Source organism: Faecalibacterium sp. BCRC 81149 (assembly GCF_022750605.1).
Lineage (GTDB): Bacteria > Bacillota > Clostridia > Oscillospirales > Ruminococcaceae > Faecalibacterium > Faecalibacterium duncaniae.
On sequence record NZ_QXJA01000012.1, the window covers coordinates 1 to 56,021 of the forward strand.

A 56,021-nucleotide genomic window follows, 5' to 3' on the forward strand; every position below is an offset into this window, starting at 1 on the left:
TGGCTTCTTTTTTGTACGCCCCTATGAGGAAGCTGCATGGGCCACTTTCTACCGCGATATTACCGCAGCACCTACCGAACCGGATGAAGCATACTGACTTTTATACTATTTCGCAGATGTGACCGGACTTTCGAGGTGATCTGCGTACCTATTGCAATTCTGACTATTTGGAATATACTTGTAAGTATCAAATTATTTCACTGTATGAGGACATCCGCACCAAACTTATCCAGTCCGGTGTAATGAAATGCAGAGAATAAAAGACAAAATTGGTATGTTCCACGAAATTTAGGGAGAAAACTGAGCAAGTAGGAAGGCGGAATATATATGAAACAAGATACTTTAGAGGGCAAAGCAAAAACAAAAAATGGGGTAAAACGGCTGTGTTTTTCCATAATCTGCATTCTTCTGGAAGTGATTTTTATTATTACTATCGTAACACGCTTGAATGAATATGCAGAAGTCATAAATTTATTTACAAGGATTTTGAGTGGGATCTTGGTTTTGGGATTGTACGCATCAAATAAGACATCCTCTATGAAAATGCCTTGGGTCATCTTAATTCTAATTTTCCCAATTATGGGTGTAGGCCTGTATTTGTTGATTGGTTTGAATGGTGGCACACATAAAATGCGTGAGCGGTATGCAGAAATTGATAGCAAATTGTTACCAATGCTTCCGGACAGTCAGGAGTGTTTGAGCAGAATAAAAGAAACAATTCCGAAAGCAGGAAATATAGCAAGTTACATACAAAGAAATTCGCAGTATCCAATCTATCAGAATACGGATATTGTGTATTTTGATGAAGCAGTGAAAGGATTAGAGGCACAGCTTAAGGATTTGGAGAAAGCACAAAAGTTTATTTTTATGGAATATCATGCGATAGAAGACGCTGAAGCATGGCATAAGATTCAAGATGTTCTGGAAGAGCGAGTAAAAGCAGGTGTGGAAGTTAGAGTATTCTACGATGACATGGGTTCTATAGGCTTTATTAACACAGATTTTGTGAAAAAAATGGAGACAATAGGAATTCATTGCCGTGTATTCAATCCGTTTATGCCAGGTTTAAATCTGTTTTTGAACAATCGTGATCATAGAAAAATAACAGTTATTGATGGAAAAGTCGGATTTACAGGTGGATATAATCTAGCAAACGAATATTTTAATTACACACACCCGTATGGACAGTGGAAAGATACAGGTATTCGTTTAGAAGGAGATGCTGTTCAGTCGCTTACAGTGACATTTTTAGAAATGTGGAATGCTGTTAGTGAAAAAGCTACGAATGATACTGATTTTAGTAAATACATTATTCATTACGATTATAAAGCACAGCAAACAGGTTTTGTTCAGCCTTATGCAGACAGTCCTATGGATAATGAGCAGGTCGGAGAAGAAGTTTATATCAGTATGATAAATAAAGCTGAAAAATATTGTTGGTTTATGACTCCATATCTAATCATAACAGATGAAATGACGCATGCGTTATGTCTGGCTGCTAAGCGAGGGGTAGACGTAAGAATTATCACACCTGGTATCCCTGATAAAAAATTCATTTATAATGTAACTCGTTCTTTTTATCATGGATTAGTTAAACATGGTGTTCGTGTTTATGAGTGGACTCCTGGTTTCTGTCATGCAAAAATGAGTGTGGCAGATGACTGTATGGCAACTTGTGGAACAATTAATTTGGATTATCGAAGTTTATATCACCATTTTGAAAACGGCTGTTTTATGGCAGATTGTCAGGCAGTTGTGGAAATAAAAAATGATCTGATAAGAACGATGGGAGAATGTCGTGATGTGACAGACCAATATCAAACCGGACGAAGTGCATATTTGCGACTGGGACAATTATTTATGAGATTATTTGCTGGATTGCTATAAGAATTTGATGAAACGACCTTTCAAAAAACAGTTGATTTAGAAGTTAACTGTTTTTGAAAGGCCGTTTTTGCTATATCTAACAGTCTGTTGTACAAAGAAGATTTTGCATGGATGAAAAAAACAAACCTTGTTGAGGTTAAATTGAGGCTGACTTTGTATTGTATAGACATAAGATGAAAAAAGTCAGGTGATGTGCGATGGGAAAACGTAAGATATTTAAAATTGTTTTTGCTATACTGTCAAATTTTTATGTGTGGTTTTTTATGAATTGCTCGGAATCTGCGTTGCATATAAAAAGCAGCCGGAAGTGTCCAATACAACCAAAAAAGAAACAAAAAATGGGTCATGGAACGAATGCAGTGAAAATACAGAACGGGCAGTAATCATAGAAAAGAATCCAGAAGCGCTTTTACAAAGAGTGCGTTTGATCAAGAATGCAAAAAAGGAAATTATTCTTTCTACTTTTGCATTTCAATCCGATGAAAGTGGAAAATTGATCTTAGGAGCACTGCATGATGCGGCAGACAGAGGTGTACATATTCGTCTGTTAGTAGATGGAATGGAGAGCTGGATTGATATGGAAGGAAATCCGTATTTCTATGGATTATCTTCCCATGAGAATGTTGAAATTAAACTGTATAATAAGGCCAATCCGTTGAAACCATGGAAGATGATGGGGAGAATGCATGATAAATATTTGATTGCAGATGGTAAGACATATATTCTTGGTGGAAGAAATACATACAATTATTTCTTGGGTGATTTTCTGGGACATAAGAACTATGACAGAGATGTGTTAGTGGTTTGCGATGAACCTGAGAAAGAAAATTCAGTTAATCAGTTGTTAGAGTATTTTGAAACGATATGGGAACAAGAAGACAGTGGTTATTTTCATGACAATAAAAAACTGGCAAATAGAAAATCTGTAAAGAACGCAGTTTTAGAGCTGCAGAACGGCTATCAGAAATATTTTGAAGAGAATAAGGAAAGAATCTGCGATACCGATTACACGGACGAAACTTTTGAGACAGAAAAGATTGCATTAGTGTCAAATCCTATCCACACAGGTCCCAAGGAACCAGTAGTCTGGTATCAACTGGGAGAACTAATGAAAAATGCAAAAGAGCGCGTGAAAATTCATACACCATATATTATCTGCAATGATATGATGTCTAATACATGGAAAGAGATTGCGGAGAGAGTTCCGGATTTTTCTATCATGACCAATTCGGTTGCCAACAATGGAAATCCATTTGGAGCTGCCGATTATGCGAAAAACAGAAATAGAATCTTAAGTACAGGAATTAATATCTGGGAATATGAAGGCGGTTATTCATACCACGGAAAAAGTATTCTGATTGACGATGATCTGTCTGTAATCGGTTCCTTTAATATGGACATGAGAAGTGCATATCTGGATACGGAACTGATGCTTGTAATTCGCAGTAAAGATATTAATAAACAGTTGGAAGAGGGCATGATGGAATATGAAAGAGTGTCCCGCCAGGTATTGGAAGATGGAACCTATCGTGATCCATATCATGTAGAGCCAATCGAATTAACAAAGAAACGTCAGAGAAAAATATTTTTGGTACAGCATCTGCTTGGATGGGCAAGGTATCTGTTTTAATAAGGAGGAAGGAAAACGTGTTTCAAATATTGATTGTAGAAGATGATAAAGAATTAAGCCAGCTATTCCAAAAAGTGCTTGAGAAGAATGGATATCAAGTCAAAAGTGCATCGGATGGAGCACAGGCATTAGACGTATTGGTTAAGGAATATATTGATCTGATCATTTCTGATATTATGATGCCGGTTATGGATGGTTATGAACTGGTGTCGGAACTCCGTTCAGCAGGATATCAGATACCTGTACTTATGATCACTGCGAAAGGTTCCTTTGATGATATGCGCCAGGGATTTCTTTCGGGAAGTGACGATTATATGGTAAAACCGGTAAATGTGAATGAAATGGTTTTAAGAGTCGGAGCACTGCTTCGCCGTGCACAGATACTGAATGAACACAAAATTGTGATCGGTTCAACAGAGTTTGATTATGATGCAATGACGGTTACAACTGATAAGGAAAGTCTTGTTTTGCCTAAAAAAGAATTCCTGCTTTTATATAAGCTTGCAGCTTCGCCAGGCAGAATATTTACAAAACAACAGTTGATGGATGAAGTATGGGGATACGAGACGGAGGCAGACCCACATACGATAGAGGTACATATAGGAAGAATCAGGGAGCGTTTGAAAGATAACCCTGATTTTGAAATCGTAACAATGCGTGGAATTGGATACAAGGTGGTGAAAAAATAATGGAACAAAAGAAAGAAAAAGGATTGCGGATTCGATCCTGTCTGACTGGTGCAATCTGGCTGGCACTTGTATTTTCAACAGTCATATCTGCTTTATTATTTGCTTTTTTGAATCATTTTTTTAATCTGCCGGGCAGCATACCTGTGCTTGGCTGGCTTTTGATTTTCAATACATTGATTGCAGGGCTGATCACTTCCTTTATTAATGCAAAGTTACTAGAACCAATTACAAGACTTAGTAAAGCAATGAAGGAAGTTTCTCGGGGAGATTTTGAACAGCATTTGGAAACGAATAGCCGTATAGCAGAAGTTGGAGAATCTTATCAAAGTTTTAACGTTATGACAAAAGAACTTCGTGCAACAGAGGTGCTGCAGATGGATTTTGTATCTGATGTTTCTCATGAGTTTAAGACCCCGATTAATGCCATTGAAGGATATACAATGCTGCTTCAGGGAGAAGAACTGTCTCCGGATCAAGAGGAATATGTAGAAAAAATCTTATTTAACACCCAAAGACTTTCCGGATTGGTTGGTAATATTTTGCTGTTATCCAAGTTAGAGAATCAGAATATACCAATGAAAAAAACAGAATATCGTCTGGATGAACAGATCCGCCAGGCAGTTCTTTCATTGGAAACAAAATGGACAGAAAAAGAAATTGGTTTTCAGGTAGAATTGGAGGAAGTTAAATATACTGCGAATGAAGGACTTTTTATGCATATCTGGATAAATCTTTTAGATAATGCGATTAAGTTCAGCCCTTCAAAGGGGACAATTACGATGTTTCTGAAACAAGAACAGGATTCTGTTAAGTTCATTCTGGAAGATGAAGGACCAGGAATAGAGGATGATGTAAAATCCAGAATATTTGACAAGTTCTATCAGGTAGATGGATCTCATAAAGCAGAAGGAAATGGCCTAGGTCTTGCACTTGTAAAACGGATTGTAGATAGTGCCGGAGGAACAATCAAAGCAGAAAACCGTGAATATGGTGGATGCAGATTTGTTATAGAGCTGCCAAAGCAGAAAGATGAGATTATCTAGTTTTAAGATAAATTAGAAGATGGGAGGATTTATATGACATTTTATCAGGAGTTGCAGTTAAATCAGGCAGGTTCTAAAAACCTGTTGAAAAAGAGTGAAACACTAAAAGAAAAACTATATCATATGTGGGTATATCTGGTGAAGATAGCTGCTACAATGGCATTTTGTTTTTTCTTTGTTAGTATTTTCAGCATCCTATTTGGAAATGAGAACAGCATTGTAGGTGTAGTAGTCTTATTATGTCTCATGGTGTTTAGGAATGCGGATCTGGGGATTCACACCGGACAATCTACGATGCTTTTGGCTTTGTTCTTTGTAATTATGACTGTATGTCCGCATTTAGCAAATCAGTTTTCACCGGTATTGGGAATGCTGTTAAATATTGCGGCACTGGCTGTGTTGATTCTGTTCGGATGCCATAATCCATCCATGTTTAATCAATCTACATTGGTTCTTGGGTATCTGCTGCTATATGGTTATGATGTTACGGGAAAAAGCTATCAGATGCGATTAGTCGGAATGGCTTTAGGTGCAGCACTTACCTGCTTCGTATTTTATCGAAATCATAAAAACAGAACTTATAAAAGAAATCTGAAAGATCTGATACAAGAATTTGATATCACTTCTTCCAGAACAAAATGGCAGATATGTCAGATTTTATGCGTACCGATTGTCCTTTGCATTGCAGAACTTTGTAATATGCCACGTGCAATGTGGGCTGGTATTGCGGCCATGTCCGTGATTTTGCCGTCTATGGAAGATATGCACTACAGAGTCCGTAAAAGGATTGTCGGAAATATTGCAGGTGTTATATGTTTTACAGTATTATATTTTCTGCTTCCTTCGTCAATCTATGCATATATAGGAATTCTTGGTGGAATCGGTGTAGGATTTTCAGCACAATATGGCTGGCAGGCAGTATTTAACACATTTGGTGCTTTAGCCATTGCTGCAGAGACATATGGACTACAAGGAGCGGTTGGTCTTAGAGTGAGTCAAAATGTTTTTGGTGTTGTGTTTGCTTTAGCATTTTGTGTTATATTTTATTGGTTTATGCCTAAAAAAAGGAAAGTGAGGTGACCGTACATGCAGAGTGAAGTGAATCAGGAAGAAAATTTGAATAGAATTATTACGGTTCCTAATCTTCTTTCTTTTTTCGGCTTTGTCTGATTCCGGTAATTATATGGAGTTATTGTGTAAAGAAAAATCCTCGAATGAATGCAGGGAAGTGACCGAAAAGTACCGCACAGGACGGAGTGCATATTTATGGCTCGGACAGTTGTTTATGAGATTGTTTGCAGGACTATTATAGCAGAAAGAAGAGGTGTTCGATATGTGTACAGCAGCAACTTACAAAACAAAAGATTTTTATATGGGCAGAACGCTTGATTATGAATTTTCCTATGGGGAACAGATCACGATAACGCCAAGAAATTACGAATTTGATTTCCGGTTTGCCGGGAAGATAAAAAGCCATTATGCTTTGATCGGAATGGCATTTGTTGCAGAAGGTTATCCGCTTTATTATGATGCTGTTAATGAAAAAGGCCTTGGAATGGCAGGTCTTAATTTTGTCGGCAATGCGGCATATGAAGAGGCTTTGCCGGAAGATGAAACAGAAGTCAGCCAGGTGGCACAGTTCGAGTTCATCCCATGGATCCTTACACAGTGTGCTACTGTAGCAGAGGCGAGAGAGAAGCTGGCAGCAATGAGACTGACAGGTACAGCATTCAGTGAACAGCTGCCGACAGCACAGCTTCACTGGATCATTGCAGACAAAGACTCCTGTATCGTTGTTGAGTCTATGAAAGATGGGCTGCATGTATATGATAATCCGGTAGGAGTGCTTACCAATAATCCACCATTCCCGAGTCAGATGTTTGCACTGAATAATTATGCCGGAGTATCCAGAAAACAGCCGGAGAGTACTTTTGCAGGAGTATTACAGCTTGATGCATATAGCAGAGGAATGGGTGGAATGGGAATACCTGGAGATCTTTCCAGCCAGTCAAGATTTGTGAAAGTTGCCTTTACAAAATTAAATTCGATCTCCGGTGAAGAAGAGGATGAGAGTGTAAGTCAGTTCTTCCATATCTTAGGATCCGTAGATCAGCAGCGTGGATGCTGTGAGGTGACAGAAGGCAAATATGAGATCACGATATACACGTCCTGTTGTAATACAGCAAAAGGTATTTACTATTATACGACTTATGATAATCATCAGATCACAGCGGTTGACATGCATGCGGAAAATCTGGATTCAGATCAGCTGATCTGTTATCCGCTTCTGTCCAAGGGCGAAGTCAGATGGCAGAATAAATAATACGAAAATGCACGGAGAAAGCATAACGCAGAACAACAGGAGGACAATATCGAGATTGTATGGAATGCAGATGTTAGGTTGATAATTGTGCAAGCACCGCCTGCACAATTTGTGCAACAAAAAAGAGGAGCCAGTCCAGACTCCTCAAAGGTACGTTATTTCAAAAAGTTGCTCTTGTGTTCCAGCGCGTGCAGATTATAGCCAAGTGTAGCCAGGTGCGCTACCTTCAGCGCAACCAGATTGATGTCGGTGGACATCGCACTGGCGATCTGCTCGGCTGTGTATCCATACTCATAGATGTAACGAAGGACTTCATCGCTGTCCATCAGAATCTCTGCTGCTACGATGTTCGCTTCATATTCCGGTTTGGATTTCATATCGTAGAGCATGAACTCATGAATCGGGGTGGTTTTCGCCATATTCCGGTGAAGCTGATCATGCCCTAATTCATGTGCGCACACGATGCGCAGCATATTTTCATCCAGACTGTTATTCAGGAAAATAAAGCGATTTCGCTTAATCACCCGGTACATTCCCTTCAGGGAACCGAAATTTTCGCAAAGCATGACATTGATACCAAGCTGCCTTGCAATTTCAAAAGGGTCTCTGGAACCGCAGCGTTTTACCAGTTTCTCACCGACCCGTGAAAGCTGTTCCGCATTCATCATACCACCTCCAGTTTACAGTATAGCGAAAAGTGTGTACGATACATATCACTGATCGGATTTTTTACGCCTCGTTTTCGGGGCGTATTTTTTATTGTTCTCTTTGGCAATCCAGTAGGCATCGGTCAGAGCTTTATAAGCTCCTTCGATGGCATCTTCGCTTAATTCGCCGCCAGCGAACATACCGGTCACTTCGCTGACCAGTTCTTCAATATCTTTCGCTGCTTTTGCGCCGCCTTTTTCATGAGCTTCTACGACATAGGTGCCGCTGCTTCCCAGCAGGTACTCAGTAGTAGTATTCAGCGCATCCGCAATCTTCTGGATCGTAACCATATTGGATGGTTTGCGGCTGCCAAGCTCATAATTCTGAATTGTGCGGGCGGTTACACCGGCCTTCTCTGCAAGTTCTACCTGAGTTAAATTGGCTTCTGTTCTTTTTTCTTTCAACCTTTCTTTGAAGACCATAGAAATACCTCTTTCTTTTTTGATAACGAACACGAACACTTTTTCATAAAAACCTATTGACACGAAAAACTGTGCTTGCTATAATGACGATGAAAACACGAAATACAATTCGTGTAATTATAGTATCACAAGAAATGCTGTGTGTCAATGCGTTCGTGAAAAGTTGTTCGTGCTTTCACGAACGGAGAGGAGGAATACAGGATGCAAAGAGTGATTCTTCACTGTGATATGAATAATTTCTATGCCTCTGTCGAGTGTATGCTGAATCCGGAACTGAAGAACAAGCCGGTGGCAGTGTGTGGTTCTGTGGAGGAACGGCATGGTATCGTACTTGCGAAGAACTACGCAGCAAAGGCGTTTGGCGTTTCCACGGGAGAGGCAATCTGGCAAGCAAAGCAGAAGTGCCAGGATCTTGTGATCGTGGAGCCGCACTATGAGCAATATATGAAGTTTTCAAAGCTGGCTCGTGGGATATACGGTCGCTATACCGATCAGATCGAGCCGTATGGGATGGACGAATGCTGGCTGGATGTGACCGGAAGCGGCTGCATGGGAACCGGATTTGAAATCGCAGATGAGATTCGCAGAACGGTTAAGTTTGAATTGGGACTTACGATTTCCGCAGGAGTGAGCTTCAATAAGATTTTTGCCAAGCTTGGGTCGGATATGAAAAAGCCGGATGCGATTACCTGCATCGAAGCAGATTCGTTCCAGGAGAAGATTTGGTGTCTTCCCGCCTCTGACTTGCTTGGAGTCGGCAGAGCGACCGAGAAGGTTCTGTCCGGTTATGGGATTCATACCATTGGAGAGCTTGCTGCAACATCGGATGATTTCTTGAAGTGCCGCCTTGGAAAGAATGGACTGGCGATTAAGAAATATGCCAATGGACTGGATGATTCGCCGGTTATGCGTTCCGATTATGTCTCCCCAGTAAAGAGCATTGGGCACGGAATAACGACCATGCAGGATTTGGAGAATAACGCCGAAGTCTGGTGTGTCATGCTGGAACTGGTGCAGGAGATCGGAACCAAGCTGCGAGCACATAAAAAGAAAGCTGGCGGAATAGCGATTTCCATCCGCAACAACGAGCTTTACACGAAAGAGTGGCAGTGCCGGATTGGTATTCCGACACAAAGCCCTACCTATCTGGCGAAAACCGCATTTGCACTGTTTGCAAAGAACTATCAGTGGGAGCATCCGATTCGTTCAGTGACGGTTCGGGCAATCAACCTGTTTGAAGAGGATTGTCCGATACAATACGACCTATTCACCGACGTGAAATCACTGGATCGCCAGGAACGGCTGGACGCAGCGATTGAGCAGATTCGATTCCGATTTGGGAAAGATGCGATTAAAAATGGGGTACTTTTTCAGAAAAGCAAGATGCCGACAGAGCGAAAAGTGGATTTGGTTATGCCGACAGGAATGATTGGTTAATACAGCACCGGTAGAATCTGGTGAGTTCTTTGCTAAAAGAAGTCAACACATTCGCCGGTTTACAGAGGAGGAGCGTAGAATATGTCGGAACAGAAATGTAGAAAAGTATATGTACCTGTGAACTTAGATGTGGATGCAGAGGGAAATATTCGCCCGCGCCTAATTCGATGGATTGACGGACGGGTGTATGAGATCGACCGATTGAAGCATAAGTGCCGAGCTTCTTCCACGAAAGTGGGCGGCTGCGGAATTCGTTATACGGTCATGATCGGTGGGCATGAGAGTTTTCTGTTCAACGAAGATGAAAAATGGTTCGTTGAGGCAAAGGAGCAGTGCCTATGATCCTTTCACAGAAAAAAATAGAAGAAATCGCTGTTGCAGTGATAAGAGATTTTCAAAAGTCCTTTTTCGGCAGCGAAGCAGATGATCCGGCAAGATTTGCGCTTCCGACACCCATTGACCAGTTTGCATCCGATTATCTGAACCTGAAGGTGTCATTTCAAAAGTTGTCCTCGGACGGAAGCATCTATGGTCTGACCGCGTATGTGGATACAGAATATCAGATAGAGGTTGATGGAAGTCAGAGGAGCATCTTCCTGAAAACTAATGATGTGGTTCTGGACAAGAGTTTCATTGAACCAGAGAATATTCGGAAACTCTGCGGAAAACGCAGATTTACGCTGGCACATGAGTGCGCTCACCAGATATTGTTTCAGCTGGATGCCGATGACCGAAAGATAGCCTGCCATAAGAGACCGGAAGTGAGGAAAAAAGGTTCCCGCGTTCTGAGAACGCAGGAAGATTGGAACGAGTGGCAGGCCAATTCGCTGGGAGCTGCCATCCTGATGCCCCAGTTAGAAGTGGATCGGGCGATGTGGTTCATCAACAGCAGAAAGCCTCTGACATGTTATGGATGGCGTTTTTATAACAAAGACCAGGTGAAGATAGATACTTTCTGTGGTGTCTTTGGCGTTTCGAGATCGGCAGCTGCTATCCGCTTGGAACAACTGGGCTATCTGAACCGGAAAAAGGATTATGAATATCGTGATCCATTGGAGGTGTGGCCATGAGCAGGAATATCAGAGTATCGGAACCATCTGCGGAAATGCAGATTAAAATCATCCGGGCAAAGGATGCGATTGCTTCGCAAAAGCCCAGGATTGTCAGGTGTCCTTATTGCCGACATAATTCAATCATCGTCTTTGAGGATACCAGAGGACATGTGCAGACCAAATGCAAGGCCTGCGGACGTGAGACCGTCTTCAATGTTTTGGAGATGAGAAGATTACGGAGATTGCAGCTCTACTATTCGTCTCTGAATGGTTGAGATGACAATAAATAACCCTATTAACACAATTTTATAAGTCATAGCTGTGCTGTGGAGCCGCTGACAGGCGAAGTCTTCCGAATGCCGCATGAGACAGAATTATGGAATACCCATGTTCTGTTTTATCGGCACAGGATTTTTTCTTCACCGTCATGCGGCTCCTTTTTTGACCTTCCGTTGGTCCGGTTCTGTACCGGCTGTGCGGAAGGAGAAAGTATGTATTACGATCAGCATGTATGTGGAGCAAGAATTCAAGAGCTGCGCAAATCAAAAGGGTATACGCAGGAGGCTCTGGCTGAGGCGATTGATATTGATGCAAAACGCATTTCAAAAATTGAGCGCGGAGTAATATCGGCATCTTATAACGACATGATTCTGTTTTCGGAATTCTTTGGAGTAACGCTGGATTATCTGATTATTGGCAAGAGACAGGATGTGGATGCGTTGAAAAAGAGAGTGCAGGATGCCATTACGCAGCTTCAGGAAGCACTGATGTGAACTCGCAAAATTAGGTGGGCAAAGTCGCAGTTTCCGGCGTGTTATGTAAAACCGCATTCTTTTATACTTACTTTACAGCTAAGGCAACAAGGCTGATGAACTATGAAAATTGAATACTCATTCTCCAAGTACATTACTGACAGAACGAGCCTTCGACTGCACGCCATGATGCCCAACAGGGGCGAAGCGGAATCGCAGCAGCAAATGTCGGATTGCAACCGACGGTGGTGTAAAAGCCTGTCAGGGACAATGATACTTCCGTAATTCGCGGTCCGGCCATAAAGAAGGCGGGATGGTTAAATTCCAATGGAGCAGTGAAGCACACTGCCGCTTGTGAGAAATCCCCGATCTCTGGGGTACCAAGAAAAAGTACAGAGAAACCATATTTTAAGAAAAGCTGTCAGAATAAAGCAGTTGTATTATTTTTTGTCAGCTTTTATCCATAGATGATTATGGGATTGGAGGCAACCAGATGAAAGAAAACTGGGTTTACCGGCGAGGAGATATTTACCTTGCCAATCTTGGTGTTCCGATAGGATCAAAGCAGGGCGGTGTTCGTCCGGTAGTGGTTCTTCAGAACGATGTCGGCAACTTTTATTCGCCGACGATTACGGTTGCTCCTCTGACAACGAAGATTCAAAAGAAAAGAAGCCAGCCAACACATTATTTCCTTCGGAAGGCAAAAGGGCTGGCAAGATCTTCGATGGTATTGGCGGAGCAGCTTGATACATGTGATAAGACCTGTGTGATTCGGTATCTCGGCAAGGTAAGTAAGGGACAGATGCGCGGAATTGATGAAGCTGTGAAAGTGCAGCTTGGATATTATATTCCGGAACAGGCGGAGAAAAAAAGACAAGGCAAATGCCGAAAGGAAGTGAATTTTGATGGTGGATAAATTGATTAAGCGTAAAGAAGCCGCTGAGATGTTGGGGATTAGCCTGGACACCTTGGATCATGCAAGAATGGAAGGGCTGATCACTTACGTTCAGTATGTTGAGAATGGCTGTGTTTATTTTACTGAAGTTGGACTTCAGGAGTATATTGCAAGGTCTACACATCGTGCAAGGCCGAAGGATAACAATCCGACTTTCCGAAAGAAGAGAACAGCCAGGAGCGGAATTCGACATCGTTGAGTATTGGCAGGTTATTCGCAATAATGAATATATCAGCTAAAAGTTTGGAGGTGTCGAAGATGGCAAGAAAAAGATATGCGATTCCTCAGTACGGAACCGTCATCATGGCGGGTAAGGAATATTACCGGACTCGAATTGAGGATGCTGATGGAAAGCGGGTGGCGTTGTATGGCAGAACCCGTGAAGAATTATATGATAAAGTGCTCGAAGCGAGAGAGCAGATTGAGGATAATACTTTTCGTAGATCATCCCCCACAGTAAAGGAGTATTGCGAAAAGTGGCTGTTGTTACAATCCGCACAGGTAAGAGCCACTACGTTGACGGATTACACATCGAAAGTAAACCGGCATATTATAAAGCCTCTGGGTCATATGAATATAGCAGATGTTACAGCGGATGATATTCGTCTGGCACTGGTTCCGGTATCCAAAAAATCAGCGTCTGTGTACAAATCGGTCAATATACTTTATAAGAGCATCTTTGCGGCGGCAAAGGAAAGCAAAGTGATTCAGGACAATCCTACAATTTATTTGTCTGGAAAGAACGGGGGCGTTCCTCAAAAAGAGAAAAACCCTTTGACTGATGATCAGGTGGAGAGATTGCTGGATGCGATAAGAGGATTACCACCGTATGTATTTGTGATGCTTGGTTTGTATGCGGGGCTTCGGCGAGAAGAAATTCTTGCATTGCAGTGGGATTCAGTTTTTCTGGATGAAGCAGCACCGTATTTGACAGTGTGCAGAGCTTGGCATACAGAGCACAATCGACCGATAATAATGTCTGAACTGAAAACAAAGGCTGCTCATCGAGATGTACCGCTTCCTGATTGCCTGGCGAAATGCCTGAGAGAAGCAAAGGAGAATTCCACATCAGACTATGTTGTTGCGAACAACGAGGGCGAACCGCTTTCATATACGCAGTTTAAGAGGCTCTGGCAGTATATTGTGACCAGAACTGTAAAGGAACGGAGCTACTACCGTTATGAGAATGGAAAACGAGTGAAGCATACGGTGAAACCAGTGCTGGGCGAAAGAGCTGCGCATAATGGAAAGGTGGTTTATAGCTTAGACTTTGAAGTGACACCACATTTGCTGCGGCATACTTATATTACAAATCTTATTCACGCATCGGTTGATCCTAAAACAGTTCAATATCTTGCCGGTCATGAGAACAGCAAGATAACGATGGACATTTATGCAAAGGCAAAGTATAACCGACCGGATGAACTGGCGGGTATATTAGAGGATACCTTTACACTGTGGGATGCAGAATAGGCCAGACAGTTTCATGAATGAGATCAAAAAGAGTAGGGATAATCCCTGCTCTTTTTACATATAGCCGACATCCTTGAGAACCGGAGCAGCATTCTGGATAATTAAAGAGCAAAGATCAATTTGGATATATCAAGAAAATGGAGGAAGCAATAATGGCAAGAAAAAAAGTAGTGCCGGAATATGGAACAATTATGAAGAGGGGCGTTCAATATTACAGAACACGAATGCAGGATGCGGATGGAAAATGGATTTCGCTATATGCACAGACTCCTGAAGAGCTGTACGATAAATCCATTGAGATGAAGCGCAGTATTGAGGATGAAATATTCCGGAAGAATAACCCGACAGTAGCTGAGTATTGCGAAAAATGGTTGAAGATGCGCTCGGCGAGTGTGCGAGAAAACACATTGAGTGGATATGAGCGCACGATAAGAAAATATATTATTGGCGCTATTGGAGATATGTATATGGACGAAGTGACGACCGATGACCTTCGCTTGCTGCTGGTGCCAATCTCCAAGCAATCAGCTTCCCTGTACAGCAAAATGAATATGCTGATCAAATGTGTTTTCTATTCAGCAGAAGAAAGCAAAATCATCAGTTATAATCCGGCTGCGTCGCTTTCCGCAAAAGGCGGAACACCAAAGCAGGAAAAGAAGGCATTGACGGATGAGCAGGTGAAAATTCTTCTGGATACAATCAGGGGATTACCACCGTATGTCTTCGTAATGATTGGGTTGTACGCAGGGTTGCGGCGGGAAGAAATTCTTGCACTGCGATGGGATTGTGTTTTCCTGGATGAAGCCACTCCATATATTTCGGTACGGCGAGCATGGCGTTCTGTGAATAATCGTCCGGTAATTTCAACAGAATTAAAAACGCCAGCAGCTAAAAGGGACATTCCTATTCCGGGCAAGCTGGTGGAATGTTTGAAAGAGGCAAAAGAAAAGTCAAAATCGGAATATGTGATCTCTGACAGGAATGGTAACGCTCTGGCTGAATCCCAGTTCGTGAGGGTGTGGAAGTACATAGCAGTTCGTTCTACGGAAGAACGCTGCTATTACACCTATGTGAATGAGCAGAAGATTAAGCATGTGGTAAAGCCGAAGCTTGGTGAGCATCAGCCGAACAATCCGAAGTTGGTATATACGATGGATTTTCAAGTGACACCGCATCAATTGCGTCACACTTATATCACGAATCTGATTTATGCTTCGGTTGATCCTAAAACCGTACAGTATCTTGCCGGACACGAAAACAGCAAGGTGACTATGGACATTTACGCCAAAGTCAAGTATAATAAACCTGCCCAATTACATGGGGTGATCAACAGAGCAATCGACACATCAAAAAAAGATTAGGGTTAAAATCCGACAAAAGCCTACAAAATCGTGGGTTTAAGAACTGGTGGACGAAGAGCAAAAAGCTTGAAAAACCGCGTAAAATCAAGCAAAATCGAGCTTCGGTTTCGTGAAGTACGGTCTGAAGGCTGCACGTCGTGCACCCCAGTTCTCCAAGCGCTGATTTATTTCAGATGTATCTTTACGGCTCTGCTTCGGCAGAGCCGTTTTTTGTTGCCTGCTTTCCCGGAGAACTGGGGAGCACGACTGCGCATCTCCGGCGGTTGCCCCGCAAGGGGCGAGCCGGTGGCGCTAAAAATCTTTGCTCAAGCATCGCGTGCAGGGCGCAGCCCTGCCAGCGATGCACCTCAGTTCTCCAAGCGCTGATTTATTTCAGATGTATCTTTACGGCTCTGCTTCGGCAGAGCCGTTTTTTGTATTTCAAAAAGAACACCCTCGGCCCAAAGGCGCGGGGGTGTTCTGCTGTGATAGGGAATGTCAGGTGGAAGAGGAAAGCATCTTCTGCAGCTGGGTCTTGGCCCGGTAGTAGGTCACCCGGGCCCATGCGGCGTTGTGGCCGAAGATCAGCCCGATGCGCTCAAAGGGCAGCTCGCCGAATACCCGGAGGCTGAACACCTCTTTGTAAGGCTCGTCCAGCGTGTGCAGACACTGATGCACGGTGAATGCCGCATCCTGATCGACCAGCAGCTGGGCAATGTCCGGCGTGTCGGCGGGGGCGGTTTCGGCATCTTCCAGCGGGGCAGTGTGCTTTGTCCGGCGGCAGTGGGAATAATAGGCGTTGCGGGCCACCGTGAACAGCCACGCCCGTACATCCTGCCGGTCGTCGTAGTCCTTCAGGCCGTCCAGTGCCTTGAAGAAAGTCTCCTGTGTCAGTTCTTCGGCCAGCGCTTCGTTGTGGGCCAGGCCCTGCAGGAACAGAAACACATCCCGGAAGTAGAGCCGGTAAATGCTGTCGATGTCCATAGGCTCAGCCCTTCTTATAGTCGATGCCGTATTCCTGGTCGGTGCCGTAGGCGTAGTCGAAGGTACCGTCCGGGTTTTCCTGCACGATGTAGCGGTCTACCAGCTGTCCATCGCGGTAGTACAGGGTCTGGTCTGCGCAGTCCACGGTCAGCAGCTGGGTGCGAGACACCATGACCCATACAGTGGATCGATCAGAATCCACCAGGGCTGTCAGTACCCGATGCACGCCCGGAAAGCGGTAGCGCATGGCCCGCACAGTGATCTGCGGCTTGCCCCAGCTGAAGGTGCCGTCCATATCCAGCCAGACACCCTCGCCCTGCACTTCCAGAATGCAGATGTCTGCTCCATTCTCTTTGCGGTTGTAGGTCCAGAACTGAGCCTGCTCTGCGGTGGCCGGGATGCGGGCAGTGCCCATCCAGAATATCATTGCCAGAGCGCACAGGGCAGCCAGCACGGAGCCGATTGCAGCACGGATGCTCCTTCTTTGCAGGGCGGCCCTGATCCTGCGCAGGGGCGCATCCGGCTGCGCTTCCGGCCGTACCGGCACCGGCTGCTCCATCTGTTCCAGCTCGGCGCGGCAGGCTTCACATTCGGCCAGATGTTCTTTCACCAGTGCGTTGGTGGCCTCGCTGGTGATGTGCTCCGCATACAGCGGCAGCAGGTCACGGATGATATCACAATTCGTTTTCATCGTATTTTGCCCTCCTTTTTCATGGCCTTTCACCCCAATAACGCAGAAAAGGAGAAAGCGTTACAGGTTTCTGCAAATTTTTTGCAGGCTCAGCCCTTCTCCTGCCAGAATAATCCGCCGCTGGTCTGGAACAGGGGCCAGGGGTTCACGCTCTTGCTGCCGAGTTTGAAATCCATGGTCAGCTCCTCGCCCAGCACGCCGACAGCCTGCCCCCGCTCCACGGTCTGGCCGCGGGTCACGGAGAGCTCCTGCAGGCCATACAGATAACTGCGCACGCCGCAGCCGTGGTCGATGACCACGGTGCTGCCGGTGAGAGCCAGATCGCCTGCAAACACCACCACGCCATTCGCCGGGGCACGGCAGGGCTCACCGGGGATGGTGTAGAGCCGGGTGGAGTTGGAGCGGCTGCCCTGCTGGCCGCCGGTCACCTTGACCTGACCGAAATCCACCAGCGTCATGTAGTTTTCTGCCGGGCAGAGGAAAGCACCGGCCCAGAGTTTTTCCCGCACGGGCTGCTCGTACAGGGGCCAGATGTTGTTCCGGAACTCGGTGTTGGCAGCCTCGGTGGATGCAGGTTCCGGCTCCACCTCCACGGTGCCGAAATCCTTGGGCAGAACGGTCAGCGTCCGGGCAAAGGTTTCGCCGTTGACGGTAACGTTGACCGTGTGCCCACCCGCCGAAGCGTTGTAGGCGGCGGGGATGTAGGCACGCCAGCCGCTGCCCAGCCGGACGCACTGAACGCTGCCCAGGTCGGTCTCCACGGCGGGAGCGGTCTCGCCGGTCAGGCCGGTGATGGAAAGCGCCGCCACACCGCCCTGCTCCAGCCGCTCGGTGGAAAGGGCGACCTCCGCGCTGGCCTGCAGGGTGAACCGGAAGGAGTAGCTGTACCAGCCCGTGGGTTTGGCCGGGTGCTCCACGCCCAGGTTCCTGCGGATGGCACCGGTGGCACCGCCCTCAAACTGGGTGGCAAGATAGTCCTGCGGCAGCCGCCAGACCGTCAGCTTTGCCTTGTAATCCCCGTTGGCAGGGAAGAGAAAGTCCTCGTACTGAGAGGCCGACCCAGCAAACACGATGCTGCCGATGTCGGTTTCAATGGTCAGGGTGGTGTAGCTGGCCCAATCGGGCAGGGCGAGGGCCGGGTGTGCGTCATACAGCACGCCCAGTTTCTGCACAGTCAGGGTCTCCGGGCTGGTGAACACCTTATCGAACACGCCGCCCAGCAGCGGCACCTGCCAGCAGGAGCCGTTCACTTCCAGCGTCTGCCCGCCGAACTGCGTGTCTGCCGCCGGGCGGGAACCCTCGCCGGTAAAGGAATAGCTCACGGTCATCACCGCGCCCAGCAGCACGGCAACGCCCAGAATGACACCAACGACCCACAACAAAAATCGTTTCATGGATATGTACTCCTTAGGCGGCATCCCTTTTCAGGTGCAAAGCGTCTGAGAGGGGATGCCGTTATGAAAAAACGCACCCGACCAGTCGAAAAAAGACAAGCCGGGTGCGCTTTTCGATGTTTGGTTTATTCTGCGGCATCCTCGGCAGAAGGATCTTCTGCGGGCTGCTCTGCGGCAGGCTCAACGGTCTCAGCCTTATCCTCGCCAAACAGCAGACGCTCGTACTCGTCCAGCTCCTTCTCACGGCGGTGCAGATAGACAGCCACGGCGGCCAGCGCACCGGCCACAGCGGCCAGCGTGGCAATAACAGCGATCAGACAGGATTTCTTCATAGGACACACTCCTTTTCTGGTGGGGAACGGTGGTTCATGGAACCGGAGTTCATTTTGATAAGGCTATTATACCCGGAAAAGCAAAAAATTACAATCCGAAATGCAGAAATTTCATCAATCCGGGCAATCACAGCAATTTGGTCAGCAGCAGTTTTTTGTAGACCTTGAAGGCACCGGGCAGGGTGTACGCAGCCTCCAGCTGCTCCTTTCCGGCCCAGACGCAGCCTGCGGGGGCGGACTGCTCCGGCACAGTGAGGAAATAGCCGCTCTGGTGCCATTCGATGTGGGTGAAAATGTGCTTGGCCGCAGGCAGAGGCGTGAAATGTACCCCTGTGCAGTCCAGCCCCAGGGCAGCAAGGCGGGCGGCGGTCTCTGCGGCGGTGAGGGTGGTATCCTCCCACAGCACCGGCTGCCACAGCCCGGCCAGCAGGCCCTTGGCCGGCCGCTGCTGGAGCAGCACCCGGCCTTCGTTCAGCACCAGCGCCACCGTGACCGGTGTGATGCGCCGGGCCTTGGGGGGCGTTTTCTGGGGCAGGGAGAGGGCGGTGCCTGCGGCCCGGGCCCGGCAGAGCGTGCCCAGCGGGCACTGCTCACACAGAGGTGCGCCGTTGGGCAGGCAGACCAGTGCGCCCAGCTCCATCAGGGCCTGATTGTAGTCTCCGGCTTTTGCGGGCGGCTGGTGCTCCATGACCCGTGCCGTGAACTCCCGCTTCACCTGCGGGTCGGTGATCAGCCGGGGGTCGTTGTAGAGCCGGGCAAACACCCGCAGAACATTGCCGTCCACGGCGGGCACCGGGAGACCGAAGCTGATGGAGGCAATGGCCCCCGCCGTGTACTCCCCGATGCCGGGCAGGGCCAGCAGGGCGTTGTAATCAGCAGGCAGCTGCCCGCCGTACTGAGCGCAGACGATCTTCGCTGCCTTCTGCAGGTTGCGCACCCGGCTGTAATAACCCAGCCCCTCCCACAGCTTGTGCAGCTTTTCCTCCTCACATCCGGCCAGCGCGGGGATATCCGGCAGGGCGGCAAGGAAGCGCTCGTAGTAGGGCAGCGCCGCCGAGACCCGGGTCTGCTGCAGCATGATCTCGCTCAGCCAGACATGGTAGGGCGTAGGGTCCTCCCGGAAGGGGAGGATGCGGCGGCTGGCGTAGAACCAGTCCAACAGGGCAGGAGCGATATTTTCCACTTGTATTTATCTCCTTGTTGAAAACAACCCTCTCCGTCATTGCTCCGCAATGCCACCTCTCCCGAGGGGAGAGGCTATGCTGCCTTTATCCAAGAGCCGCAATAGGCTCCCCCTTCGGGGGAGCTGGCAAAGCCGACAGGCTTTGACTGAGAGGGTTGAATTTAATCCTTAGAAACCGTAAGCGGTGCGGGGGAAGGGCAGCACGTCACGGATGTTCTGGATGCCCGTGAGGTACATGATCATCCGCTCGAAGCCCAGGCCGTAACCGGCGTGCTCCACGCCGCCGAACTTGCGCAGGTTCAGGTACCACTCGTAGTTGGTCTTGTCCATGCCCAGCTCGTCCATGCGGGCCACCAGCTTGTCGTAGTTCTCCTCGCGCTGGCTGCCGCCGATCAGCTCGCCGATGCCGGGCACCAGCATATCAGCTGCGGCCACGGTCTTGCCGTCCGCGTTCATCTTCATGTAGAAGCTCTTGATCTCCTTGGGGTAATCGGTGACAAAGACGGGCTTCTTGAACACGACCTCGGTCAGGTAGCGCTCGTGCTCGGTCTGGATATCCACGCCCCACTCCACGGGGAACTGGAACTTCTTGTTGTTCTTCTTCAGGATCTCGATGGCCTCAGTGTAGGTGATGCGGCCGAACTCGCTGTTTGCCACCAGTTCCAGGCGCTCGATCAGGCCCTTGTCGATGAACTGGTTGAAGAAGGCCATCTCATCGGGGCAGTTGTCCAGCACGTAGCGGATGACGAACTTGGTCATGGCCTCGGCGGTGTCCATGTAGCCCTTCAGGTCGCAGAAGGCCATCTCAGGCTCGATCATCCAGAACTCGGCGGCGTGGCGGGTGGTAAAGCTCTTCTCCGCACGGAAGGTGGGGCCGAAGGTGTACACCTTGCCAAAGGCCATGGCCATGGCCTCGGCCTCCAGCTGGCCGGAAACGGTCAGGTTGACGGGCTTCTCAAAGAAGTCCTGGCTGTAATCCACGGTGCCGTCCTCGTTCTTGGGCACGTTCTGCAGGTCCAGCGTGGTGACCTGGAACATCTCACCGGCACCCTCGCAGTCGGAAGCGGTCAGCAGGGGAGAGTGGGAGTAGACGAAGCCGTTCTCCTGGAAGAACTTGTGGATGGCATAGGCAGCCACGCTGCGCACGCGGAATGCGGCGTTGAAGGTGTTGGTGCGGGGGCGCAGGGTGGGCATGGTGCGCAGATACTCCATGCTCATCTTCTTTTTCTGCAGGGGGTACTCGTCTGCGGGGCAGTCGCCCAGGATCTCCACGCTGTCGGCATTCAGCTCAAAGGGCTGCTTTGCCTGCGGGGTCAGGACGATGCGGCCCACGATGCGCAGGCTGCTGTACAGGCCGGTATGGATGACCTCCTCGTAGTTTCCCAGCTTGCCAGCCTCCAGCACGACCTGCAGGGTCTTGAAGCAGCCGCCGTCCGACAGGGCGATGAAGCCGATGTTCTTGGAATCACGGATGTTCTTGGCCCAGCCGCACACGGTGACCACCGTGCCGTCGGCGGGAGTGTTCTTGTACAGCGAGACGATCTCAGTACGTTCCATCTTTCTTTCCTCCGATATAAAAATAAAAAGACAGCTTTGCCCTGAATTTTCAGGGCGAACAAGCTGTCTTGTAATGTCCGCGGTGCCACCTGAATTACCGGAAGTGTCCGGTCGCTCGCGCGCTCCAATAAGCGCTGCCCTGGTAACGCTGGGCTTTGCGGCGCACCTACTGGCGGCGGAATGCCGTGTTCAGCTTGCAGCTCCCGGGTGTTCGTTCGCGCACTGGCCCGCACGCGGCTCTCAGCTGCTGCCGCGCTCTCTGTAGCGTCCTGGATGCGTTACTTTTCCCGATCCTTGCTTTTCAGTAATTCTAAAAATAGCACAGCAGCACCGGTTTGTCAATCGGCTTTTTGTGGAAAAACGGTTGAATTCTGACGGAAAGGATGCTATTATTTATCCTGTTATAGTATGTGCATTGCACAAAACGGAACAAACATGAAGATTGGCTTTGTCCTGAGGAGTAGAGCATGAACGAAAATCAAACCACTTACCCCACCGGCGCACAGGATGAGGAAGAGATCGACCTCGTCGCGCTCATGGTGACCCTTCTACACAAGCTCAAGCCCATCCTGCTGACCGCGGTTGTCTGTGCTGTGCTCTTTGGCGGTGTGGCCGGTGTGCGGGCCGCAAAGGGTGGCAGCACCTCGGCTGAGGAACAGAAAGCCTATGAACAGGCACTGGACGAGTATGAGCAGAAGAAGGCCGACTACGCCTTCGAGCAGAAGCAGTACGAACAGAGCACGGCCAACAACCAGCAGATGCAGAAGCAGGCCCAGAAGACACTGGAGCAGGCCCGGGATTACGCCGAAAATTCCCTGCTGGGCCAGTTGAACGCCTATAATGTCTGGACGGCACAGGCGGATGTCTATGTGGATGCTGCTGATGCTTCCCGTACCGCTGCCCTGCTGACGGCTTACAGCAACCAGCTGACCAACGGCGATGCGCTGGAGCAGGCGGCAGAGGCTGTGAACCTGCAGGCCCGCTACCTGACCGGTGTGATCGCGGCAGAGCCGCAGGTCAGCGGTACGGAGACAGTTGCCTACAGCGGCGTTCTGACCCTGCGGGCTTACGCGGCAGATCAGGTGCGTGCCCAGGCTATGCTGGATGCGATGCTGGGCCAGCTGAACCGCCTGCATGACAGTATTTCTGCTGCTGTGGGCAGCCATGATGTGCGGGTGATCAGCACCGGCATCAGCCAGGGCGTTTCCATGGAACTGCGGGCAGCCCAGCAGGAGAACAACGCCGATATCCAGGAGTTGCAGAGCCAGCTGGTGGAACTGCAAAGCGCACAGCAGACGCTGGACGACAATTGGAACTCTACCAAGAGCGACTGGAAGAACATCTCTGAGCCCGCACTGGGCGGCGGCGCTGCCTCCTCGGTGGCAAAGTACCTGCTCATTGGCTTCCTGCTGGGCGGTGTGCTTGCCTGCGGCGTGGTCGTGGTCAAGTTCCTGCTGGACGGCATGGTCTACTCGGCCAGCGAGCTGAACCGCTCCACCGGCCTGCCCGTGCTGGGCGCACTGGCCAGCGACCGCACCAAGAAGGCCGGAAAGCTGGATGCAAAGCTCTATCAGATGGAGGGCCGCCCCGATGGCAGCGCGGACGCTGAGATGCTCTGCCTGATGGCTCAGACCATCCGCAGCCGCGCTCCGGAGGCGAAGAATATTCTGGTTACCGGCGATCTGCCTGCGGACCAGCTGGAAGCACTGGCCGCTGCCCTGCAGGCCACGGAACCCCTGCGCGGCCAGAGCGTGACCGCCGCCGAGAGCATCCTCAAGGCCGCTGCCACCGTGCCCCATGTGGTGGCTGCCGATGCCATTGTGCTGGCTGCCGACTGCACGGTCACCCGCACCGATGCCGTGCGGGAGCAGAACGAGAAGATCGTTCGGCTGGGCAAGCAGATCCTGGGCTGCATCGTATACGAATAAGCAAAAATAAAATAAACCTCTCAGTCTCGCATTCGCTCGCCAGCTCCCCTGATAGGGGAGCCCTTGGCAAAGAGGGCAGGTCCTACTTGCCAAAGAAGCAGATGCGGACTGGGAGGTTTTACTGTTTTAATGCTGAAATCAACCCTTGGGCGGCAAGCTGCCCGGCATAGAGAGCCTCGTTCAGGTTGTTGCCGTGCCCGCCGATCTCAATGAGCAGGCTGCCGGGGGTCAGATCCTGATTGTAGAACCGATAGCTGAACAGGACCGGGCGGGTGAAGCCGGGGTACAGGCCCTCCATGGCGGTTTCCCAGGCGGCGGCAAAACGGAGGTTGAGCCGGTAGTTGGGCAGGCTGACTGTGGTGCCGTTGTCGCACCCGCAGATGATCATCACCTGCGCTGCCTGCCGCCCGTTGACGGTGCACACCGGGGCCATGCGGGAGCCGTTCTCAGTCTCGATGGCATCCCGGTGGACATCCAGCACGATCTTGATGCTGGGATACTGCGATAAGTATTGCTGTACCACCGCGCGGCTGTTGGCATAGCTGCCGGTGTAGCTGGGGTAGTCGTTCAGGGTCTCATCGTGCAGGGTATTGAGCCCGGCGGCGTTGAGGGTGTCCGCCATCACCCGGCCCACAGCGCACATGTTGAGGTCCCGGTCGGTGGTGCGGGAGCCGTCCCCCGGGCGGTACCACAGCCCTGCCGAGAGCCGGTAATCCTCGGTGGCATGGGTGTGCATGATGAGGATCTGCGGGTCGGGGCTGTTCCACTCCACCGCAAAGGGGAGCGGGTTGGTGATCTCGGCGGCAATGTCGGCGCTGGAGACGCTGGTGTTGTTCTTGATGCTGCCGCTGCCGCAGGGAATGTATTTTTCCCCGCTGCCCTGCGGATAGTTCTTTTCCAGGATGGCACCGGCTCCCTCCGGGCGGGCCTCATCGCCTTCCAGCGGGACAAGGTAGGCTTCAATGTCACCGGCAGGCAGGGCGGGAGCCTCCTGTGCGGGCTCTGCCTGTGTTTCCTGCGCGGGTTCGCTCACAGCCTGTGCGGCATTCTCGGAGAGGTCTTTCCGGCTCAGGGAAAGGGCGGTCTGCACGGCTGGCAGCGGCCCGATGACCACCGCTGCCAGCGTGAGGAGCAGCTGGTGCGCAAACAGTGCCAGCCCCAGCGCAAGGCCTGCCGCCGCTGCAAAAGGCAGGGGATGCCCGCACCCCGCCATTTCCCGCCTGCGCATGGAACCTCACCCCCTTCTGCAAAATAGATATGAGAGAACCGCTCCGTCAATGCGAACGGATTGCTGCCTCTCCCAGTAGGAGCAGCAGGCCGACAGCAGCATAAAACTGGCCCCTATCAGGGGAGCAGGCAAGCGAAGGCGAGACCGAGAGGGTTACCCCACCAGCCAGCACAGCTGCGCCACACTCAGCTTTGGCTGCAGGGCCCGGTTGATGGCAGCCCCCAGCAGGGCCGCACCGTGGGCGATGACTCCGTCCAGATCCCGGGGCGTGACGACCAGATTCCGGCCTTCCTCGGCCTGCATCAGGGTGGGGATGCCCGCCGCAAGGACAGGCACACCCAGCCGGGCGGCATCCAGATGCCGGGAGTGGTCGGGCTGGGCCGGGTGGAGTCCGGTGTCTGAAAACTGGAGCGTCCGGCCCAGCCGCTCCGGCTCGGCAGAGCAAAGGCTGTCCACGCAGAGCAGGGCGGCAGGGCGCAGCTCCCGCACCAGCGCCCCGGCCAGCTGCTGTAAGCTCAGGCCCGTGGCCGCCGATACCCCCGGAGCCACAGCCGCCACCGGCCGGATGCCCTGCACCGGTACGGTGCGCGGCCCCATGGTCACGAACACCTTCTGCACCGTGCGGGGACCCAGAGCATCCGCCGTGACCCGGCGGTTGCCCACCCCCAGCACCAGTACCGGGCCTTCGGGCGGCAGCAGGGGCCGCAGCTCTGCAGCGGCGGCTTCGATCACGGCGCTGTCCCGCTCGTCCAGCAGGCTCACGCTGGGGACCTCCAGTGTCACATACCGGCCCCGCGGCCGCGCCAGCCCCTCCCGCGCGATCTCTACCCGGGTGATCGTCACGCCGCCCTGACGGGCCGTTGCCACGCGCACCCCGGCGGGCAGGGCGGTTTTGCCCGGCTGGCCGAACAGTTCATCGGCAAGGTCAGTTTCCCGCATTTTGCATCCCCCATCCGGCTGAATTTCCGTATTTGGGCGCTTTTCCCGCCCAAACGGTACCAGAAGTATGGGAAAATGAAAAATTTCTAAACAAAAATTCAAAAAAGGCTTGCGCTGGTACGGCAAATATGGTATCATAAGGTGCGCTGTTATAGGTAGCCAAGGAGGTGGAACGAATGCCTAACATCAAATCTCAGAAGGACCGCGTCGTGCAGGCTGCTGCAGAGCAGGCTCACAACAAGGCCATTAAGACCAACCTGAAAACAGTCGTCAAGAAGGCAGACGCTGCCATCGATGCTAAAGCCGCTGACAAGGACGCAACTGTCCTGGCTGCTGTTTCCGCGATCGACAAGGCTCGCGCTAAGGGTGTCATCAAGAAGAACACCGCTTCTCGCAAGATCAGCCGTATGGCCAAGCGTGCAAACAAGAACGCCTGATTTACGACAGATCAAGTGATCGACTGACGAACAAAACCTCTGTATCGGGAACCCGATACGGGGGTTTTTGTTTTTCCAGCAGCTGTTCCGGGGGCAGGGGCGCAGGCCGCTCTGCCAGTGCCCAGAACGCCCAGCCTGCAGGCACAGCAGCTGCCAGCACCAGCCCGGGCCAGAGCACGGCGGGATATGTAAGGGCCTCGCTGCCGGGCAGGAACATCGCCGCCGCGCAGAGCACAAGGGCTGTCCAGCCCTCCCATAAAATCGTTGCAAGAGTCTCACGCATGACTATCATCTCCTTTTCTGGAAAAGTATACCATGCAGAGGGCGCGAATCGGCGCAGAAAAGGACGATGCACGAAAAAAGCGTATCGTCCCAGGAAGGGTCCTGCTTCAGTTCTGATCGTGGCTGCGGCCCACCAGCGAACAGACCACGCCGCAGACAAGGCTGGTGGTGATGCCTGCAGCAGCGGCGGTCAGCCCGCCGGTCAGGATGCCGATGGCTCCCTCTTCGGCAAGGGCGGTGCGCACGCCTTTGGCAAGCAGATGCCCGAAGCCCAGCAGGGGAACGGTGGCACCGCAGCCTGCAAACTCGGCCAGCGGCGCGTACCACCCAAGGGCCGAGAGTACCACGCCCGCCACCACATAGCCTGTCAGGATGCGGGCGGGGGTCAGGGCGGTCAGGTCGAGAAAGAGCTGGCCCACCACGCAGATGGCCCCGCCTGCAACGAATGCCCAGAAATAGTTCATGTGTTCCCTCCGTTCTGTTCCTCCGGAGCCGCCAGCTCCACCAGGTGTGAGATGGCCGGGATGCTCTCCTTCTGCAAAAAGGTGGTTTGGCTCATCAGCGCGCCTGTGGCCAGAAAGAGCACCCGGCGCTGGCCCCGCCGCTCCAGCCGGGGCAGGAGATGCCCGCAGAGCACTGCTGCACTGCATCCCGGCCCCGAAGCGCCGCTGTGCACCGACTGGCCCTCGGCATCATAGAGGAGGGAACCGCAGTCCACATGGTTCTTGAGGAGCAGGCCCTCGGCGGCCAGCAGCTCCCGGAACAGCTGACTGCCCACATGGCCCAGGTCGCCGGTGCAGATGGCATCGAACTCCTGCGGCTGGGTGTTGGTGTCGGTGAGGTAGCGCAGGAGCGTTGCCGCCGCAGCCGGAGCCATGGCGGCCCCCATGTTGTTGATGTCCCGGATGCCCAGATCCTGCACCCGGCCAAAGGTCACGGCCCGGATGCCAACCCCCTGCCCGGCGGGGCGGAGCAGGCAGGCCCCTGCCGCCGTGGCAGTCCATTGAGCGGTGGGGGTGCGCACGGCTCCGTAGGAAAGCGGGGTGCGGAACTGCCGCTCGGCGGTGCAGAAGTGGCTGGAGGTCATGGCCAGCAGACCGTCTGCCATTCCGGCGCTGCACAGGCAGGCCCCAACACCCAGCGCCTCGGCCATGGTGCTGCAGGCCCCGAACAGCCCCGCAAAGGGCAGGCCCAGCGCCCGGGCCGCATAGCCCGAAGCCGTGCACTGGGCCTGCAGGTCTCCGGCCAGCAGGAGGCTCACATCCTTTTCGGTGGCGTGGGCTTTTTTCAGGCAGAGCCGCGCCGTCTGTAATTGCAGCTGAATTTCAGCGGCCTCCCAGCTGGCCTGCCCGAGGCGGTTGTCACTGTGCAGTTCATCGAACTCTGCCGCCAGCGGGCTTTCGCCCTCCTTTTTGCCGCCGATGCAGGCGTGTGCGGCGATGACAGGCGGTTTTGGGAAGATCAGGGTGTCACCCCGGCGGGTCGCCATGAAAAAATCCCCCTTTCAGGGCTGTTTTTCTTTGGGATTTGTGCTATAATAGCGCTCGTGCGATATTCTGCTCCATCCGCTCTGCCGGAAAACTGCAATTTTTGCATCCCGGCAGGCGTATTGTAGACAGAGCGGTCAGCCGCCCAGCAGCCAGAGCACCCCGCCGTAGACCACGGCGGCCAGAGTGCCGTATACGATGACCGGCCCTGCAATGGTGAACATCTTGGCTCCGGTGCCGCAGACCCGGCCCTCGGGCTTGAACTCGATGGCAGCGCTGACCACGGCATTGGCAAAGCCTGTGATGGGCACCAGCGAGCCTGCACCGGCTCTGGCGGCAAGCTTCTGGTAGAGCCCCAGCGTGGTCAGCAGGGCCGACAGCACGATGAGGGTGCAGCTGGTCAGGGTGCCGGCAAGCTCGGCATCCAGCCCCATACCAAGATACCACCCGCGCAGCACCTCGCCCAGCAGGCAGATGCCGCCGCCCACGCAGAAGGCCCACAGGCAGTCGGAGCCTAGAGGGGAGCGGGGGCCGACCTGTTTCACCCGCCGCGCGTATTCTTCCGCTGTCATCTTCATGGCTGTCACCTCGGGTTTAGGATGCCCCCGGAGAAACATAATATACAGAAAACGAACCGAGAAAGAAGGTCTCTTATGAATCAGCAGCAACCCATCCACCGCCGCCGCCTGACCCGGGCAGAGATCCGGCGGCGGCGGCGCAACCGCGCCATCCGCCGCATCGCCGGGCTGACCCTTGTGGTCTGCGTGGCCGTGGGCGGTGTGTCCTTCCTGCTTTCCCGCCGCAAGGCCCCGGTACCCACGGCAGATGCCGCCGGGAGCACCGCCAATAGTGCGGCCAGCAGCCTGCCGTCGGCTGCGCCAGGCAGCAAGGTGGAGAGCAGCGCCGTGAGCGGAGCCGCCGCCGAGAGCGTGGAGAGCCGGGACAACCTGCTGGGCCTGACCGCCGCCGAGGCGAAGGCCATGCTGGCCGACCCGCTGATGATCCTTGTGAACCACACCAATAAGATGCCGGAAAACTACACCTTTGAGACCGCTGAGTGCGGCTCCAAGACCGCAGTGAACAAGACCCTGCAGATCGTGGCCTGCAATGCCTTTCTGGAGCTGCAGAAGGCCGCTGCTGCGGAAAATGTGACCGTCTGGATGCAGAGCGGCTACCGCAGCGTGTCCTACCAGACCAATCTCTATGAGAAAAAGACCAACTATTATAAGCAGCAGGGCTATGACGATGCCAAGGCGAAGGAAATGGCCGCCGCCGTTGTCAACCCGCCGGGCTACTCCGAGCACAACTGCGGCCTGGCCGCAGACCTGAACAGCCCCGAGCACACCGGCCTGGACGAGGGCTTTGAGAACACGGCTGCCTTCCGCTGGCTCTGCCAGCACGCCGGGGAGTACGGGTTCATCCTGCGCTACCCCAAGGGGGCCGAGGAGAAGACCGAGATCACCTATGAGCCCTGGCACTGGCGCTATGTGGGCGTGGAAAACGCCGCAAAGATCAACGCCAGCGGCCTGTGCTTTGAGGACTATATCGCCGCCCTGCAGCAGATCGCGGGCTGAGCGGCAAAGCGCTGGTGAAGAAACCGTAAAATCTTCTGCCTGTCGTTTGCAATTCGGGCTTTGATATGGTAAGATAACAATGGTTCGTTGCCGGAAACTCTTCCGCGTGGGCGAACCGGTGTAAAACAGATAAAAGAGGGAATAATCCATGAAACTTCGTGCTAAAATCATTCTGACTGCTGCTTCTCTGGCTCTGAGCTGTGCTCTGCTGGCCGGCTGCGGTTCTTCTTCCGGTTCTACCGCTTCTTCTGCCGCGTCCTCTGAGCCTGCCTCCACTGTGCTGAGCCAGGCCTCCAGCATCCCGCTGGGCGAGGACAACAGCACCGATGCCCTGAACGCACCGTTCGAGACCCTGCTGGATGCCAACCCCATCTCCAACCAGTTTGAGATCGCTGCCATGAACATTGAGTACGATTTCAACCTGCCCGCTGAGGATGTGGTGAGCTACAAGGGCGTGAAGAGCAACGACAACGGCGATGCCGGTATGGTGCTGGTCGTGGAAGCTGCTGACGGCAAGGCGGAAGAGGTTGCAAACCAGCTGACTGCTTACCAGCAGGATCAGGTGGCGTTCTACGGCAACTACGCTGAGTTCGCACAGGCCCAGGAAAATGTGGAGAACGCCGTGATCGCCTTCAAGGACAACACCGTGGTCATGGTCATCGCTTCCAACGAGTGCACTGCCGATCTGGACAGCGCAGTGGACAGCGCACTGGGAGCGTAAAATAAAACTGAATGGGGCTGCTGCAGGCCCTCTCTGTCAATGCTCCGCACTGCTGCCTCTCCCAAAGGGAGAGCTGACGAGCGCAGCGAGTATGAGAGGGTATTTGCAGCAGCTCTTTTTTTAAAAGGAGGTCGAAGCCTTGGTTTTCAGCACCATCATCTTTCTGTTCCGGTTTCTTCCTATCACGCTGACGCTGTATTACCTTGCGCCCGCAAAGCTCAAGAATACGGTGCTCTTTGTGTGCAGCCTGGTGTTCTACTGCTGGGGTGAGGTCCGGTTCTTCCCGGTCATGCTGGCCCTGATCCTCATCAACTATCTCTGCGGCCTGGGGCTGGAAGCGTTTGACGCAAAGCCCGGCGTGCGCAAGGTGCTGCTGCTGGTCGCCCTTGCAGCCAGTCTGGGGATGCTGTTCTACTTCAAGTACGCAAACTTTGTCCTGCGCAGCATCAACAGCCTGCTGGGCACCGGTTTTGCGGCCATTCAGGGCATCAGCGTCCTGCCGCTGGGCATCAGCTTTTATACCTTCCAGACCCTTTCCTACACCATTGATGTCTACCGCCGGGAGGTAAAGACTGAGCACAACATCATCGACTTCGGCGCTTATGTTGTCATGTTCCCCCAGCTCATCGCGGGCCCCATCGTCAAGTATCGGGATGTCTCGGCCCAGCTGCACGTCTACAAGCATCGTTACAGCTTACAGCAGATCGAGGAAGGCATGACCTTGTTCACCTTCGGTCTGGCAAAAAAGGTCCTGCTGGCGGATGCCGTCGGCGCGCTCTGGACAGACATCATCGGCATTGCCGACAGCCCTTCCACCACCTTTGTGGGCCTGGCCAATGCGTCCACGCCGCTGGTCTGGCTGGGTGTCATCGCCTATTCGCTCCAGCTCTACTTTGATTTTTCCGGTTACTCCCTGATGGCCATCGGTATGGGCAAGATGCTGGGCTTCGATTTCCCCCAGAACTTCAACTTCCCCTATATCTCCCGTTCCATCACTGAGTTCTGGCGGCGCTGGCACATGACCCTTTCCGGCTGGTTCCGCGAGTATGTCTATATCCCGCTGGGCGGCAACCGCAAGGGCCTGAAGCGGCAGATCTTCAACCTGTTCGTGGTGGAGCTGCTCACCGGCATCTGGCACGGTGCAGACTGGAACTTTATCTGCTGGGGCCTGTACTACTTTGTTTTGCTGGCCCTTGAAAAGCTGTTCCTGCTCAAGTATCTGGAAAAAGGCAGGATCTGGCCCCACATCTACACCATGTTCCTTGTGGTGGTGGGCTGGGCCATGTTCGTGGGCAATGAGGCCGGGGTGGGCTTCGGGCTGCTGTTCCGCAAGCTCTTCCTTCCCTCGGGCGGTGCGTCTCCGGTCTACTTCCTGCGCAACTACGGCGTGCTGCTGGCGGTCAGCATCCTGTGCTGCACCCCGCTCATTGAGAAGCTCTGGAACGCCCTGCGCAAACACACCGTGACCCGTGTGGCTGCGGTGCTGGTGCTTCTGGTGCTCTCCACGGCGTATGTGGTGGGCAGCACCAACAGCCCGTTCCTGTATTTCAACTTCTGAGGAGGGGACCTGAATGGACAAGCATACAAAGAAAACTCCCTCTCTGTTCCGGTATCCGGTACTGGTGGCCTTCGGGCTGTTCTTTATCGGGCTGTTCGTGCTGGATATGGTCACGCCCGACCGCGCATACAGTGAACTGGAAAATACCACCCTGACCCAGCGGCCCAGACTGACCGCGGTTTCCGCCGACGGGCTGAACAACTACTTCACCAGCTACACCCGATACGTCAAGGATCAGGTGTTTGGCCGCGACCAGTGGATCAGCCTGCAGAGCGCGGCGGAGACCACCCTCTTCCAAAAGACCCAGAGCGGCGGCATCCTGCTGGGCCGGGAGCACATGATGTTCGCCCGGCATTACAGCATCCTGAAAAATGAGGAAAAGGGGATGGCGAAGAACCTTGCCGCCGTCCAGAGCCTTGCTCAGCGCTACCCGGGCAGGGTGAACCTCATGCTGGTGCCGTCGGCCTCGGTGGTCTACCCTGAGAATATCCCGGCGGGGGCACCTCAGATCGATGAAAAGGGCATTCTGGAGGAGGTTGCCGCACAGGGGGAGGCCTGCGGGCGGTTCATTGATGTTCTGCCCACCCTGACGGAGCACAAAGGGGAATACCTCTACTACCGTACCGACCACCACTGGACAACGCTGGGGGCCTACTATGCCTACCAGCAGTTCTGTGAGACGCTGGGCCTGACCCCCTTTGACCGGGATGCCCACACGGCCGAGACCTGTGAGGATTTCTACGGCACCCACTACTCCAAGGCCCGCACCTGGAATGCCGAACCCGACACCATTACCTGGTACGACCTGCAGAACAGCCTGACGGTCTGGAACGTCACCGGCCCGGGCCAGCCCACCGAGGGCACCACCACCGGCCTGTACGATCTGGATAAACTGAGGGTGTATGATAAGTATGCCATGTTCCTGCACGGCAACAACGGCCTGAGCCGGGTGGAGGGCAGCGGCACCGGTAAGATCCTGGTCATCAAGGACAGCTATGCCAACAGCTTTGTGCCCTACCTGACAGCCAACTATGCGGCCATCGACGTGGTGGATTTCCGCAACTATAACTATGGGCTGGACCAGCTCATTGCGGCCAACGACTACGACCAGATCCTTGTGCTGTACAGTTATGCCAGCTTCACCACCGATCCGTATCTCTACCGCGCGGGCGTGGCAGGCTGAGTGGAAAATTATTGCAGTGCTTTTCACCAAACTTTCGTTTGTTTTTTCATGCGACTTTCCGATTTTTGATTGTTTTTCACAAAATCCATTGCATGAAACTGTTTCGTGTAGTAATATAAGGCTAGAAACCGGATGGTAAATTGGGAAAGAAGACCATCGGTTCAAGCTGCTCAAAAAAGGAGTATGAGACTTATGAACAAGAACATGAATCTGCCTGCTGAATACGCAGTGCTTTCCGAAGAAGAGATGACCTATACCCAGGGCGGTTCCGATATTGGCGGATTTGCATCCGCTGCCGCTACGGTCGTGGGTGCTGTGGTGCTGGGTGCCAGCTATATCTGGGGCATTTCCGCTTCCAAGGACTGGCTGAACAAGAAGAGCAACCGTGAGGGCAACCTCTTCACCGTTCTGGGCCGTGCCGCAGATGCTATCGGCGAGGATATGTCCAAGTCCGCAGCCAACTTTGTCCGGGATGCCGTTTCCAGCACCATGGTGGTGGCTCTGGCTCCCCTGAGCGCTGTTCTGCTGATCCTGTAAGCCGGGAAAGTGGGATACCGGGTCTGTTTTCTGTAACCTGCGGTGTACGATGCACCGTGCAATAAATGCTTTTGTAAAGGAGTATTATTATGGAAAAGAAGCTCATGCTGCCCGCGAACTACAACGTGATGAACGAAGAAGAAATGACCTATACCAGCGGCGGCGACGGTTTTACCGCTCCGTTTGCTGTGGGTTGGACGATCGGCGCAGTCATTTCTGTTGCAAACCTGATCTGGGGTCTGGATCAGACCCGTACCTGGATCAAGAACAACAAGAAGAACGGCGAGAATATCACCGATCTGGCAGCAAAGGGCATCAATGCCGCTGCCGATTACATGAGTAAGTCCATCGGCAATGCGATCGTTGGCGTTTACACCGCTCTGAACCTGACCGGCTGGTGGCCCGTTACCGCAATCGCCTGGGTCACGGCCTGATCGTTTTGACCGGTCAGCCCGGAGAACTCCAAAGAACAACACAAGGCGGCGGCTCTCCCCCAAGCGGGCGGGCCGCCGCCTTTTTTGTTCACAAATTGTCTCTGGAAATATCCTGTCGGTTGGGGTATACTAGAGCCATAAGTAAGAATCACTCCTTCTTTTGAGGGAACTGACCGCCCCCGCAGAGGGTGCGGATAAAAAATGGAGGAAACCGATATGGCTGTTGTTACCATTACCAAAGAAAACTTTGAGGCAGAGGTGCTGCACAGCGCAAAGCCTGTTCTGCTGGACTTCTGGGCCACCTGGTGCGGCCCCTGCCGGATGCTGAGTCCCATCGTGGACGAGGTGGCCGAGGAGCGCACCGATGTCAAGGTGGGCAAGGTCAATGTGGATGAACAGCCCGAGCTGGCCTCCCAGTTCGGCGTGATGAGCATCCCCACACTGCTGGTGTTCCGCGACGGCAAGCTGGTCAATCAGGCTGTGGGTGCCCGCCCCAAGGCTGCTGTGCTGGCGCTGCTGGGCTAAAAGAAAAAAATCGAGCCGTATGGCCGCTGCCTGTTTTCGAATGGGCGGCGGCCTTTTTGCACTTGACAATATGGCATATCTGCCATATACTGAAGGGGAAAAGTGTAGGGAGGATTTTGAAATGGGACCATTCGTGGTGGAATTTTATGAAACAAGAGATGGCCAGCGCCCTGCGGAAGATTTTTTGGAAAGAGAGGGTGAATCAGATGAAAACACTGGATCTGTATTTGAATGAACAGCTGAAAAATGAGGAGTTCCGCAAGGAGTGGGAAGAGAACCAGCCGGAAATGGATATCATCCGGGCGATGGCAGATGCACGCATTTCTCAGAACCTGACCCAGAAGGAGCTGGCCGAACGCACCGGCATCAATCAGGCGGATATCAGCAAGCTGGAAAATGGAACACGCAACCCATCTTTGAAGCTGCTGAAGCGTCTGGCAGACGGAATGGGAATGGACCTGAAGCTTGTGTTCACACCCAAAGAGCCGCAGAATCTGAAGCTTGCAAAATAAGAAAGATGCCGGGCCGGTTTCCAATGCAGGAGACTGGCCCGGCCTTTTTGCATCCCCGGTTTTCGCTCTCCATCATCTGTTTTGGCGCTGGGGTGAAATGATTTCGCCTTTCTGTACAAACGCACAGAAAAACGGTAAGATAGGGCTGAAAAGCTGTTACTTTCACGCTTTACAACTTTATCTTGATAAAGTAAAATAAACAAAAGAAGTGGGAAATACGCAGAGAGGGAACGAGGAGATCGAGATGGAATTCAGTCTGGACAGTTTGCAGCCCAAGGAGCGGGCCTCCTTTGCGCTGCGGGCGCTGTATGAGGCGGCGGGCTGCCGCAAATATCACATGGGCCGCTTTGAGGAGTATGGGCTTTATCAGGAGAACCGGAGCTTTTTGTCCTCGGAGCAGGTTATCACCTTCACCGACCTGGATGGCCGTCTGCTGGCGCTCAAGCCGGACGTGACCCTGTCTATCGCCAAGACGGCCCAGCCCGCCCCCGGCGAGACCCTGCGGTATTACTACCATGAGAACGTCTACCGCCCCTCGGCAGAGAGCCACACCTTCCAGGAAATCTCCCAGATGGGCCTTGAGATGCTGGGCGCGGTGGGGGAAGCACAGGTGCAGCAGGCGGTCCGGCTGGCAGCGCAGAGCCTGGCCCAGCTGGGGGCCGCGTGGGTGCTGGAAGTCAGCCACATGGGCTATCTGTTCGGCCTGTTCGACGCACTGGGCGTGCCGGAGAATGCCCGCCCCGGCCTGCTGGAAAAGCTGCGGGAAAAGAATGCGCACGAGCTGCGCCGCGCCGCGCAGGCCGCCGGGCTGGATGCCGCCGGGGCCGATGCCCTGACCGGCCTGCTGGAGCTTTCCGGCAGCTGCGAGGAGACGCTGGCAAAGGCAGAGAGTGCCTGCCGCAACGACCGGATGCGCGCCGCCGCCGCTGAGCTGCGGGCACTGGCCAAAACGCTGGAGGCCTCCGGCGGGGCGGTCCGCCTTGACCTGAGCCTTGCCGGTGAGATGGAATACTACAACGGGCTGGTCTTTCAGGGTTACCTGCAGGGCCTGCCGCGGCCCCTGCTCAAGGGCGGCCGCTATGACCTGCTGATGCAGAAGTTCACCCCCGGGGCCGGGGCCATCGGCTTTGCGGTCTATCTGGACGAGCTTGACCGCCTGAGCGCCCCCACCCCGCCGGTGCAGAGGAACAGCACGGACCGGGTCATGCTGAATGTGGCCCTGCCCAAGGGCCGTCTGGGCGACAGGATGTATGACCTGCTGGCCCGTATCGGCTACGGCTGCACCGAGGACTACAACGCCACCCGAAAGCTGGTGGTGGAGAACCCTGCGGCGGGCATCCGCTACTTCCTTGTCAAGCCCAGCGATGTGGCCATCTACGTTGAGCACGGCGCGGCAGATGTGGGCATCGTGGGCAAGGATATCCTTACCGAAGCCTCTGCAGATGTCTACGAGCTGCTGGATACCGGCCTTGGCAGGTGCCGGATGTGCGTGGCTGCCCCGGCGGATTACAAGGATGACCCCAGCCGCCCGGTGCGGGTGGCGACCAAATTTGTCAACATTGCAAAGAGCTACTATGCGTCCATCGGGCGGGATATCGATATCATCAAGCTGAACGGCTCCATTGAGCTGGCCCCCATTCTGGGCCTTTCCGATGTCATTGTGGATATCGTGGAGACCGGCACCACCCTGCGGGAGAACGGCCTGCGGGTGGTCACTGAGTTCATGCCCATCTCGGCCCGGTTCATTGCCAATAAGGCCAGCTACCAGTTCAAGCACAACGAGATGGATGCCATGCTGGAAGCGCTGCGCAAGACCTTGCAGGAGGAAACAAAATGATCAAGCTGTATAATTTTGATGAGCTCAGGCCCGAGGAGATCCTGAACCGGGACATCCGCGCGGAGAAAAACGTGGAGGATGTGGTGGACGGCATCATTGCCGAGGTCCGCGCCCGGGGCGATGAGGCGCTGAAGGAGTACGCGCTGAAATTTGACGGGGCAAAGATCGACGACCTGCAGGTGACGCAGGCGGAGATCGATGAGGCCTTTGCCAATATGGACCCCTATTTCCTTGAGACCCTGCGGGAGGCTGCCGCCAACATTGAGAGCTTCCACCGCCAGCAGGTGCACAAGAACTTCGTGATCAACGAGAAGCCCGGCATCGTGCTGGGCCAGAAATATACCCCCATTGAGAAGGCGGGCGTATATGTGCCCGGCGGCACGGCGGCCTATCCCTCCACCGTGCTGATGGATGTTATCCCGGCCAGGGTCGCGGGCGTGTCGGAGATCGTGATGACCACCCCCGCCGGAAAGGACGGCAGGGTGAATCCGGTCATCCTTGCCGCCGCCGCCACCGCCGGTGTGACCAAGATCTTCAAGACTGGCGGTGCACAGGCCGTGGCCGCGCTGGCCTACGGCACCCAGAGCATCCCGGCGGTGGACAAGATCGTCGGCCCCGGCAACATCTACGTTGCCACCGCCAAGCGGAAGGTGTTCGGCAAGGTGGGCATTGATATGATCGCCGGCCCCAGCGAGATCCTGGTGCTGGCCGACGGCGGCTGCAACCCCGCCTGGGTGGCGGCAGACCTGCTGAGCCAGGCCGAGCACGACAAGCTGGCCAGTCCTGTTCTTGTCACCGACAGCCCGGAGCTAGCCAGGGCCGTGCAGGCAGAGCTGGAGGTGCAGATCCCCCAGCTGCCCCGTGCCGCCATTGCCCGCGCCAGCGTGGACGACAACGGGAAGATCATCGTCTGCACCGACCTGCACAAGGCCATTGAGGCCTGCAACATCATTGCGCCGGAGCATCTGGAGGTCTGCGTGGAGGACCCCTTCGGGGTGCTGAACGAGATCAAAAACGCGGGCAGCATCTTCCTGGGCCGCAATGTGCCCGAGGCCCTGGGCGATTACTTTGCAGGCCCCAACCACACCCTGCCCACCAGCGGCACGGCCCGCTTCTCCAGCCCGCTGGGTGTGGACGACTTTGTGAAGAAGTCCAGCTTCCTCTATTACACCCGCGAGGCGCTGGGCGAGGTGGCACCTCGCATTGCCGATTTTGCCGAGCGCGAGGGCCTGCACGCCCATGCGAAGAGTGTGACGATAAGATATGAAGAGGACTAAAGGCGGCTCGCCCTCTCCGTCATTGCTTTGCAATGCCACCTCTCCCAAAGGGAGAGGCTTTGGCAATTTCCCGCAAGGTTACGGAAAACCGCCAGAGGCTCCCCCTTTGGGGGAGCTGGCGCGAAGCGCCTGAGAGGGCGAGGACGCTGACAGTGAGGAAATTGCTATGAGTAAATATCTCTCTCCGAAACTTGAAACAGTCACCCCCTACACCCCGGGGGAGCAGCCGCAGGACCAGCAATACATCAAGCTGAACACCAACGAGAGCCCCTATCTGCCCAGCCCGGCGGTGGTGGCGGCGGTGAGCGAGCATGAGGTGGAAAAGCTCCGTCTCTACTCCGACCCCGCCTGCACCGACCTGCTGAAAACGGCGGCTGTGCACTTTGGCCTGCAGCCGGATCAGATCATGCCCGGCAACGGCAGTGACGAGAACCTCTTCTTCGCCCTGCGGGCCTTCTGCGATGAGACCCACCCGCTGGCCTATGCCGACATCACCTACGGCTGCTACAGCGTCTGGTGCGGGCTGATGCACATCCCCAGCCATATCATCCCGCTGAAGGAGGATTTCACCCTTGACCCCGCCGATTACTACGGCTTGAACGAGACCATCGTCATCGCAAACCCCAACGCCCCCACCGGCTTGGCCCTGCCCCGCAGTGCCATCGAGGGCATCCTGAAAGCGAACCCTGACAATGTGGTCATTGTGGATGAGGCCTATGTGGACTTTGGCGGCGAGAGCTGCGTGCCGCTCATTGACCGGTACGACAACCTGCTGGTGGTGCAGACCTTCTCGAAATCCCGCCAGCTGGCAGGAGCGCGGCTGGGCCTTGCCATGGGCAGCGCCAGCCTCATTGCGGACCTGAACCGGGTCAAGTTCAGCCTGAACCCCTATAACATCAACCGCCTGACCTTGAAAGCAGGGCAGGCCGCGCTGGAAGATACCGTTTATTTTGGAAAGACCCGTGCCGCCATCGTGGACACCCGGGACTGGACAAAACAGCAGCTGGAAGCCCGGGGCTTTGCGGTGCTGGACAGCCGCTCCAACTTCCTGTTCGCCTCTACACAAAAGAAAAACGGCGGAGAATTGTACCGGAAGTTGAAGGGAAAGGGCGTTCTGGTGCGCCACTTTGATGCCCCGCGCATTGAAAACTGGCTGCGCATCACGATCGGCACGCTGGAGCAGATGCAGATCTTCCTGAACACCCTTGACAAAATAATGGAGGAATGACCCATGCGGGAAGTGACACTGGAACGCAACACCAACGAGACCCAGATCGAGCTGACCCTGAATCTGGACGGTGCGGGACGCTATGAGGTAGACACCGGCTGTGGGTTCCTGAACCACATGCTGGAGCTGTTTGCCCGCCATGGCCGGTTTGACCTGGTGCTCACCTGCCACGGGGATGTGGAGGTGGATTACCACCACACGGCTGAGGATATCGGCATTGCACTGGGGCAGGCCTTTGCCCGGGCGCTGGGCGAGATGCGGGGCATCCAGCGGTATGGCAGCTTCTACCTGCCCATGGATGAGGCGCTGGTGCTCTGCGCGGTAGACCTTTCGGGCCGGTGCACCCTGAACTGGGATGTCCACTGCAAGACCGAAAAGGTGGGCGATTTCGATGTGGAATGCGCCTCGGAGTTCTGGCTGGGCTTTGCCCGCAATGTGCCCGCTACGCTCCACTTTGTACAATTTGCAGGGGAAAATACCCACCACATCCTCGAAGCCTGCTTCAAGGGGGCGGGCCACGCGCTGGCTGCGGCAGTCGCCATTGATGTCGCCCACCGGGACGAGATCCCCTCCACGAAAGGACTGCTGGTATGATCGCGATCATCGATTACGGCGTGGGCAACCTGTTCAGCCTGCGCTCCAGCCTGACGCATCTGGGGCTGGAGGCCGTTGTGACCGCCGATGCACAGACCATCCGCAAGGCTGACCGGCTCATCCTGCCGGGGGTGGGTGCCTTTGGCGATGCCATGGACAAGCTCTCGGCTACCGGTCTGGTGCCGGTCATCCGGGAGCAGGCGGCGCAAAAGCCCCTGCTGGGCATCTGCCTGGGAATGCAGCTGCTCTTTGAAAAAAGCTATGAGTACGGCGAGCATGCAGGCCTGGGCTTTGTCAAAGGCGAGGTCTGCCCGCTGGAGCCTGACCTGAAAGACAAAACCCTCAAGGTACCGCAGATCGGCTGGAACGCCCTGCACATCGTACGGGATGACCCGCTCTTCCGATACATCCGTGAGGGCGAGTATGTCTATTACGTCCACAGCTACTACGGCAAAAATTGTACCGGGAGTACACTTGCTGTCAGCGATTACTCCATCCCCGTGACCGGCGTGGTCAGGGCGGGCAGGGTGTACGGCACCCAGTTCCACCCCGAAAAGAGCGGGGAGACGGGGCTGTGGATTTTGAAGGCGTTTGCAGAATTGTAAACTGGCTCGCCCTCTCAGTCAAGGCCTGACGGCTTTGCGAAGCAAAGACGGAGAGGGTAAGGCCGCTAAAGGAGAAACTATGAATCTATTCCCAGCCATTGACCTGCGAGGCGGCAAAGTTGTCCGCCTGACGCAGGGAGATTACGACCGTATGACCGTTTACGGGGAGGACCCCTGCGCACAGGCCCGGCAGTTTGTGGAGGCCGGGGCCAGGTATCTCCACGTTGTGGATCTGGACGGCGCAAAGGACGGCACCCTTTCCAACTACGGATCCATTGCCGCGCTGGCAAAGCAGGGCGGCTTGTACATCGAGGTGGGCGGCGGCATCCGCACGGAGGAGCGTATTGAAAAATACCTTTCTCTGGGCGTGAATCGCTGCATCCTGGGCAGTGTGGCCGTGACGGATTTTGATTTCACGGCCCGGATGCTGAAACGCTACGGCGAACGGATTGCCGTGGGTGTGGATGCCAAAGATGGATTTGTTGCCATCCACGGGTGGAAGGAGGTCAGCGCCGAAAAGGGCGTGGACTTCTGCAGGCGGCTGGCAGATGCCGGGTGCACGGCCATCATCTACACCGACATTGCCTGTGATGGTGCCATGCAGGGCACGAATCTGGCGCTGTACCGCCAGCTGGCGGCAGAGGTGCCGGGCGTGGCCTTCACGGCCAGCGGCGGCATCTCGTCGGAGGCCGAGCTGCTGGAGCTGAAAAAGATGGGCACCGCTGCCGCGATCCTGGGCAAGAGCCTGTATACCGGGGCACTGGATCTGAAACGTTGTGTAGAACTGGTGCAGAATTAAACGGAGGGGAACGAAAATGATCACAAAACGCATCATTCCCTGTCTGGATGTCCGGAATGGCCGGGTGGTCAAGGGCACGAATTTTGAGGGCATCCGGGACGTGGCCGACCCGGTGGAGATGGCCCGGATGTACAACGCTGCCGGTGCCGACGAGCTGGTGTTCTACGATATCACCGCCAGCTTTGAGGGCCGCGCTCTGTTCACCGATATCCTGACCCGGGTGGCAAGCGAGATCTTCATCCCGCTGACCGTAGGCGGCGGCATCAACACGCTGGAGGATTTTGACCGGGTGCTGAAATGCGGCGCCGATAAGGTCAGCGTCAACTCGGGCGCGCTGCGGGACCCCGGCCTCATCCCGGCGGCGGCCCAGAAATACGGCGATCAGTGCGTGGTGCTCTCGGCGGACGTGAAGCGGGTGAACGGCCAGTTCCGGGTGTTCGCCAAGGGTGGGCGCGAGGATACCGGCCGGGACGCGCTGGACTGGATCAGCTGGTGCGCGGCGCATGGCGCGGGGGAGATCTGCCTGAACAGCATTGACACCGACGGTGTCCGCACCGGCTTCGATCTCGAGATGCTGGACGCGGTCGCTGCCCGGGTGAATGTGCCCATTATCGCAAGCGGCGGCGCGGGCAGAAAGGAAGATTTCCTTGAGCTGTTCCACCACAAGGGCATCGACGCGGGCCTTGCGGCGGGCATTTTCCACCAGAAACTGCTGACCATCCACGACCTGAAAACCTATCTGAATGAAAATGGTGTCGAAATGCGGCTGTAAGCTCTTGCGTTTCGGGCAACTTTAGGATAAACTGTAAGTATCCCCTTTGGGGAGGGAGTATGGACCATGGAACTGAAATTTGATGAAAAGGGCCTCATTCCTGCCATCGTGCAGGATCACTACACCAAAGAGGTGCTCACCCTTGCCTACATGAACGCCGAGACGCTGGCACTGACCATTGCCGAGGGGCGTACGGTGTTCTGGAGCCGGAGCCGTCAGGAGATCTGGCGCAAGGGCGATACCAGCGGCAATGTCCAGCATGTGGTGTCCATCACTGCAGACTGCGACAAGGACGCACTGGTGGTGGAGGTGGTCAAGGATGGCCCTGCCTGCCATACCGGTGCCGAGAGCTGCTTCTTCAATGAAGTGTATGTCTCGCCGGAGCTCAAGCAGTTCAGCTGGCAGGGGCTTTACGAACTCATCCAGGGCCGCAGGGATCATCCCCAGGAAGGCAGCTACACCACCTACCTGTTCGAGAAGGGCAAGGAGAAGATCCTGAAAAAGGTGGGCGAGGAGTGCACCGAGGTCATCATTGCGGGAGAAAAAGAGGACAAGGCCGAGACCATCTATGAGATCAGCGACCTGGCTTACCATGTGCTGGTGCTGATGGTGCAGGCGGGCATCACGGTGGAAGAGATCACCCGTGAGCTGGAAAAACGACACGTCATTGACCACAAGGTCAAACAGGAAAGGATGCAGTGATTTAGTTATGGCAGATTATAAGAAGTCCAGTGTTCATTGCCACTCGACGATGTGCGATGGCAGAAATACCTTGCAGGAAATGGCCAGTGCCGCCTGTGCACAGGGCCTGACGACCCTGGGCTTCTCCGGCCATAGCTATACTCAGCGGGACCGTGAGTACTGCATGAGCCCCAGCCGCACCGCCCAGTACAAGGCCACCATTGCAAAGCTCAAGGCAGAATATAAGGGCAAGGTGGACATCCTCTGCGGCATCGAGTGGGACAGCCTGAGCGAGGACAAGCCCGAGAACTACGATTACTGGATCGGTGCGGCCCATCACCTGTACGGCAGGAACACCGGCAAGTACTACGAGATCGACTTCCGCCCGCAGGATCTGCACGACTGCATCTTTGATGATTTCGATGGCGACCCGCTGGCCGCGGTGGAGGCCTACTTTGCAGAGGTGGAGAAGGTTGCTGCCAAGGGACCGGACATTCTGGCCCACATCGACCTCATCAAGAAGCTGAACGGCGAGGGTGAGTTCTTTGATGAAGAGGCTCCCCGCTACCGGGCCGCTGCCCTCAAGGCCCTGAGCGCTGCCAAAGAGCACAACTGCCTGCTGGAAGTGAACACCGGCGGCGTTTACCGCGGCTACCGCAAGGACTTCTACCCCAGTGCATGGATGCTGGAGGAGTGGAACAAGATGGGCGGCAAGGTCATCATCACCTCCGACTCCCACGATGTTTCCAGCCTGACCTTCGGCTTTGAGGAAGCTGCCGCCGCCATCAAGGCAGCTGGTTTCACCAGCGTGGAGGTGCTGACCGGCCACGGCTTTGAGACCCAGGAGCTGTAAAAGAAAAATAAAGCACAACCCTCTCCGTTTTTGCTGCGCAATGCCGGGGAGGGTTGTTTTCCGTAAACTGTGAGGAACCTTATGACCCAAACTGCGAAAAAATCCCCCTTCAGCATGAATGTGGACCTGATGCACGGGCCCATTTTCAAAAACCTGCTGCTGTTTATGCTGCCCATCTTCATCTCCAACCTGTTCCAGCAGCTCTATAACACCGTGGACACCATGATCGTGGGCAATGTGCTGGGCGATGCCGCCCTTGCCGCCATTGGCTCCTGCGGCTCGATCTACGAGCTTCTGGTCGGTTTTGGCCTCGGTATCGGCAATGGCCTTGCAATCGTTGCAGCGCGCTCCTACGGGGCGCAGGATCACGATCTGCTCAAAAAGACCGTGGCAGGCTCACTTGTCATCGGTCTGGTGGCTTCCCTCTGCATTACGCTGGCAGGTGTGCTGGGCCTGCACCCGCTGCTTCTCATGCTGGACACCCCGGCGGAGATTCTGGACGATGCGTACCGCTACATTTTGACCATCGACCTGGGCGTGCTGGTCATGTTCGCCTATAACCTCTGCGCGGGCCTGCTGCGCGCCATTGGCAACAGTGTGATGCCGCTGGTGTTCCTGCTCATCTCCTCGGGCCTGAATGTGGTGCTGGATCTCCTGTTCATCGCAAGGCTGGGCATGGGGGTGCAGGGGGCGGCTGTGGCAACGGTCATCTCGCAGGGCGTTTCGGTGGTGCTCTGCATCCTGTACATCTTCTTCAGAGTGAAGATCCTGCTTCCGGAAAAACAGCATTTCAGGGTGGGCAGCCACCTTTACTGGGAGCTGTTCAGCCAGAGCATCTCCATGGGCCTGATGAGCAGCATCGTCTCGGCGGGCTCGGTGGTGCTGCAGTACGGCATCAATGGGCTGGGCACGCTGGTCATTGCCGGTCACACCGCCGCCCGGAAGCTGTTCTCCTTTACCACCATGCCGGTCATGGCCATGGCATCGGCATGCTCCACGTTTGTTTCCCAGAACTGCGGCGCAAACCAGCCGGAGCGTGTCCGCAAGGGCATGAAGGAGATCGCCCTGTACAGCGTGGTGGTGGCCGTGCTGGCGATCTTTCTGATGCAGCTGGGCGCGGAGTGGATGGTGCGGCTCATCTCCGGCTCCAGCGAGTCTGTGGTGCTGGAAAACGGCGCACGGTATCTGCTCTGGAACGCGCCCTTCTACTCGGTGCTGGGTGTTCTGCTGGCCACCCGCTATGCCCTGCAGAGCCTGGGGCAGAAGGTCCTGCCCCTCTTCTCCAGTGTTATCGAGCTGGTGGGCAAGGTGGTATTCGTGCTCTTCTTCATCCCGAAGTTTGCCTATAACGCCGTCATCCTCTGTGAGCCCATCATCTGGTGCTTTATGGCGGCGTACCTCGTGCTGGTCTACCTGCACGACCCGTTTGTGTTCCCGAAAAAAGCAGAATAAGGAAAAGACCCGGCTGCCGATGACAGCCGGGTCTTTGTGTCTGCAGAAATTGGATGAAACGGATCGGGCAATGGGGCTTACAGTGCCGAATAGCCGAAGCTGTTGACCAGTGCATCGATATGCTGGCCCGCCTTGCACATGGGGCACTCGCGGGAATCGAAGCTGGCGTAATCGGGCAGGTTGGAGGGGTCAAAAATAGAGGTGACCGGGATGCCCAGGCACTCGGTGGCGGTGGCGAAGATGGCACTCAGGCCTGCCACAGTGCCGCCGTAGTAGTTGATCGCCTCGATCGCGGCCTGCACGGTGTAGCCGGTGGTGATGGAAGCAGCCAGGATCAGCACGTGCTTGCCCTTGACCATGGGGGCCAGATTGTCGCGCAGGATGATCTGGCTGCCGGTGGTGTACTCCGGGGTGATGACATAGATGGTCTGGTGGGCGTTCATGTTGGCAAAGCCGTCCTTGGTCAGCTCGTTGGCAAGGCAGGTGCCGATGACCTGTGTGCCGTCCAGGCAGAGGACAGTATCCACGATGGTGTTGTGCTGGTAGGCAGCCACCAGCTCTTTTGCCACGGCCTTTGCCTCGGAAAGGCGGGACTTCTGGGTGGTGACATCGATATAGTAATTGATGTGGCTGTGGCTGGTTGCGAAATGGCCCTTTGCCACACGCAGGAACAGATTGCTCTTGTTGGTGGGAAGCTTTACCATGTTGATCATAACTGCAACACTCCTGTTCTGTCAAACTATAAGGCCCATTGGCCTTTCTCAGGCGGAAACACAAACAGCGCGGCGGCCCCTGCCGCTGCGCTCCCATTCTTTTCCATAAACCTATGGTATCAGAAAATGCGGGTGTGCACAAGATACAGAATTGCCGAAAATTTGAAGAAAAATTGAGATACTTTGCCAATGCGACGGCGCAAAAAAGCCGCCCGGCTTTCCCGGACGGCTTAGGATGTACGTTGGGGAGATTACTTGGTGGAGGTGGAACCGGAGCTGGCGCTTGCGGCACGAGCCAGAACCCAGTTCATGGAATACTCGGCATACTGCAGGTCGGGGCAGTAGGTAAAGACCAGCTTTTCGCCCTCAGCCAGAGAGGTGTTGAGCGTGATGGTGCCCTTATTGATAGCGCTGTTTGCCAGGTTGGTGTCCAGCAAGGAAGCGTCGATCTTAAGCTCGTTGCTGGTTCCACCGACATACTTTGCCTTCTGCTTGCCGTCCTTACCGTAGACAATCGCCTTGAAGTTGCTGGGCTGGATGGGCAGGTTGTTGGTGCGGCCAACGGTGATCTGGAAGGGGAAGGTAATGGAATTGCCGGTCAGGTCAATATCCTTGTACTTCTTGGCATTGTCATCGTAGGTACCAAGAACGGCATTGATCTGCAGAACAGTGATGGAACCGGCACCGTCGCAGTACAGGTTCTTGGTATCAGTCTGATCACAGCCGGAGAAGAGGCCGGCACCCGCAACGGCCACAGCTACAACAGCGGAGTATTTCAGGAAAGAGCGGCGAGAAAATGCTAACGACATAATCGTTCCTCCTTATAATGTGCAAAGCGCACGAAAATGCCAAAAGGCTCTGCCTATACAATAGGCGAAACGGGGGCGAATGTCAATGGTTTTCACAAATATTTTGTGAAATTTTCCCACCGTCTCCGTGCAAATCATACGAAATTTCGTCCTGCTTGATCAGGCTTTGGTCAGATCAGAGGCGTTGATGGTAAAGTTCAGGGTCTTGCCGGAAACAAAGGTCGGGGTGTAGGTCACACCGATCTGCTGCCAGGTGGTGGGCACCATGCAGACCAGCTCAATGTAGCCTGCACCCTGCGGGGGAATGGCAGAGGCCGTGGTAAAGCTCTCGGTGGTGCTGTCGTACAGCTGGACATAAGCGCCGCCCTCGGCTGCCTGACCGTCGCAGGTGAAGGAGAAGTCGGTGGTGGAAGCGGACAGAGCGTGGAAGTAACCGGCAGTGTTGGCTGCGATCTGCTCCGGGGTATCCAGAGGATAGGCCTCGCCGATCTCCTGAATGTTCTGTGCGCCGATGGCAAAGGTGTCGCGGCTGGAACGGTTTGCAGAGGTGATCAGCATGGCAATGTACTCATAGCCCTCGGCATCGGGGGCACTTGCCAGAGTAAAGACGCTGGTCAGCTGGACCGCCAGATTGTTCCAGTTGCTGATCTTATCGCCGACCTTGACCTCGATGGAGGAGTTATCGCCGGCCTGGCAGCCGCCCAGCACAGCAGCAGCGCCCAGAGCAGCGGCAGAAGCACCGGTGACCTTGAGGAAGGTGCGGCGGGAAATCTTGTTCGACATAAAGCTTGCCTCCTTAATCAATGGCAGAAATCTTTTTCTTCGCTGATTCGTTTATAGCATTTTTTACCGGAAATTGCAAGGCCCTGGGCACAGAATTAACAGGAGTTTCACACAGAAGCTCACTGGTTGGGGTCCAGGCCGCGCACATGGGTCTCGCTGGTCTTGACCAGATTCAGCAGGCTGGGGGTGTACAGCGGGTATTCCCGGGTCAGGCTCTCGGTGGTCATGGCAAGGCAGGAGGGGTCTTTCACGCCCTCGGCACCGTTCAGGTCCTCGCCGGCCAGCAGGTCCTCCACGTTGCTCTCGCTCATCCGCATCACGGCATCGGAGTAGCCGGGCCAGCGGCGGGCCTCCACGCTGAACAGGCTCTGGGCGTTGTGGGGTTCGGCGGAATAGAGCAGGCGGAACATCTTGGCCACGGCCATCATCAGGTAGGTGCTGACCTCGGTGGTCAGGGCCTTGCTGTGGCACTCGGCGATCTTGGCATACAGCACGTTCAGGCTGTTGGAGATCAGCTTTTTGTTCATGGTGGGCAGAACGCTGCCATGGTAGACGTTGTCCTTCATCTTATCGGGGTTGGGCAGGTCATCGGCGTTCAGCATCATGCCGTTGCGCTCAGCCGAGCGGCCCAGCAGGTAATCGCAGGACACATTATAGTAATCCGCTACCCGGACAACAAAGTCCAGACCGCACTCGCGGATGCCCTTTTCGTAGTGGGAGAGCAGTGCCTGGGACACCCCAAGGTCCTCCGCGGCCTGCTTCTGGGTGATGCCGCGCTCCTTGCGCAGCAGCTTGATGATACGGTTGAATTCCATGATTTTGGACTCCTCAGTAGTGGAAATTGAACTTCTTTGAGTTTTGGTTTACAACATGTTGATTATACACAGTGAAAAACCAAAAGTAAAGCAAGAAAAGTGACGGAAATTCTCGTCGTTTTTCGTCATTTTTGTCAAAAGGCTTGCCCCGGATACCATATCTATGCTAAACTAAAGATAATCAACGCATATTTTGTGGCGCACGGCCCGGGCAGGATGCCCACTGCCGGTGCGAAATTTTACAGCAAAGAGGAACTCTTTGCCAGATAGAGGTGTTTTTCCATGAAAACGTTCAAACTTCATCTCATCCGCCACGGCATGACGGCCGGCAACCTGCAGGGCCTGTACATCGGCAGCGGCACGGACATCCCCCTGTGTGAGGAGGGACGCGCCCAGCTGAAGGAGCTGAAGGAGCGGTTCGAGTATCCGCAGGTGGACACGGTATTCTCCTCCCCGCTGGTGCGCGCTGTGGAGACAGCGAACATTCTGTTCCCCAATGCAGGCCACCAGTTCACAGTGCACGACCTGCGGGAAGCGGGCTTCGGCGTGTTTGAGAACCGCCCTGTGAAGGATCTGGTCAAGGAAGAGGATTTCAAGAAGTGGATCACCCCCGGCTCCGGCTTTGTGCCCGAGGGAGCAGAGCCTACCGAGCAGTTCCACGCCCGCTGCGCCGAGACCCTGCTCAAGCTGTTTGAGTATATGATCCGGATGGATGTGACCGAGGCTGCCTGCGTGACCCATGGCGGCGTGATCATGAGTATGCTGAGCCAGCGCGCGCTGCCCTCCCGCCACCCGGAACAGTGGATGGCCGACCCCGGCTGCGGCTATACCGTCCAGACCGACGTGCAGCTCTGGATGCGCGACCGTCTGGTGGAGGCTATCGACATCGTCCCCTTTGGTTACGCCGATACCCTGCGCGGGCAGGCAGAAGCCGAGGAAAACGAGGCATTTGAGTAAGAATCTTTGCCGCGCCGCCCTGAAAATATCCAAAACACGTAAAATCGCGGAAGAATAGGTAAAATTCCGGGCAAATCTCTTGACAGAAAGCCAGGAATTTACTATTGTATAAAGAGAACTTATTTTCCCGTTAGGAGGAATCCCCGATGTCACAATCCCTGTCCCGCCGCTCGTTCCTGAAATATGCCGGTTCCGGCGCAGTCAGTCTGGCTGCCGCCCTGCTCACCGGCGTTTCGGGCGCGGCTCTGGCCCCCTGCTATGAGGGCGAACCTGCTCTGTTGGACGGCAAGGCGGCAGTGGAGCTGCTGGGCTATGCGCCTGCGCCGGAGCTGGACAGCACGCTGGTCTATCTGTCGGTGGAGAACCTCTCGGCCCGGCCGCTGGCTGTGGGGGCCAGCTACCTGCAGAGCCGCGGGCTGGACAGCAGGAACGCCCTGTACAGCCTGGGCACCGGTCTGACGGCTCTGTGTGATGGCAGACAGGTGCGGGTGGGCAGCTTTGCAGCTCCCCTCTACGGTGAGAATGCGGCAGATGCCTCTGCCTTTACCCTGAATCTTTCCGCAGGGCGCGGGGCGATGCTCCACTGTTTCTGCGAGACCCCTGCGGACTGGCAGACGCTGGAGCTGATCTATCAGCCTGACTTTGCCGCAGGCCAGACCGTCCATTTTGTGGTGCGCCGGGATGCCGATGAGGTCCATCTGGGCGCGGTGCCTGCCACCCTTGCCGAGGTGGGCAGCGTGGTCGATTTGTAAATGGCATAGCGTAAAAAGAGACGGTTCTGCATCGGATTGCAGGACCGTCTCTTTTGTTTATAACAGGTTTTCCCCGGTGGAGTTCTGCACGGTGAGCTCCTGCCCGGTCAGGCTGGACACCAGCGCCAGATAGCTGCGGCCTGCCGTCAGGGTCAGGGGGCGGCCGTTGGAATCATACAGGAAGAAGGTGGTCTCGCTGCCCTGCGTCCAGGTGATGTTCCACAGGTGGCCCTCGTTGAGCCAGACACCGCCGCCCATGGTCAGATCGTAATCCAGCGTCACACCATCGTCACGCAGGGTGGATGCACTGAACAGAATGAGCAGGTTGTCGAAATCTGCCTGCTGGCCGTTGTTGGCATCCAGCTGCGGTGTGCCGTCCGCGTGGAGCATCCGGTAGGTCTTGCTGTCGGCATCGTAGGAGAAGCCGGTGGCGTTCTGTGCGTCAAACTGGACCCGGACACTCATTGCGTCCGAAGCATCTGCATCGGGCAGCTTGCCGTTTTCCTGCATGGGCAGCAGATTGGGCACGGAGAGGAGGGCTCCGCTCTCGCTGTCGGAGCTGCTGGAAGAGGTGTCCGTGACGCGGGATTCTGTCAGGGCCGGGGAGATGTTCAGGCTGCCCAGCACACCCGAAAGTGCTGCACCGCTGGTATGCCACAGCGGGACATTCTGCCAATTGGTCTCACAGGAAAAGGCATTGGTACCCACCTCCAGTGCGTCTACCGCGCGCAGAGAGTAGTAATCAAGGTAGTTCTGGTCAAACCGTCCGCCGCCCCGCTGTACCGGCAGTACCTGCTGGCCCACCAGCAGCCGCCAGTAGAGGTCCTGCCCGGCAGAGACAGGCCCGACCTGCGGCACGGCCCCCACGGCAGGGTAGACAAGACAGAGCCTGGTGGCCTGCTGCTGTGCGGTCAGGGCTTCCAGCACCAGCGAGGCCGTGGAAAGCCCCCACTGGGTGGTGCTGGCGGCCGCGTTGTCAATGGTGATGGCGACCGGCCGCTGGCCCGGCCAGACAAGTTCCTGCCCAGTGAGCGGGTCAGTGGGACTTTCGGCGGGCTGGGAGCTGGGGCTGAGCGCACAGCCTGTCAGCAGTGCGGCGCTGAGCGCAAAACAGAGCAAAGCGCGCATCCAAAAGCGTTTCATCGGTTTCCCTCTTCTGCCCCGGAGGGCGGGTGATTTAGTAGCTGAAATTGCTCCACTCATCATTGTCCACCAGTGCCAGATAGGTCTTGCCCCGGTTCAGGGTCATCTCTTCGCCGGTTTCGGTGTAGAGCTTGAGCGGATGGGTGGGATGCGGCTTCTCCCAGCGGCCCACCTGCACGCCGCCCCGTGTGAAGAGGTACGCCTGCCCACCGGCCACATAGTTGACCGACTGGACATCGTGAGAATCGCCCGCATAGGCGGCGATATCGGCAAAGCAGACCGCCACGTTGTCAAAGGTCAGCTGCTTGCCGGTCAGCTCGTCCACCGTGTTCTCATAGGCTTTTTTGGAGCGGTTGTACATTTCCAGCTTGTAGCTGCGGCCCCAGCTGCTGTAGCTCAGGCGGGTCCTGTAGCTCTCGGAGTGGGTAATGCTGATGGTTTTGGCCGCAGGGGCACCGGGCAGGTCATTGGAGGCGGCGGTGCGGTAGTCGGCAAAGTGGAAGAAAGGCGTTTCGTTGGCGTAGGTCAGGCCGATGCCGGCGTTGCCGGCCGCCTGTTTGATCTCCTTGCCGGAGGTGAATTCGGTGTGTTCATAGGCTACGTTGCGGCCGCGGTTGTCACGGTGGGCAACGTGGGGGTGGACCGGCGTGTTGAAGTAACTCTTGCCGCCGATGTTCAGGCCGGAGTAATCGTATACATTGATGAACTGGGTGCAGAAAATGCTCTCGCCATCGTGGTAATAGAGGGCCTGATGGGGCATAAGCAGCTGCAGGAACTGGTCGCGGCCGGAGCGCAGCGGTCCGACCTCCGGGATGGTGTCCGCATCCCGGAACACGGCACACAGGCGGGTGATGCCGCCCTCCACCTTGCTCTCGATGAGCAGGTCTGCCGAGCCGATGCCGCGCTGGGGGCGTGCGTTCTGCTTTTCGGAGTTGGCGATGTTGTTGACCATCACACCCACCATCCGGCCGGTGCTCTTGCGGGCTTCGCCGGTCAGAGGGTCAGCGTCGTAGGCAGGCAGAAGGCTGAACGCAGAGCTTGCGGCTTCGCTGGACGCTGCCGAGGAGGCGGCTGCCTCACCGGCTGAGGACGCAGAGGATGCAGCGGCTTCAGAAGAAGCAGAAGAGGATGCCGCCGAGCCGCAGAACAGGCTCTTCATCCAGTCGGGCAGGTCACCGCCCAGAATGGCACTGCCGGGGCTTGCAGAGCAGCCGGCGAGCGCCAGCAGCGCCGCCGTCAGCCCGGAATAGCGAAGTACGGACCGTCGAGAAATTTTCATGGAAAAGCCCTCCTATCGGATCGGCTTGCCCGGCGCGGAAGTGCGCTCGGCAGGTCGGTTGCAGTTTTGCAATGAACTGCTTTGATTGTACTGGTTCTTGCCCGGTTTGTAAAGGGGCAGTTCGTGGCAAAATCTGCCCGATGACGGCTTTGGGAAAGTTTTTTGTGCAGAAAGCTTGCTTTTTGCCCGGGAGTATGGTAATATTATTCGGCAGTATCGTGTTATACTGCGCTTTATAATGTATGCGCTCGTAGCTCAGCCGGTAGAGCATCTGACTTTTAATCAGAGGGCCAGGGATTCGAGTTCCCTCGAGCGCACCAAAAGGACGATAAATCGTTGAGAGAAACGGTTTGTCGTCTTTTTTGTTTTATATAGGCTTTTTGGGCTTGTACCTATGATTTTTTCAAAAAATTTAGAGGTCAGAGGTACAAAAATGAAGAAGATTCAGAAGAATGCAGTCCGGTTTGATAATCTAAAGCAAGATTTTTTGGACGACAAGAAGTATTCTGGCACGGCAGAAGCCACGTTGAACGGCTATCGGTATGATATTACACGGTTCTTGAAGTTCCTTTCAGATGAACAGTTAGCCGTGAATGAGGCAGGATTCAAGCGGTATGTTATCCACTTGACGGATAGCGGAATGACTGCAAACAGCGTCAACCACTATATCCGTTCGGTGAAAGTGTTCCTTTACTGGTGTATGGAGCAGGACGAAATAGCACCGTTCAAAATCAAGATGGTAAAGGCACAAGAAACCATCAAGGACGTTTACACGCAGGAAGAACTTTGTGCGCTGATTCAGCCGCCGAAACGTGAGGACAGCTTTGTTGTCTGGCGCAGTTGGGCTATCATCAACTTTATTTTGGGAACAGCAGCACGAGAAGCAACAGTCTGTGAAATGCAGATCCACTTTACCGTTTTATAGCAATTCAACTTCTTCATGCAACAGCAACAGCGTTGAATTGCATATCGCAAATTGCTGTTTTAACGTTCCACTAACTTTTTGCCTTGCGATCAAGAAAGCGCTTCTGCTAAACACTCTACATTGAAAATACAACCGTACACTGCTATAATAAAATTGTGATATTATCACCAAAAATTCAAGATGTAAAACGTTTGCGATTAGCAAACATTCAGGAGGAACGCATGGTAACAGGAGCCATTAAAAATAAGGTAGACAAAATCTGGACAGACATCTGGGCAGGCGGCATTACCAATCCGCTGACCGTCATTGAACAGCTGACCTATCTCATGTTCATTCGGTCACTGGACGAGAAAGAGCTTGCCACCGAAGATTTTGAGAACATGGCGGGCGAAAAGATGGAGCACATCTTTCCGGCCAGCGCGGCAGGACAGTCTATGCGGTGGAGCCGCTTCAAGGACAAGGACTCCCGCGAAATTTTCCTGACCATGCAGCAGCGGGTGTTCCCTGCCATCAAAAAGATGAAGTATGGCCGTCTGCCGGACTTTGACGCAAGCGGCGAACTGGTGGAGATCGAGGACGACCCCGCCCGCCCGGACGAGGGCAACACCGCCTTTGCGCGGTATATGGACGATGCCATGTTCCTGATTCCCACGCCGCAGGTGCTGCAAAAGATCATCACCGGGCTGGAGGATCTTTACACCCACGACATTGCCGACCTTGATATGCAGGGCGACCTGTATGAGTATATGCTGGGCAAGCTGGCAACAGCAGGGCAGAACGGCCAGTTCCGCACGCCCAAGCACATCCGCGACATGATGGTGGAACTGGTGCAGCCCACGCCGGACGACTTGATCTGTGACCCTGCCTGCGGCACGGCGGGCTTTCTGGTGTCCAGTGCGCAGTACCTCCGCGCCCACTACGAGGACCGCATGACCCCGGAGCAGTGGCAGCATTTTGCCGGCCCGATGTTCACCGGCTTTGACACGGACCGCACCATGCTGCGCATTTCGGCCATGAACCTGATGCTCCACTCCATCACGAACCCGGAAATCGACTACAAGGACAGCGTGTCGAAGCAAAACTCTATTTGCAGCAAGTATACCGTTTGCCTTGCGAACCCGCCGTTCAAGGGCACTGTGGATGCCGAGAGCATCAACGACGACCTGAAAGCCGTCACCAACACCAAAAAGACGGAGCTTCTGTTCCTTGCGCTCTTCCTGCGGATGCTCAAAACCGGCGGACGCTGCGCCTGCATCGTGCCGGACGGCGTGCTGTTCGGTTCCAGCAAGGCGCACCAGAGCATCCGAAAAGAACTGATTGAAAACCACCAGCTGCAGGCGGTCATTTCCATGCCCTCCGGCGTGTTCAAGCCCTATGCAGGCGTGTCCACAGCGGTGCTGGTGTTTACCAAGACCGGCGCGGGCGGTACCGACAGGGTGTGGTTCTACGATATGAAAGCCGACGGCTTCTCGCTGGACGACAAGCGCACCGAGGTGAAGGAAAACGACATCCCGGACATCATCGCCCGGTTCCATAACCTTGATGCCGAAACTGACCGCAAGCGCACCGAGCAGAGCTTCTTTGTGCCCAAAGAAGAAATTGCCGCCAACGGGTACGATTTGTCCATCAATAAGTATAAAGAGACGGAGTATGTGCCGGTGGAGTATCCCTCGACCACGGAAATCCTTGCCGACCTGCATGAGCTGGAAATGGAGATTACCAAGGGTTTGGCAGAACTGGAGGAGATGGTGTGATGGCGAAGTTGGGAGAGGTTTGTACTATTGTATCTGGTTCGACACCAAAAACATCTGTTACGTCCTACTGGGATGGCAACATCAAATGGATAACACCTGCTGAATTGAACGAAGATACTTTTTACATTATGGATTCAGTTCGGCACATTACTGAAGAGGGAAAAGAAAAAACCGGATTGTCTTATCTGCCGACAGGAACAGTCATTTTATCTTCTCGCGCGCCGATTGGCAAAACCGCAATTGCCGGTTGTGAAATGTGTTGCAATCAGGGATTCAAGAACCTTATTTGCTCAGATGCGATTTATAATGAATACCTCTATTTTTTCTTGAAATCAAAAACAGACTATCTCAATTCGTTGGGACGTGGTGCGACTTTTAAAGAAATTTCTAAATCCATCGTTGAAAGCATTGAAATCCCGTTACCTGAAGTAAACCAGCAGAAAGAAATTGCAGAAAAATTCAAGAAGTTAGAGCAGTTGATTTCTCTCCGTAAGCAGCAGCTTTCCAAATTGGACGAGCTGGTAAAGGTACGGTTTGTGGAGATGTTTGGAGATTTTGAGTTTAATCCCAAAGAATTTCTGGTGTATCACTTATGTGAACTTTGCGATGTTGGGTCGAGTAAACGAATTTATCAAGAAGAACAAAGTATAAGTGGTATTCCTTTCTTAAAAGTGGCGGACTTGAACGAGCTGATTGATACGGGAAAATATTCATGTTCGACATTTATTCCTCTTGAACGATACGAACAGCTTTTGCATAAAGAGCTAACACCCACAGAAAATGATATTCTTATAAC

57 protein-coding genes, 1 tRNA gene and 3 pseudogenes (1 of these 61 running past the window's edge) are annotated in these 56,021 nt (G+C 54.2%); 41 read left to right on the forward strand and 20 right to left on the reverse strand.

Annotated elements, in window-relative coordinates:
* Positions 1-327: 327 nt before the first annotated feature.
* From cls to bsh, 7 genes and pseudogenes are all read left to right on the forward strand, one after another.
* On the forward strand, positions 328-1,887 hold the full coding sequence (gene cls / locus D3F01_RS12265) for a cardiolipin synthase (protein ID WP_005921174.1): 1,560 nt from the start codon (positions 328-330) through the stop codon (positions 1,885-1,887).
* 197 nt (positions 1,888-2,084) lie between these two features.
* Positions 2,085-3,517, forward strand: a pseudogene (locus tag D3F01_RS12270) (phospholipase D family protein).
* Entirely contained in the window at positions 3,496-4,206 is a 711-nt protein-coding gene (locus tag D3F01_RS12275; protein ID WP_117526385.1) for a response regulator transcription factor, read from the forward strand. The pseudogene D3F01_RS12270 and the gene D3F01_RS12275 overlap by 22 nt, the downstream one beginning before the upstream one ends.
* Positions 4,206-5,249 carry a HAMP domain-containing sensor histidine kinase gene (locus tag D3F01_RS12280; protein WP_005929825.1) on the forward strand — a complete coding sequence of 348 codons (1,044 nt, stop codon included), beginning with the start codon at positions 4,206-4,208 and terminating at the stop codon, positions 5,247-5,249. The genes D3F01_RS12275 and D3F01_RS12280 overlap by 1 nt, the downstream gene beginning before the upstream one ends.
* A 33-nt stretch (positions 5,250-5,282) precedes the next feature.
* Positions 5,283-6,346 (forward strand): annotated as a pseudogene (locus D3F01_RS12285) (FUSC family protein).
* A pseudogene (locus D3F01_RS12290) lies at positions 6,336-6,466 on the forward strand (CDP-alcohol phosphatidyltransferase family protein); the annotation flags it as partial. The pseudogenes D3F01_RS12285 and D3F01_RS12290, both read left to right, overlap by 11 nt.
* A 116-nt stretch (positions 6,467-6,582) precedes the next feature.
* Positions 6,583-7,572, forward strand: coding sequence for a choloylglycine hydrolase (gene bsh, locus D3F01_RS12295; protein WP_008396540.1), 990 nt, complete (start codon positions 6,583-6,585; stop codon positions 7,570-7,572).
* 155 nt (positions 7,573-7,727) lie between these two features.
* Here the strand turns inward: bsh and D3F01_RS12300 are convergent, their stop codons facing one another.
* A complete protein-coding gene (locus D3F01_RS12300) occupies positions 7,728-8,237 on the reverse strand; it encodes an ImmA/IrrE family metallo-endopeptidase (RefSeq protein ID WP_002576373.1) in 510 nt (169 codons plus the stop codon).
* Between the two features lie 48 nt (positions 8,238-8,285).
* Entirely contained in the window at positions 8,286-8,702 is a 417-nt protein-coding gene (locus tag D3F01_RS12305; protein ID WP_002576372.1) for a helix-turn-helix transcriptional regulator, read from the reverse strand.
* Between the two features lie 201 nt (positions 8,703-8,903).
* Between D3F01_RS12305 and D3F01_RS12310 the strand changes: the two genes are divergently transcribed.
* From D3F01_RS12310 to D3F01_RS12345, 8 genes are all read left to right on the forward strand, one after another.
* The gene (locus tag D3F01_RS12310) at positions 8,904-10,139 is read left to right on the forward strand and encodes a DNA polymerase IV (protein ID WP_008396547.1); all 1,236 of its coding nucleotides are present in this window, start codon (positions 8,904-8,906) and stop codon (positions 10,137-10,139) included.
* An 81-nt stretch (positions 10,140-10,220) separates the two neighbouring features.
* Complete coding sequence (locus D3F01_RS12315) at positions 10,221-10,481, forward strand: hypothetical protein (RefSeq protein ID WP_008396548.1); 261 nt, start codon at positions 10,221-10,223, stop codon at positions 10,479-10,481.
* Entirely contained in the window at positions 10,478-11,209 is a 732-nt protein-coding gene (locus D3F01_RS12320; protein WP_008396551.1) for an ImmA/IrrE family metallo-endopeptidase, read from the forward strand. The genes D3F01_RS12315 and D3F01_RS12320 overlap by 4 nt, the downstream gene beginning before the upstream one ends.
* A gap of 473 nt (positions 11,210-11,682) precedes the next feature.
* Positions 11,683-11,964 (forward strand): helix-turn-helix transcriptional regulator, encoded by a 282-nt coding sequence (locus D3F01_RS12325; protein ID WP_013274263.1) that lies wholly within the window; start codon positions 11,683-11,685, stop codon positions 11,962-11,964.
* A gap of 472 nt (positions 11,965-12,436) precedes the next feature.
* On the forward strand, positions 12,437-12,859 hold the full coding sequence (locus D3F01_RS12330; protein ID WP_013274262.1) for a type II toxin-antitoxin system PemK/MazF family toxin: 423 nt from the start codon (positions 12,437-12,439) through the stop codon (positions 12,857-12,859).
* Positions 12,852-13,097 (forward strand): DNA-binding protein, encoded by a 246-nt coding sequence (locus D3F01_RS12335; RefSeq protein WP_117526447.1) that lies wholly within the window; start codon positions 12,852-12,854, stop codon positions 13,095-13,097. Before D3F01_RS12330 ends, D3F01_RS12335 begins: the two co-directional genes overlap by 8 nt.
* A gap of 59 nt (positions 13,098-13,156) precedes the next feature.
* Positions 13,157-14,371 carry a site-specific integrase gene (locus tag D3F01_RS12340; protein WP_117526387.1) on the forward strand — a complete coding sequence of 405 codons (1,215 nt, stop codon included), beginning with the start codon at positions 13,157-13,159 and terminating at the stop codon, positions 14,369-14,371.
* Between the two features lie 152 nt (positions 14,372-14,523).
* A complete protein-coding gene (locus tag D3F01_RS12345) occupies positions 14,524-15,732 on the forward strand; it encodes a site-specific integrase (protein WP_117526388.1) in 1,209 nt (402 codons plus the stop codon).
* A 477-nt stretch (positions 15,733-16,209) separates the two neighbouring features.
* Here the strand turns inward: D3F01_RS12345 and D3F01_RS12350 are convergent, their stop codons facing one another.
* From D3F01_RS12350 to asnS, 6 genes are all read right to left on the reverse strand, one after another.
* Positions 16,210-16,695, reverse strand: coding sequence for a sigma-70 family RNA polymerase sigma factor (locus D3F01_RS12350; protein WP_242888968.1), 486 nt, complete (start codon positions 16,693-16,695; stop codon positions 16,210-16,212).
* Positions 16,696-16,699: 4 nt separating this feature from the next.
* Complete coding sequence (locus D3F01_RS12355) at positions 16,700-17,386, reverse strand: zf-HC2 domain-containing protein (protein WP_242888970.1); 687 nt, start codon at positions 17,384-17,386, stop codon at positions 16,700-16,702.
* Positions 17,387-17,475: 89 nt separating this feature from the next.
* On the reverse strand, positions 17,476-18,780 hold the full coding sequence (locus tag D3F01_RS12360) for a M23 family metallopeptidase (RefSeq protein ID WP_242888972.1): 1,305 nt from the start codon (positions 18,778-18,780) through the stop codon (positions 17,476-17,478).
* A 125-nt stretch (positions 18,781-18,905) separates the two neighbouring features.
* Positions 18,906-19,112 carry a hypothetical protein gene (locus D3F01_RS12365; protein ID WP_005929737.1) on the reverse strand — a complete coding sequence of 69 codons (207 nt, stop codon included), beginning with the start codon at positions 19,110-19,112 and terminating at the stop codon, positions 18,906-18,908.
* A 127-nt stretch (positions 19,113-19,239) separates the two neighbouring features.
* Entirely contained in the window at positions 19,240-20,295 is a 1,056-nt protein-coding gene (locus D3F01_RS12370) for an A/G-specific adenine glycosylase (protein ID WP_242888974.1), read from the reverse strand.
* Positions 20,296-20,463: 168 nt separating this feature from the next.
* Positions 20,464-21,852 carry an asparagine--tRNA ligase gene (asnS, locus tag D3F01_RS12375; protein ID WP_242888976.1) on the reverse strand — a complete coding sequence of 463 codons (1,389 nt, stop codon included), beginning with the start codon at positions 21,850-21,852 and terminating at the stop codon, positions 20,464-20,466.
* A gap of 467 nt (positions 21,853-22,319) precedes the next feature.
* Between asnS and D3F01_RS12380 the strand changes: the two genes are divergently transcribed.
* The gene (locus D3F01_RS12380; RefSeq protein WP_242888978.1) at positions 22,320-23,780 is read left to right on the forward strand and encodes a hypothetical protein; all 1,461 of its coding nucleotides are present in this window, start codon (positions 22,320-22,322) and stop codon (positions 23,778-23,780) included.
* A gap of 118 nt (positions 23,781-23,898) precedes the next feature.
* On the opposite strand, the gene D3F01_RS12385 is transcribed toward D3F01_RS12380, so the two are convergent.
* Positions 23,899-25,008 (reverse strand): stage II sporulation protein P, encoded by a 1,110-nt coding sequence (locus D3F01_RS12385; protein WP_242888980.1) that lies wholly within the window; start codon positions 25,006-25,008, stop codon positions 23,899-23,901.
* Between the two features lie 153 nt (positions 25,009-25,161).
* Positions 25,162-25,947, reverse strand: a complete 786-nt coding sequence (gpr, locus tag D3F01_RS12390) for a GPR endopeptidase (RefSeq protein WP_242888983.1) — start codon at positions 25,945-25,947, stop codon at positions 25,162-25,164.
* Between the two features lie 176 nt (positions 25,948-26,123).
* Here gpr and rpsT point away from each other — a divergent pair, with 176 nt between their 5' ends.
* Positions 26,124-26,384 (forward strand): 30S ribosomal protein S20, encoded by a 261-nt coding sequence (gene rpsT, locus D3F01_RS12395; protein WP_005929709.1) that lies wholly within the window; start codon positions 26,124-26,126, stop codon positions 26,382-26,384.
* A gap of 1 nt (position 26,385) precedes the next feature.
* Here the strand turns inward: rpsT and D3F01_RS12400 are convergent, their stop codons facing one another.
* From D3F01_RS12400 to D3F01_RS12415, 4 genes are all read right to left on the reverse strand, one after another.
* Positions 26,386-26,667: an intracellular growth attenuator family protein gene (locus tag D3F01_RS12400; protein ID WP_242888985.1), complete on the reverse strand. Its 282-nt coding sequence runs from the start codon at positions 26,665-26,667 to the stop codon at positions 26,386-26,388.
* Between the two features lie 106 nt (positions 26,668-26,773).
* Positions 26,774-27,130, reverse strand: a complete 357-nt coding sequence (locus D3F01_RS12405; RefSeq protein WP_242888987.1) for a SpoVA/SpoVAEb family sporulation membrane protein — start codon at positions 27,128-27,130, stop codon at positions 26,774-26,776.
* Positions 27,127-28,155 carry a stage V sporulation protein AD gene (locus tag D3F01_RS12410; RefSeq protein WP_242888989.1) on the reverse strand — a complete coding sequence of 343 codons (1,029 nt, stop codon included), beginning with the start codon at positions 28,153-28,155 and terminating at the stop codon, positions 27,127-27,129. The genes D3F01_RS12405 and D3F01_RS12410 overlap by 4 nt, the downstream gene beginning before the upstream one ends.
* A gap of 135 nt (positions 28,156-28,290) precedes the next feature.
* Positions 28,291-28,731 (reverse strand): SpoVA/SpoVAEb family sporulation membrane protein, encoded by a 441-nt coding sequence (locus D3F01_RS12415; RefSeq protein WP_097770100.1) that lies wholly within the window; start codon positions 28,729-28,731, stop codon positions 28,291-28,293.
* Between the two features lie 75 nt (positions 28,732-28,806).
* Between D3F01_RS12415 and D3F01_RS12420 the strand changes: the two genes are divergently transcribed.
* From D3F01_RS12420 to D3F01_RS12505, 18 genes are all read left to right on the forward strand, one after another.
* A complete protein-coding gene (locus D3F01_RS12420) occupies positions 28,807-29,727 on the forward strand; it encodes a M15 family metallopeptidase (protein ID WP_242888991.1) in 921 nt (306 codons plus the stop codon).
* Between the two features lie 148 nt (positions 29,728-29,875).
* Positions 29,876-30,448 carry a DUF4358 domain-containing protein gene (locus D3F01_RS12425; protein ID WP_242888993.1) on the forward strand — a complete coding sequence of 191 codons (573 nt, stop codon included), beginning with the start codon at positions 29,876-29,878 and terminating at the stop codon, positions 30,446-30,448.
* Between the two features lie 139 nt (positions 30,449-30,587).
* Positions 30,588-32,006 (forward strand): MBOAT family O-acyltransferase, encoded by a 1,419-nt coding sequence (locus D3F01_RS12430; RefSeq protein ID WP_242888994.1) that lies wholly within the window; start codon positions 30,588-30,590, stop codon positions 32,004-32,006.
* Between the two features lie 13 nt (positions 32,007-32,019).
* Positions 32,020-33,189, forward strand: a complete 1,170-nt coding sequence (locus D3F01_RS12435) for a DHHW family protein (RefSeq protein ID WP_242888996.1) — start codon at positions 32,020-32,022, stop codon at positions 33,187-33,189.
* Positions 33,190-33,381: 192 nt separating this feature from the next.
* Positions 33,382-33,726, forward strand: coding sequence for a hypothetical protein (locus D3F01_RS12440; RefSeq protein ID WP_098923423.1), 345 nt, complete (start codon positions 33,382-33,384; stop codon positions 33,724-33,726).
* Positions 33,727-33,815: 89 nt separating this feature from the next.
* Entirely contained in the window at positions 33,816-34,160 is a 345-nt protein-coding gene (locus tag D3F01_RS12445) for a hypothetical protein (protein WP_242889001.1), read from the forward strand.
* A 216-nt stretch (positions 34,161-34,376) separates the two neighbouring features.
* Positions 34,377-34,685 (forward strand): thioredoxin, encoded by a 309-nt coding sequence (gene trxA, locus D3F01_RS12450; protein ID WP_242889002.1) that lies wholly within the window; start codon positions 34,377-34,379, stop codon positions 34,683-34,685.
* A gap of 206 nt (positions 34,686-34,891) precedes the next feature.
* A complete protein-coding gene (locus D3F01_RS12455) occupies positions 34,892-35,197 on the forward strand; it encodes a helix-turn-helix transcriptional regulator (protein ID WP_035393348.1) in 306 nt (101 codons plus the stop codon).
* 244 nt (positions 35,198-35,441) lie between these two features.
* Entirely contained in the window at positions 35,442-37,034 is a 1,593-nt protein-coding gene (gene hisG / locus D3F01_RS12460) for an ATP phosphoribosyltransferase (RefSeq protein ID WP_242889003.1), read from the forward strand.
* Complete coding sequence (gene hisD, locus D3F01_RS12465; protein WP_242889004.1) at positions 37,031-38,311, forward strand: histidinol dehydrogenase; 1,281 nt, start codon at positions 37,031-37,033, stop codon at positions 38,309-38,311. Before hisG ends, hisD begins: the two co-directional genes overlap by 4 nt.
* A 166-nt stretch (positions 38,312-38,477) precedes the next feature.
* A complete protein-coding gene (gene hisC / locus D3F01_RS12470) occupies positions 38,478-39,539 on the forward strand; it encodes a histidinol-phosphate transaminase (RefSeq protein ID WP_242889007.1) in 1,062 nt (353 codons plus the stop codon).
* A 3-nt stretch (positions 39,540-39,542) separates the two neighbouring features.
* Positions 39,543-40,133 carry an imidazoleglycerol-phosphate dehydratase HisB gene (hisB, locus tag D3F01_RS12475; protein WP_156068348.1) on the forward strand — a complete coding sequence of 197 codons (591 nt, stop codon included), beginning with the start codon at positions 39,543-39,545 and terminating at the stop codon, positions 40,131-40,133.
* Positions 40,130-40,738, forward strand: coding sequence for an imidazole glycerol phosphate synthase subunit HisH (gene hisH, locus D3F01_RS12480; RefSeq protein WP_242889013.1), 609 nt, complete (start codon positions 40,130-40,132; stop codon positions 40,736-40,738). The genes hisB and hisH overlap by 4 nt, the downstream gene beginning before the upstream one ends.
* Positions 40,739-40,817: 79 nt before the next feature.
* Positions 40,818-41,537 carry a 1-(5-phosphoribosyl)-5-[(5-phosphoribosylamino)methylideneamino]imidazole-4-carboxamide isomerase gene (gene hisA / locus D3F01_RS12485; RefSeq protein WP_238078069.1) on the forward strand — a complete coding sequence of 240 codons (720 nt, stop codon included), beginning with the start codon at positions 40,818-40,820 and terminating at the stop codon, positions 41,535-41,537.
* A gap of 16 nt (positions 41,538-41,553) precedes the next feature.
* Entirely contained in the window at positions 41,554-42,309 is a 756-nt protein-coding gene (hisF, locus tag D3F01_RS12490; protein ID WP_242889015.1) for an imidazole glycerol phosphate synthase subunit HisF, read from the forward strand.
* A gap of 66 nt (positions 42,310-42,375) precedes the next feature.
* A complete protein-coding gene (gene hisIE / locus D3F01_RS12495; protein ID WP_005929638.1) occupies positions 42,376-43,011 on the forward strand; it encodes a bifunctional phosphoribosyl-AMP cyclohydrolase/phosphoribosyl-ATP diphosphatase HisIE in 636 nt (211 codons plus the stop codon).
* Between the two features lie 7 nt (positions 43,012-43,018).
* On the forward strand, positions 43,019-43,843 hold the full coding sequence (locus D3F01_RS12500; RefSeq protein WP_097770084.1) for a histidinol-phosphatase HisJ family protein: 825 nt from the start codon (positions 43,019-43,021) through the stop codon (positions 43,841-43,843).
* 81 nt (positions 43,844-43,924) lie between these two features.
* Positions 43,925-45,295 carry an MATE family efflux transporter gene (locus D3F01_RS12505; protein WP_242889017.1) on the forward strand — a complete coding sequence of 457 codons (1,371 nt, stop codon included), beginning with the start codon at positions 43,925-43,927 and terminating at the stop codon, positions 45,293-45,295.
* A 77-nt stretch (positions 45,296-45,372) separates the two neighbouring features.
* Here the strand turns inward: D3F01_RS12505 and D3F01_RS12510 are convergent, their stop codons facing one another.
* The 4 genes from D3F01_RS12510 to D3F01_RS12525 form a co-directional block, all read right to left on the reverse strand.
* Positions 45,373-46,008 (reverse strand): hypothetical protein, encoded by a 636-nt coding sequence (locus D3F01_RS12510; protein ID WP_005929631.1) that lies wholly within the window; start codon positions 46,006-46,008, stop codon positions 45,373-45,375.
* 251 nt (positions 46,009-46,259) lie between these two features.
* A complete protein-coding gene (locus D3F01_RS12515; protein WP_242889019.1) occupies positions 46,260-46,817 on the reverse strand; it encodes a twin-arginine translocation signal domain-containing protein in 558 nt (185 codons plus the stop codon).
* Positions 46,818-46,976: 159 nt separating this feature from the next.
* Positions 46,977-47,600, reverse strand: a complete 624-nt coding sequence (locus D3F01_RS12520; protein WP_035393344.1) for a twin-arginine translocation signal domain-containing protein — start codon at positions 47,598-47,600, stop codon at positions 46,977-46,979.
* Between the two features lie 119 nt (positions 47,601-47,719).
* Positions 47,720-48,415, reverse strand: coding sequence for a helix-turn-helix transcriptional regulator (locus D3F01_RS12525; protein ID WP_005929618.1), 696 nt, complete (start codon positions 48,413-48,415; stop codon positions 47,720-47,722).
* Between the two features lie 282 nt (positions 48,416-48,697).
* Here D3F01_RS12525 and D3F01_RS12530 point away from each other — a divergent pair, with 282 nt between their 5' ends.
* Both D3F01_RS12530 and D3F01_RS12535 read left to right on the forward strand, forming a co-directional pair.
* The gene (locus tag D3F01_RS12530) at positions 48,698-49,372 is read left to right on the forward strand and encodes a histidine phosphatase family protein (protein WP_117534258.1); all 675 of its coding nucleotides are present in this window, start codon (positions 48,698-48,700) and stop codon (positions 49,370-49,372) included.
* Positions 49,373-49,518: 146 nt separating this feature from the next.
* Positions 49,519-50,124 (forward strand): twin-arginine translocation signal domain-containing protein, encoded by a 606-nt coding sequence (locus D3F01_RS12535; RefSeq protein WP_097770080.1) that lies wholly within the window; start codon positions 49,519-49,521, stop codon positions 50,122-50,124.
* Positions 50,125-50,181: 57 nt separating this feature from the next.
* Here D3F01_RS12535 and D3F01_RS12540 read toward each other — a convergent pair whose 3' ends face one another.
* Entirely contained in the window at positions 50,182-51,267 is a 1,086-nt protein-coding gene (locus tag D3F01_RS12540; RefSeq protein WP_242889021.1) for a DUF3048 C-terminal domain-containing protein, read from the reverse strand.
* Positions 51,268-51,301: 34 nt separating this feature from the next.
* Positions 51,302-52,546, reverse strand: a complete 1,245-nt coding sequence (locus D3F01_RS12545) for a DUF3048 domain-containing protein (RefSeq protein WP_242889022.1) — start codon at positions 52,544-52,546, stop codon at positions 51,302-51,304.
* A gap of 244 nt (positions 52,547-52,790) precedes the next feature.
* Between D3F01_RS12545 and D3F01_RS12550 the strand changes: the two genes are divergently transcribed.
* The 4 genes from D3F01_RS12550 to D3F01_RS12565 form a co-directional block, all read left to right on the forward strand.
* Positions 52,791-52,866: transfer RNA gene (locus tag D3F01_RS12550), tRNA-Lys, on the forward strand.
* Between the two features lie 113 nt (positions 52,867-52,979).
* Positions 52,980-53,471, forward strand: a complete 492-nt coding sequence (locus D3F01_RS12555; protein WP_242889023.1) for a phage integrase N-terminal SAM-like domain-containing protein — start codon at positions 52,980-52,982, stop codon at positions 53,469-53,471.
* Between the two features lie 221 nt (positions 53,472-53,692).
* A complete protein-coding gene (locus D3F01_RS12560; protein WP_242889024.1) occupies positions 53,693-55,225 on the forward strand; it encodes a class I SAM-dependent DNA methyltransferase in 1,533 nt (510 codons plus the stop codon).
* Positions 55,225-56,021, forward strand: partial view of a restriction endonuclease subunit S gene (locus tag D3F01_RS12565; protein ID WP_242889025.1) — the 5' portion only. Its footprint extends 361 nt past the window's final position; only the first 797 of its 1,158 coding nucleotides appear in the window; the start codon lies at positions 55,225-55,227; the stop codon falls past the right edge of the window. The genes D3F01_RS12560 and D3F01_RS12565 overlap by 1 nt, the downstream gene beginning before the upstream one ends.

Bases quoted from the DNA above. Each gene is read 5' to 3' on its own strand.
- D3F01_RS12360 (WP_242888972.1), bottom strand. From the start codon at position 18,780: ATGAAACGATTTTTGTTGTGGGTCGTTGGTGTCATTCTGGGCGTTGCC.
- D3F01_RS12330 (WP_013274262.1), top strand. From the start codon at position 12,437: ATGAAAGAAAACTGGGTTTACCGGCGAGGAGATATTTACCTTGCCAAT.
- D3F01_RS12405 (WP_242888987.1), bottom strand. From the start codon at position 27,130: ATGAACTATTTCTGGGCATTCGTTGCAGGCGGGGCCATCTGCGTGGTG.
- D3F01_RS12445 (WP_242889001.1), top strand. From the start codon at position 33,816: ATGGAAAAGAAGCTCATGCTGCCCGCGAACTACAACGTGATGAACGAA.
- D3F01_RS12275 (WP_117526385.1), top strand. From the start codon at position 3,496: ATGGGCAAGGTATCTGTTTTAATAAGGAGGAAGGAAAACGTGTTTCAA.
- D3F01_RS12545 (WP_242889022.1), bottom strand. From the start codon at position 52,546: ATGAAAATTTCTCGACGGTCCGTACTTCGCTATTCCGGGCTGACGGCG.
- D3F01_RS12425 (WP_242888993.1), top strand. From the start codon at position 29,876: ATGAAACTTCGTGCTAAAATCATTCTGACTGCTGCTTCTCTGGCTCTG.
- D3F01_RS12530 (WP_117534258.1), top strand. From the start codon at position 48,698: ATGAAAACGTTCAAACTTCATCTCATCCGCCACGGCATGACGGCCGGC.
- D3F01_RS12325 (WP_013274263.1), top strand. From the start codon at position 11,683: ATGTATTACGATCAGCATGTATGTGGAGCAAGAATTCAAGAGCTGCGC.
- hisF (WP_242889015.1), top strand. From the start codon at position 41,554: ATGATCACAAAACGCATCATTCCCTGTCTGGATGTCCGGAATGGCCGG.
- D3F01_RS12350 (WP_242888968.1), bottom strand. From the start codon at position 16,695: ATGGACATCGACAGCATTTACCGGCTCTACTTCCGGGATGTGTTTCTG.
- bsh (WP_008396540.1), top strand. From the start codon at position 6,583: ATGTGTACAGCAGCAACTTACAAAACAAAAGATTTTTATATGGGCAGA.
- D3F01_RS12510 (WP_005929631.1), bottom strand. From the start codon at position 46,008: ATGATCAACATGGTAAAGCTTCCCACCAACAAGAGCAATCTGTTCCTG.
- D3F01_RS12340 (WP_117526387.1), top strand. From the start codon at position 13,157: ATGGCAAGAAAAAGATATGCGATTCCTCAGTACGGAACCGTCATCATG.
- D3F01_RS12420 (WP_242888991.1), top strand. From the start codon at position 28,807: ATGAATCAGCAGCAACCCATCCACCGCCGCCGCCTGACCCGGGCAGAG.
- D3F01_RS12345 (WP_117526388.1), top strand. From the start codon at position 14,524: ATGGCAAGAAAAAAAGTAGTGCCGGAATATGGAACAATTATGAAGAGG.
- D3F01_RS12305 (WP_002576372.1), bottom strand. From the start codon at position 8,702: ATGGTCTTCAAAGAAAGGTTGAAAGAAAAAAGAACAGAAGCCAATTTA.
- D3F01_RS12380 (WP_242888978.1), top strand. From the start codon at position 22,320: ATGAACGAAAATCAAACCACTTACCCCACCGGCGCACAGGATGAGGAA.
- cls (WP_005921174.1), top strand. From the start codon at position 328: ATGAAACAAGATACTTTAGAGGGCAAAGCAAAAACAAAAAATGGGGTA.
- D3F01_RS12300 (WP_002576373.1), bottom strand. From the start codon at position 8,237: ATGAATGCGGAACAGCTTTCACGGGTCGGTGAGAAACTGGTAAAACGC.
- D3F01_RS12315 (WP_008396548.1), top strand. From the start codon at position 10,221: ATGTCGGAACAGAAATGTAGAAAAGTATATGTACCTGTGAACTTAGAT.
- trxA (WP_242889002.1), top strand. From the start codon at position 34,377: ATGGCTGTTGTTACCATTACCAAAGAAAACTTTGAGGCAGAGGTGCTG.
- hisD (WP_242889004.1), top strand. From the start codon at position 37,031: ATGATCAAGCTGTATAATTTTGATGAGCTCAGGCCCGAGGAGATCCTG.
- gpr (WP_242888983.1), bottom strand. From the start codon at position 25,947: ATGCGGGAAACTGACCTTGCCGATGAACTGTTCGGCCAGCCGGGCAAA.
- D3F01_RS12560 (WP_242889024.1), top strand. From the start codon at position 53,693: ATGGTAACAGGAGCCATTAAAAATAAGGTAGACAAAATCTGGACAGAC.
- hisB (WP_156068348.1), top strand. From the start codon at position 39,543: ATGCGGGAAGTGACACTGGAACGCAACACCAACGAGACCCAGATCGAG.
- D3F01_RS12385 (WP_242888980.1), bottom strand. From the start codon at position 25,008: ATGCGCAGGCGGGAAATGGCGGGGTGCGGGCATCCCCTGCCTTTTGCA.
- D3F01_RS12280 (WP_005929825.1), top strand. From the start codon at position 4,206: ATGGAACAAAAGAAAGAAAAAGGATTGCGGATTCGATCCTGTCTGACT.
- hisG (WP_242889003.1), top strand. From the start codon at position 35,442: ATGGAATTCAGTCTGGACAGTTTGCAGCCCAAGGAGCGGGCCTCCTTT.
- D3F01_RS12440 (WP_098923423.1), top strand. From the start codon at position 33,382: ATGAACAAGAACATGAATCTGCCTGCTGAATACGCAGTGCTTTCCGAA.
- D3F01_RS12540 (WP_242889021.1), bottom strand. From the start codon at position 51,267: ATGAAACGCTTTTGGATGCGCGCTTTGCTCTGTTTTGCGCTCAGCGCC.
- asnS (WP_242888976.1), bottom strand. From the start codon at position 21,852: ATGGAACGTACTGAGATCGTCTCGCTGTACAAGAACACTCCCGCCGAC.
- D3F01_RS12365 (WP_005929737.1), bottom strand. From the start codon at position 19,112: ATGAAGAAATCCTGTCTGATCGCTGTTATTGCCACGCTGGCCGCTGTG.
- D3F01_RS12535 (WP_097770080.1), top strand. From the start codon at position 49,519: ATGTCACAATCCCTGTCCCGCCGCTCGTTCCTGAAATATGCCGGTTCC.
- D3F01_RS12355 (WP_242888970.1), bottom strand. From the start codon at position 17,386: ATGAAAACGAATTGTGATATCATCCGTGACCTGCTGCCGCTGTATGCG.
- rpsT (WP_005929709.1), top strand. From the start codon at position 26,124: ATGCCTAACATCAAATCTCAGAAGGACCGCGTCGTGCAGGCTGCTGCA.
- D3F01_RS12320 (WP_008396551.1), top strand. From the start codon at position 10,478: ATGATCCTTTCACAGAAAAAAATAGAAGAAATCGCTGTTGCAGTGATA.
- hisIE (WP_005929638.1), top strand. From the start codon at position 42,376: ATGGAACTGAAATTTGATGAAAAGGGCCTCATTCCTGCCATCGTGCAG.
- D3F01_RS12500 (WP_097770084.1), top strand. From the start codon at position 43,019: ATGGCAGATTATAAGAAGTCCAGTGTTCATTGCCACTCGACGATGTGC.
- D3F01_RS12400 (WP_242888985.1), bottom strand. From the start codon at position 26,667: ATGCGTGAGACTCTTGCAACGATTTTATGGGAGGGCTGGACAGCCCTT.
- D3F01_RS12415 (WP_097770100.1), bottom strand. From the start codon at position 28,731: ATGAAGATGACAGCGGAAGAATACGCGCGGCGGGTGAAACAGGTCGGC.
- D3F01_RS12520 (WP_035393344.1), bottom strand. From the start codon at position 47,600: ATGTCGAACAAGATTTCCCGCCGCACCTTCCTCAAGGTCACCGGTGCT.
- D3F01_RS12515 (WP_242889019.1), bottom strand. From the start codon at position 46,817: ATGTCGTTAGCATTTTCTCGCCGCTCTTTCCTGAAATACTCCGCTGTT.
- D3F01_RS12525 (WP_005929618.1), bottom strand. From the start codon at position 48,415: ATGGAATTCAACCGTATCATCAAGCTGCTGCGCAAGGAGCGCGGCATC.
- D3F01_RS12310 (WP_008396547.1), top strand. From the start codon at position 8,904: ATGCAAAGAGTGATTCTTCACTGTGATATGAATAATTTCTATGCCTCT.
- D3F01_RS12505 (WP_242889017.1), top strand. From the start codon at position 43,925: ATGACCCAAACTGCGAAAAAATCCCCCTTCAGCATGAATGTGGACCTG.
- D3F01_RS12410 (WP_242888989.1), bottom strand. From the start codon at position 28,155: ATGGCGACCCGCCGGGGTGACACCCTGATCTTCCCAAAACCGCCTGTC.
- D3F01_RS12555 (WP_242889023.1), top strand. From the start codon at position 52,980: ATGAAGAAGATTCAGAAGAATGCAGTCCGGTTTGATAATCTAAAGCAA.
- hisC (WP_242889007.1), top strand. From the start codon at position 38,478: ATGAGTAAATATCTCTCTCCGAAACTTGAAACAGTCACCCCCTACACC.
- hisA (WP_238078069.1), top strand. From the start codon at position 40,818: ATGAATCTATTCCCAGCCATTGACCTGCGAGGCGGCAAAGTTGTCCGC.
- hisH (WP_242889013.1), top strand. From the start codon at position 40,130: ATGATCGCGATCATCGATTACGGCGTGGGCAACCTGTTCAGCCTGCGC.
- D3F01_RS12435 (WP_242888996.1), top strand. From the start codon at position 32,020: ATGGACAAGCATACAAAGAAAACTCCCTCTCTGTTCCGGTATCCGGTA.
- D3F01_RS12455 (WP_035393348.1), top strand. From the start codon at position 34,892: ATGAAAACACTGGATCTGTATTTGAATGAACAGCTGAAAAATGAGGAG.